62 protein-coding genes and 4 tRNA genes (1 of these 66 running past the window's edge) are annotated in these 57,173 nt (G+C 45.2%); 27 read left to right on the forward strand and 39 right to left on the reverse strand.

Going from position 1 to position 57,173, the window contains the following annotated elements:
• Positions 1-330: alpha-glucosidase/alpha-galactosidase (locus NZ875_07805; protein ID MCS7175639.1), on the reverse strand; the 330-nt coding region annotated here is incomplete at its 3' end.
• A gap of 79 nt (positions 331-409) precedes the next feature.
• Between NZ875_07805 and NZ875_07810 the strand changes: the two genes are divergently transcribed.
• The 3 genes from NZ875_07810 to NZ875_07820 are packed head-to-tail and all read left to right on the forward strand — an operon-like array spanning position 410 to position 3,121.
• Positions 410-946 (forward strand): VanZ family protein, encoded by a 537-nt coding sequence (locus NZ875_07810; protein MCS7175640.1) that lies wholly within the window; start codon positions 410-412, stop codon positions 944-946.
• A gap of 4 nt (positions 947-950) precedes the next feature.
• The gene (locus NZ875_07815) at positions 951-1,361 is read left to right on the forward strand and encodes a 4Fe-4S binding protein (GenBank protein ID MCS7175641.1); all 411 of its coding nucleotides are present in this window, start codon (positions 951-953) and stop codon (positions 1,359-1,361) included.
• On the forward strand, positions 1,361-3,121 hold the full coding sequence (locus tag NZ875_07820; GenBank protein ID MCS7175642.1) for an aldehyde:ferredoxin oxidoreductase: 1,761 nt from the start codon (positions 1,361-1,363) through the stop codon (positions 3,119-3,121). Before NZ875_07815 ends, NZ875_07820 begins: the two co-directional genes overlap by 1 nt.
• Here NZ875_07820 and NZ875_07825 read toward each other — a convergent pair.
• Positions 3,070-5,079: an MMPL family transporter gene (locus NZ875_07825; GenBank protein ID MCS7175643.1), complete on the reverse strand. Its 2,010-nt coding sequence runs from the start codon at positions 5,077-5,079 to the stop codon at positions 3,070-3,072. The genes NZ875_07820 and NZ875_07825 overlap by 52 nt on opposite strands.
• 46 nt (positions 5,080-5,125) lie before the next feature.
• Between NZ875_07825 and NZ875_07830 the strand changes: the two genes are divergently transcribed.
• Positions 5,126-5,893, forward strand: a complete 768-nt coding sequence (locus NZ875_07830; GenBank protein ID MCS7175644.1) for a TatD family hydrolase — start codon at positions 5,126-5,128, stop codon at positions 5,891-5,893.
• Here NZ875_07830 and NZ875_07835 read toward each other — a convergent pair.
• Positions 5,883-7,058, reverse strand: coding sequence for an MFS transporter (locus NZ875_07835; protein ID MCS7175645.1), 1,176 nt, complete (start codon positions 7,056-7,058; stop codon positions 5,883-5,885). The two genes, NZ875_07830 and NZ875_07835, sit on opposite strands and share 11 nt — an antisense overlap.
• 102 nt (positions 7,059-7,160) lie before the next feature.
• Here NZ875_07835 and NZ875_07840 point away from each other — a divergent pair.
• Positions 7,161-7,236: transfer RNA gene (locus NZ875_07840), tRNA-Asn, on the forward strand.
• Here NZ875_07840 and NZ875_07845 read toward each other — a convergent pair.
• The 3 genes from NZ875_07845 to NZ875_07855 all read right to left on the reverse strand — a co-directional run bounded on the left by NZ875_07845 (position 7,202) and on the right by NZ875_07855 (position 8,842).
• Positions 7,202-7,468, reverse strand: a complete 267-nt coding sequence (locus NZ875_07845; protein ID MCS7175646.1) for a hypothetical protein — start codon at positions 7,466-7,468, stop codon at positions 7,202-7,204. The genes NZ875_07840 and NZ875_07845 overlap by 35 nt on opposite strands.
• Before the next feature lie 29 nt (positions 7,469-7,497).
• Complete coding sequence (locus NZ875_07850) at positions 7,498-8,628, reverse strand: aldo/keto reductase (protein ID MCS7175647.1); 1,131 nt, start codon at positions 8,626-8,628, stop codon at positions 7,498-7,500.
• A 139-nt stretch (positions 8,629-8,767) separates the two neighbouring features.
• Positions 8,768-8,842: transfer RNA gene (locus tag NZ875_07855), tRNA-Glu, on the reverse strand.
• A 114-nt stretch (positions 8,843-8,956) separates the two neighbouring features.
• On the opposite strand from NZ875_07855, the gene NZ875_07860 reads away from it, so the two are divergent.
• Complete coding sequence (locus tag NZ875_07860; GenBank protein ID MCS7175648.1) at positions 8,957-9,658, forward strand: hypothetical protein; 702 nt, start codon at positions 8,957-8,959, stop codon at positions 9,656-9,658.
• Here NZ875_07860 and NZ875_07865 read toward each other — a convergent pair.
• Both NZ875_07865 and NZ875_07870 read right to left on the reverse strand, forming a co-directional pair.
• A complete protein-coding gene (locus tag NZ875_07865) occupies positions 9,612-10,853 on the reverse strand; it encodes an MFS transporter (protein MCS7175649.1) in 1,242 nt (413 codons plus the stop codon). The genes NZ875_07860 and NZ875_07865 overlap by 47 nt on opposite strands.
• A gap of 3 nt (positions 10,854-10,856) precedes the next feature.
• A complete protein-coding gene (locus tag NZ875_07870) occupies positions 10,857-11,597 on the reverse strand; it encodes an MBL fold metallo-hydrolase (protein MCS7175650.1) in 741 nt (246 codons plus the stop codon).
• A 76-nt stretch (positions 11,598-11,673) separates the two neighbouring features.
• Between NZ875_07870 and NZ875_07875 the strand changes: the two genes are divergently transcribed.
• A complete protein-coding gene (locus NZ875_07875; protein ID MCS7175651.1) occupies positions 11,674-13,209 on the forward strand; it encodes a hypothetical protein in 1,536 nt (511 codons plus the stop codon).
• A gap of 49 nt (positions 13,210-13,258) precedes the next feature.
• Positions 13,259-13,588: an MscL family protein gene (locus NZ875_07880; protein MCS7175652.1), complete on the forward strand. Its 330-nt coding sequence runs from the start codon at positions 13,259-13,261 to the stop codon at positions 13,586-13,588.
• Positions 13,589-13,652: 64 nt separating this feature from the next.
• Here the strand turns inward: NZ875_07880 and NZ875_07885 are convergent, their stop codons facing one another.
• From NZ875_07885 to NZ875_07895, 3 genes are all read right to left on the reverse strand, one after another.
• Positions 13,653-14,819, reverse strand: a complete 1,167-nt coding sequence (locus tag NZ875_07885; protein ID MCS7175653.1) for a hypothetical protein — start codon at positions 14,817-14,819, stop codon at positions 13,653-13,655.
• Between the two features lie 130 nt (positions 14,820-14,949).
• Positions 14,950-15,579 (reverse strand): XRE family transcriptional regulator, encoded by a 630-nt coding sequence (locus tag NZ875_07890; protein MCS7175654.1) that lies wholly within the window; start codon positions 15,577-15,579, stop codon positions 14,950-14,952.
• Positions 15,580-16,036: 457 nt separating this feature from the next.
• Positions 16,037-16,113 (reverse strand) — tRNA-Met (locus NZ875_07895).
• A gap of 229 nt (positions 16,114-16,342) precedes the next feature.
• On the opposite strand from NZ875_07895, the gene NZ875_07900 reads away from it, so the two are divergent.
• Complete coding sequence (locus tag NZ875_07900; protein ID MCS7175655.1) at positions 16,343-17,677, forward strand: NCS2 family permease; 1,335 nt, start codon at positions 16,343-16,345, stop codon at positions 17,675-17,677.
• A 22-nt stretch (positions 17,678-17,699) separates the two neighbouring features.
• On the opposite strand, the gene NZ875_07905 is transcribed toward NZ875_07900, so the two are convergent.
• From NZ875_07905 to NZ875_07920, 4 genes are read right to left on the reverse strand one after another with little or no spacing between them, the layout of a single operon-like run.
• Entirely contained in the window at positions 17,700-18,524 is an 825-nt protein-coding gene (locus tag NZ875_07905) for an ATP-binding cassette domain-containing protein (GenBank protein MCS7175656.1), read from the reverse strand.
• A complete protein-coding gene (locus NZ875_07910; protein ID MCS7175657.1) occupies positions 18,521-19,093 on the reverse strand; it encodes a hypothetical protein in 573 nt (190 codons plus the stop codon). Before NZ875_07910 ends, NZ875_07905 begins: the two co-directional genes overlap by 4 nt.
• Complete coding sequence (locus NZ875_07915; protein MCS7175658.1) at positions 19,080-19,442, reverse strand: GntR family transcriptional regulator; 363 nt, start codon at positions 19,440-19,442, stop codon at positions 19,080-19,082. The genes NZ875_07910 and NZ875_07915 overlap by 14 nt, the downstream gene beginning before the upstream one ends.
• 5 nt (positions 19,443-19,447) lie before the next feature.
• Complete coding sequence (locus tag NZ875_07920; protein ID MCS7175659.1) at positions 19,448-20,374, reverse strand: hypothetical protein; 927 nt, start codon at positions 20,372-20,374, stop codon at positions 19,448-19,450.
• Between the two features lie 150 nt (positions 20,375-20,524).
• On the opposite strand from NZ875_07920, the gene NZ875_07925 reads away from it, so the two are divergent.
• Positions 20,525-20,611, forward strand: a tRNA-Leu gene (locus NZ875_07925).
• Between the two features lie 54 nt (positions 20,612-20,665).
• The gene (locus NZ875_07930) at positions 20,666-21,388 is read left to right on the forward strand and encodes a WecB/TagA/CpsF family glycosyltransferase (GenBank protein ID MCS7175660.1); all 723 of its coding nucleotides are present in this window, start codon (positions 20,666-20,668) and stop codon (positions 21,386-21,388) included.
• On the opposite strand, the gene NZ875_07935 is transcribed toward NZ875_07930, so the two are convergent.
• A complete protein-coding gene (locus NZ875_07935) occupies positions 21,354-22,538 on the reverse strand; it encodes an MFS transporter (GenBank protein MCS7175661.1) in 1,185 nt (394 codons plus the stop codon). The genes NZ875_07930 and NZ875_07935 overlap by 35 nt on opposite strands.
• A 52-nt stretch (positions 22,539-22,590) precedes the next feature.
• Between NZ875_07935 and mutL the strand changes: the two genes are divergently transcribed.
• Genes mutL through NZ875_07950 form a run of 3 tightly spaced genes read left to right on the forward strand, consistent with a single transcriptional unit; the run spans position 22,591 to position 25,571 of the window.
• A complete protein-coding gene (gene mutL, locus NZ875_07940) occupies positions 22,591-24,243 on the forward strand; it encodes a DNA mismatch repair endonuclease MutL (protein ID MCS7175662.1) in 1,653 nt (550 codons plus the stop codon).
• A complete protein-coding gene (locus NZ875_07945) occupies positions 24,244-24,753 on the forward strand; it encodes a GNAT family N-acetyltransferase (GenBank protein MCS7175663.1) in 510 nt (169 codons plus the stop codon). It abuts the gene before it with no gap.
• Entirely contained in the window at positions 24,738-25,571 is an 834-nt protein-coding gene (locus tag NZ875_07950) for a hypothetical protein (GenBank protein MCS7175664.1), read from the forward strand. Before NZ875_07945 ends, NZ875_07950 begins: the two co-directional genes overlap by 16 nt.
• Here NZ875_07950 and NZ875_07955 read toward each other — a convergent pair.
• Both NZ875_07955 and NZ875_07960 read right to left on the reverse strand, forming a co-directional pair.
• A complete protein-coding gene (locus tag NZ875_07955; protein ID MCS7175665.1) occupies positions 25,566-25,817 on the reverse strand; it encodes an EscU/YscU/HrcU family type III secretion system export apparatus switch protein in 252 nt (83 codons plus the stop codon). The two genes, NZ875_07950 and NZ875_07955, sit on opposite strands and share 6 nt — an antisense overlap.
• A complete protein-coding gene (locus tag NZ875_07960) occupies positions 25,801-26,451 on the reverse strand; it encodes a hypothetical protein (protein ID MCS7175666.1) in 651 nt (216 codons plus the stop codon). The genes NZ875_07955 and NZ875_07960 overlap by 17 nt, the downstream gene beginning before the upstream one ends.
• A gap of 59 nt (positions 26,452-26,510) precedes the next feature.
• Here NZ875_07960 and NZ875_07965 point away from each other — a divergent pair, with 59 nt between their 5' ends.
• The 12 genes from NZ875_07965 (at position 26,511) to NZ875_08020 (ending at position 37,034) form a co-directional block, all read left to right on the forward strand.
• Positions 26,511-27,533, forward strand: a complete 1,023-nt coding sequence (locus NZ875_07965; GenBank protein MCS7175667.1) for a DUF1611 domain-containing protein — start codon at positions 26,511-26,513, stop codon at positions 27,531-27,533.
• Positions 27,530-28,558: a dipeptide epimerase gene (locus NZ875_07970; GenBank protein ID MCS7175668.1), complete on the forward strand. Its 1,029-nt coding sequence runs from the start codon at positions 27,530-27,532 to the stop codon at positions 28,556-28,558. Before NZ875_07965 ends, NZ875_07970 begins: the two co-directional genes overlap by 4 nt.
• Before the next feature lie 74 nt (positions 28,559-28,632).
• Complete coding sequence (locus NZ875_07975) at positions 28,633-29,358, forward strand: ABC transporter ATP-binding protein (protein ID MCS7175669.1); 726 nt, start codon at positions 28,633-28,635, stop codon at positions 29,356-29,358.
• Positions 29,359-29,362: 4 nt separating this feature from the next.
• Positions 29,363-30,322 (forward strand): SufD family Fe-S cluster assembly protein, encoded by a 960-nt coding sequence (locus NZ875_07980; protein MCS7175670.1) that lies wholly within the window; start codon positions 29,363-29,365, stop codon positions 30,320-30,322.
• Positions 30,323-30,336: 14 nt separating this feature from the next.
• On the forward strand, positions 30,337-31,155 hold the full coding sequence (locus NZ875_07985; protein MCS7175671.1) for a purine-nucleoside phosphorylase: 819 nt from the start codon (positions 30,337-30,339) through the stop codon (positions 31,153-31,155).
• Positions 31,156-31,167: 12 nt separating this feature from the next.
• Positions 31,168-32,340: a cysteine desulfurase gene (locus NZ875_07990; GenBank protein ID MCS7175672.1), complete on the forward strand. Its 1,173-nt coding sequence runs from the start codon at positions 31,168-31,170 to the stop codon at positions 32,338-32,340.
• A gap of 8 nt (positions 32,341-32,348) precedes the next feature.
• The gene (locus NZ875_07995) at positions 32,349-32,732 is read left to right on the forward strand and encodes an iron-sulfur cluster assembly scaffold protein (GenBank protein MCS7175673.1); all 384 of its coding nucleotides are present in this window, start codon (positions 32,349-32,351) and stop codon (positions 32,730-32,732) included.
• A 2-nt stretch (positions 32,733-32,734) separates the two neighbouring features.
• The gene (locus NZ875_08000) at positions 32,735-33,865 is read left to right on the forward strand and encodes a cysteine desulfurase (protein ID MCS7175674.1); all 1,131 of its coding nucleotides are present in this window, start codon (positions 32,735-32,737) and stop codon (positions 33,863-33,865) included.
• Between the two features lie 12 nt (positions 33,866-33,877).
• Positions 33,878-34,228 (forward strand): iron-sulfur cluster assembly scaffold protein, encoded by a 351-nt coding sequence (locus NZ875_08005; GenBank protein ID MCS7175675.1) that lies wholly within the window; start codon positions 33,878-33,880, stop codon positions 34,226-34,228.
• A complete protein-coding gene (locus NZ875_08010; GenBank protein ID MCS7175676.1) occupies positions 34,225-34,965 on the forward strand; it encodes a ZIP family metal transporter in 741 nt (246 codons plus the stop codon). The genes NZ875_08005 and NZ875_08010 overlap by 4 nt, the downstream gene beginning before the upstream one ends.
• 30 nt (positions 34,966-34,995) lie before the next feature.
• Positions 34,996-36,393, forward strand: coding sequence for a dipeptidase PepV (pepV, locus tag NZ875_08015; GenBank protein ID MCS7175677.1), 1,398 nt, complete (start codon positions 34,996-34,998; stop codon positions 36,391-36,393).
• Positions 36,390-37,034, forward strand: coding sequence for a hypothetical protein (locus NZ875_08020; protein MCS7175678.1), 645 nt, complete (start codon positions 36,390-36,392; stop codon positions 37,032-37,034). Before pepV ends, NZ875_08020 begins: the two co-directional genes overlap by 4 nt.
• Here the strand turns inward: NZ875_08020 and ligA are convergent.
• From ligA to NZ875_08070, 10 genes are all read right to left on the reverse strand, one after another.
• Positions 37,003-39,036, reverse strand: coding sequence for an NAD-dependent DNA ligase LigA (gene ligA, locus NZ875_08025; protein MCS7175679.1), 2,034 nt, complete (start codon positions 39,034-39,036; stop codon positions 37,003-37,005). The genes NZ875_08020 and ligA overlap by 32 nt on opposite strands.
• A 14-nt stretch (positions 39,037-39,050) precedes the next feature.
• The gene (locus NZ875_08030; protein MCS7175680.1) at positions 39,051-39,704 is read right to left on the reverse strand and encodes a 5'-methylthioadenosine/S-adenosylhomocysteine nucleosidase; all 654 of its coding nucleotides are present in this window, start codon (positions 39,702-39,704) and stop codon (positions 39,051-39,053) included.
• Between the two features lie 18 nt (positions 39,705-39,722).
• A complete protein-coding gene (locus tag NZ875_08035; GenBank protein ID MCS7175681.1) occupies positions 39,723-41,252 on the reverse strand; it encodes an HD-GYP domain-containing protein in 1,530 nt (509 codons plus the stop codon).
• Between the two features lie 4 nt (positions 41,253-41,256).
• On the reverse strand, positions 41,257-42,246 hold the full coding sequence (locus tag NZ875_08040; GenBank protein ID MCS7175682.1) for a hypothetical protein: 990 nt from the start codon (positions 42,244-42,246) through the stop codon (positions 41,257-41,259).
• Positions 42,243-43,106 (reverse strand): DegV family protein, encoded by an 864-nt coding sequence (locus NZ875_08045; protein ID MCS7175683.1) that lies wholly within the window; start codon positions 43,104-43,106, stop codon positions 42,243-42,245. Before NZ875_08045 ends, NZ875_08040 begins: the two co-directional genes overlap by 4 nt.
• 116 nt (positions 43,107-43,222) lie before the next feature.
• The gene (locus NZ875_08050) at positions 43,223-43,942 is read right to left on the reverse strand and encodes an ABC transporter ATP-binding protein (GenBank protein ID MCS7175684.1); all 720 of its coding nucleotides are present in this window, start codon (positions 43,940-43,942) and stop codon (positions 43,223-43,225) included.
• Positions 43,939-44,718, reverse strand: coding sequence for an ABC transporter ATP-binding protein (locus NZ875_08055; GenBank protein MCS7175685.1), 780 nt, complete (start codon positions 44,716-44,718; stop codon positions 43,939-43,941). Before NZ875_08055 ends, NZ875_08050 begins: the two co-directional genes overlap by 4 nt.
• Positions 44,715-45,773 carry a branched-chain amino acid ABC transporter permease gene (locus tag NZ875_08060; GenBank protein ID MCS7175686.1) on the reverse strand — a complete coding sequence of 353 codons (1,059 nt, stop codon included), beginning with the start codon at positions 45,771-45,773 and terminating at the stop codon, positions 44,715-44,717. Before NZ875_08060 ends, NZ875_08055 begins: the two co-directional genes overlap by 4 nt.
• Before the next feature lie 7 nt (positions 45,774-45,780).
• Positions 45,781-46,683: a branched-chain amino acid ABC transporter permease gene (locus tag NZ875_08065; GenBank protein ID MCS7175687.1), complete on the reverse strand. Its 903-nt coding sequence runs from the start codon at positions 46,681-46,683 to the stop codon at positions 45,781-45,783.
• A 55-nt stretch (positions 46,684-46,738) separates the two neighbouring features.
• Entirely contained in the window at positions 46,739-47,863 is a 1,125-nt protein-coding gene (locus NZ875_08070) for an ABC transporter substrate-binding protein (protein ID MCS7175688.1), read from the reverse strand.
• 126 nt (positions 47,864-47,989) lie between these two features.
• Between NZ875_08070 and NZ875_08075 the strand changes: the two genes are divergently transcribed.
• Positions 47,990-48,586: a hypothetical protein gene (locus NZ875_08075; protein MCS7175689.1), complete on the forward strand. Its 597-nt coding sequence runs from the start codon at positions 47,990-47,992 to the stop codon at positions 48,584-48,586.
• Here the strand turns inward: NZ875_08075 and NZ875_08080 are convergent.
• From NZ875_08080 to metK, 11 genes are all read right to left on the reverse strand, one after another.
• Entirely contained in the window at positions 48,583-49,224 is a 642-nt protein-coding gene (locus tag NZ875_08080; protein MCS7175690.1) for a protein jag, read from the reverse strand. The genes NZ875_08075 and NZ875_08080 overlap by 4 nt on opposite strands.
• Before the next feature lie 6 nt (positions 49,225-49,230).
• Positions 49,231-50,568, reverse strand: a complete 1,338-nt coding sequence (gene yidC / locus NZ875_08085; protein MCS7175691.1) for a membrane protein insertase YidC — start codon at positions 50,566-50,568, stop codon at positions 49,231-49,233.
• A complete protein-coding gene (yidD, locus tag NZ875_08090; protein MCS7175692.1) occupies positions 50,565-50,804 on the reverse strand; it encodes a membrane protein insertion efficiency factor YidD in 240 nt (79 codons plus the stop codon). Before yidD ends, yidC begins: the two co-directional genes overlap by 4 nt.
• A complete protein-coding gene (rnpA, locus tag NZ875_08095) occupies positions 50,804-51,172 on the reverse strand; it encodes a ribonuclease P protein component (GenBank protein ID MCS7175693.1) in 369 nt (122 codons plus the stop codon). Before rnpA ends, yidD begins: the two co-directional genes overlap by 1 nt.
• Entirely contained in the window at positions 51,154-51,288 is a 135-nt protein-coding gene (rpmH, locus tag NZ875_08100) for a 50S ribosomal protein L34 (protein MCS7175694.1), read from the reverse strand. The genes rnpA and rpmH overlap by 19 nt, the downstream gene beginning before the upstream one ends.
• A gap of 34 nt (positions 51,289-51,322) precedes the next feature.
• Complete coding sequence (disA, locus tag NZ875_08105) at positions 51,323-52,390, reverse strand: DNA integrity scanning diadenylate cyclase DisA (protein MCS7175695.1); 1,068 nt, start codon at positions 52,388-52,390, stop codon at positions 51,323-51,325.
• Positions 52,377-53,711 carry a DNA repair protein RadA gene (gene radA / locus NZ875_08110; GenBank protein MCS7175696.1) on the reverse strand — a complete coding sequence of 445 codons (1,335 nt, stop codon included), beginning with the start codon at positions 53,709-53,711 and terminating at the stop codon, positions 52,377-52,379. Before radA ends, disA begins: the two co-directional genes overlap by 14 nt.
• Entirely contained in the window at positions 53,708-56,161 is a 2,454-nt protein-coding gene (locus tag NZ875_08115; protein ID MCS7175697.1) for an ATP-dependent Clp protease ATP-binding subunit, read from the reverse strand. Before NZ875_08115 ends, radA begins: the two co-directional genes overlap by 4 nt.
• Before the next feature lie 21 nt (positions 56,162-56,182).
• Positions 56,183-56,746, reverse strand: a complete 564-nt coding sequence (locus tag NZ875_08120) for a CPBP family intramembrane metalloprotease (protein MCS7175698.1) — start codon at positions 56,744-56,746, stop codon at positions 56,183-56,185.
• A gap of 103 nt (positions 56,747-56,849) precedes the next feature.
• Positions 56,850-57,137 carry a 30S ribosomal protein S20 gene (gene rpsT, locus NZ875_08125; protein ID MCS7175699.1) on the reverse strand — a complete coding sequence of 96 codons (288 nt, stop codon included), beginning with the start codon at positions 57,135-57,137 and terminating at the stop codon, positions 56,850-56,852.
• Positions 57,138-57,152: 15 nt separating this feature from the next.
• Positions 57,153-57,173 carry the 3' end of a methionine adenosyltransferase gene (gene metK, locus NZ875_08130; protein MCS7175700.1) on the reverse strand. The gene runs 1,173 nt beyond the window's last position, so only the last 21 of its 1,194 coding nucleotides appear in the window; its start codon lies beyond the right edge, outside the window; it ends in the stop codon at positions 57,153-57,155.

Below are 57,173 nucleotides of genomic sequence, written 5' to 3' on the forward strand. Positions count from 1 at the left end.
ATCGATACCCCTGTAATAGCCGTACTTTTCACTCACGTTACGAACCTTTTCAATGTATTGACTTCCACCAACCTGTGCGGTGTTCACAACGAAATCGCAGTCGCTCAAAGCCTTTTCTAAACTTTCGGTTGCCTCAATCTTCAAATTTGCCCCGGTTTCTTCAGCGTACCGAGTGGCTAACTTGAAGACCGCGTTCAAGCGGGTAACATCGATATCCATGAGGACAACCGTGGAGTTCGAAAAACCTTTGAGTTTGCACAGATCGTTCACAAGACTCATTGAAAAGACAGCACTTCCGGCGCCGACGATCGAAATTTTCAACGATTTCACCCCCCACAGTTTCGTTTTCAGTTAAGATTCTAGCAAAAGGAACGTGGCAAAATGTTGGTGGAAGAAGGTGTGAACGTTCATGGATAGAAGATGGTTAATGATCGTTGTGTTGATCGCACTCGCTTTTTGGATATCTGTCGTTCTATATTTCGGCACTCGGAATGCGAACGTTTCGTCACAGCAAGCACGTTGGGCTTACAGAACATTGAAGAAGATCGACGAGCTGCTGGATTTTTCGAAAATGCCTTTGTTCATTCAACTCAAGGAAAAACTGAACAGACTTTGGTTTGGAAACAGAAAAATGCCAACGGTCGAACTCGTTCGAAAATCGGCGCACGTCGGTTTGTACATGGTGCTCAGTATCATCGCTTTTTGGTTCGCGCTACTCTATTCACGTAAATTGCTCATGGCAATTCTCCTTGGTCTTTCTCTGCCTGGATTCGTTGCTGGCCTTGATGAATACCTTCAGCAGTTCCGAGGAAGGGGAGCCTCGCTGAACGATGTCGTCATAGACATCTCTGGAACGATCGTCGGGGTGATTCTGTGTTCGCTCTCCCTCGGTGTCGGGAGGTTCGTCAGGTTTCTTGCCAGAAGAAGATTTCGAAGGGTGGTGTGAGAATATGGCAAAAAAACTCACGGTGAAAGATAGGGAGCGATGTATCGGATGTTACTGTTGTATGTTTGCGTGTACGCGCGTCTGGTATGGCGCTTTAGGGATAGAGAAGTCCGCCATGAGAGTGAAGAACTATCCTGGAGTCGAAGGTGCTTTTTCTGTTCGTGTCTGTCAAGCTTGTAAGCAACCAGAATGCGCTGCAGCTTGTCCAACCGGCGCACTGAGACTGGCCAAGAGGGGTTTCGGTGTCGAACTGGTGAGAGAGTTATGCACGCATTGTCGAAAATGTGTCAGAGCTTGTGCTGCGAACGCTCTCCAGTGGGACGAACAATTACAGATTCCCATCGCTTGTCGTCATTGCGGAATTTGCGTGCGGTACTGTCCCACGAACGTTTTGACTATGCAGGAGGTGGTGTGATGTACAGGATGCTTTCAATAGACCTTTCTTCGGGAAAGATAGAGGAGAGAGACATCAGTGATATTTTCAAAAAGTTCATCGGAGGCAGTGGCGTTTTGACGTACTTAGCCGCACAGGAACTCACGAAAGAGCTCGATCCATTTTCAGAACGTGCTCCCATATACTTCGCGTTGGGACCTTTGAACGGTTATTTTCCGAGCATGTCCAAAACGGTTGCTCTTTTTAAATCACCCCTGACTGGAGATCTCGGTGAATCACACGCTGGAGGTCGCATGTCCCTTGCGATGCTTTCGGCAAACGTCCACGTTCTCAGAATCGTTGGAAAAGCATCACAACCTGTTTATCTCTCGATAGACGGAGACAGAGTGGCGATGATCCCTTGCAGTTCACTTTGGGGCAGGAGTGCTCTGGCAACGGAGAGGATTTTGAGAGAAAAGGAAGACCACAGAAAAGGTAAGAAAAGTATCGTGAGGATCGGACCAGCTGGTGAGAGATTATCTCCCATCGCCTGTGTAACTGTCGATTCTTCGAGACACTTCGGAAGGCTCGGTCTTGGAGCCGTAATGGGTTCGAAAAACTTGAAAGCCATAGTGATTTCTGGTAGCGAATGTCCAAAGATCGAGAACAAGAAAGCTTATCAGGAACTGTATGATAGGATATTCAAAGAGCTCATAGAAAGTGAAAATACCTACAAATACAGAGATCTTGGTACCGCCGCAAACGTTGTACCCTTATCCAAAATCATGGGTCTTCCAACGAGGAACTTTTCTCAGGGTTTCTTCGAAAGTGCACACACGATAAGCGGAGAATATTTTGCAGACCACCTCTTGGCTCAGCAGATCTCGTGTGCTCATTGTCCTATCGGTTGCATTCATATGGGTGTTTTCAGAGAACTCTTTGCAGATCCTCACATGTACAAGACCTTGAAGACTTCTTACGATCATGAACTCATATATTCGTTGGGCTCAAATCTGAGTATCGCTAAAGCCGAGGAACTGTTGAAGATCATACATTTCGTTGAACGACAAGGCTGGGATGCGATAAGCATAGGTGTCGTGCTTGCGTGGGCTACCGAAGCCTTCCAGAGAGGTTTGATCACATTGGAGGAAACTGCCGGACTCGCGTTGAACTTTGGAGACGCAGAAACTTATTTGAAAGTACTCGAAAATATCGCGATTGAAAGAAACGAATTTTACAAGGATTTGGAAAAAGGCGTCGCGTACTGTGCCAAAAAGTACGGAGGAGAAGAATTTGCCATATGTTTCAATAAGAATGAAGCGCCAGGTTACATGACTGGCCCAGACGCCTTCGTTGGTTACGCCGTCGGTGTGAGGCACTCTCATTTGGATTGTGCTGGATACAGCTTCGATCAAAAGTACCTTGGCCGCGCGGAAGATGTGGAAAAAGAAGTGAAAGCCATGTACGAGGAGGCTGTCTGGCGTATGATCACCAACAGTTTGGTGATGTGTCTGTTTGCAAGGGGTGTCTACACACCCAAAACAGTTTTGGAATGTTTGAACGTCGTTGGATATAATTTGGATGAACAATCCCTCGATCGAGTGGCCCACACTATACACGGCATGAAGTACATCATCAAAGAAAAACTGGGCTTCGACTTTGCAAAGTTGAATCTTCCTAAGAAACTACTCACAGTTTACACGAGCAGAGGCAAAATGAACGAGGATAGTTTCAAAAAGAGAGTAGAATTTTATTCAAAACTCGTTGAAGAAGATAAAGAACTAGCCTTACGCGCGGTTTGAACCTTTTCTGGGAAGACAGAAGTCATCCAGATCAACGTGTAGGTCGAGGCTAAAGCCATCCCAACGCATATGAGTGCAGCTATGTGCACGTGGACTTTCATAGGTGATAGAAAGAGAACCGAAAAGCCCAGAGCCACACCGAACGCGTTGGCGAGTATTGGACGCCGCGTGAGTCGATATGCTTCATTAGCAGAGTTATGTTTGACATAAGCACAACTGAAATGAATCGCGTAATCTATACCTGCGCCTAGAACGATGTTCAGCAAACAAGCACTCACAGCGTTGATGGGGACTCTGAAAAGGCCCATTGCACCGTAAAGACTAATCAAAGTTGCAGCGATGGGGACGCAACTTATAAGACCGAGTTTGAAATTTTTCAACATCGATCCCATCATGAGTACGATGACGAGGAGTGCAAAGATCAAACTCACTTTCAAGTTCTCTACGACGAATTCGTTCATCTCCATGTACTTGAAATCTTCCCCTGATAGTTGGATGGATTTCACCGAACCCGATACGTGCGAAGATGCAACTTTTTCTATTTGGCTGTAAGTTTTCCTGTCGACGCGTTTCGGAAAAACGATCATCAGCAACGAACTGTTCTTTCGATCGTAGAGCATACCTTCAGGTATCAACATTGGAATGAAACTACGTAGCGTTTGGGGAAAAATTTCAAAAAGATCAAGAATGGAGAAAGTTCTCACACAATAATCTTTCAGGCTCTCTCTAACCATCCTGAGTGTTTCAAGACCTTCTGAGCTCAACACATCGACGTTCAAATCGATCTTCATGAATATGGGAACCTTTATGCCAGCGATGGTTTCAACCACTCGTGCACCCTTCATGACTTTCGAGCTAGGTCTGAAAAAGATGAGGGAATGAAACTCTGATTCAACATTGAAGATGAACAAGCAGAAGAAAAAGATCATTGTGAAAAACCAAACCAAATTCCATCTCTTCCTCACCGATTGATCCGAAAACTTTGTTTCAAAGTTCCTCTTAGGATCAATCAACGTTGCGATCGGAGGCAAGAAAACGAAGGTGACCAAACCCGATGTCCCAACACCGATTGCCCCACTGAAACCTAGTTCCCTCATCACCGGCGAGCTGGTCAAACCGAGGCTCAGAAAGCCAACGATTGTTGTGAGGACGGTCATCAAGAGCGCAACAAAAGTTTCTCGCATCGCCCTGTAAGATCTTTCGAATCTGTTTGGATCTTTTATCGCTAGGTACCTGCTGAAATAATGTAAAGCTGCTGAGCTGCCCATGATCAAAGTTATGAACGGCATCAGGACGTTCTCCATAGTGACTGGTTTACCCACGAAAGCGTACGTACCTAGCAAGTAGACCGTTGTCAGTGAGCTTGGAAGGAACGCGAGTACCGCCGCCCAGAAATTTTTCAACGTGAAGAAAAACACCGCGAACATGACCAACAGAGCGATCGGTGTTAAATAAACAAGGATCATCCTCACATAATCCATCGCCATAGCACCGATGTATGAAATTCCGAAGATGAATCCACCTTTCTTTCTCACAACCTGATGAATCTTGCGCGCAGTCGATTCTGGATTTTTCGAGATAAACGCAAGTAAAAGAGCATATTCTCGGTTTTCAAATTGGCCGATGAGCTTGAGTTGCCTAGCCAAAGCACTGTTTCTGCCGATGGTCAAAGGAAACTCCAGCGGGTTGATGACCATAGAAATTTCATCAAATTTGCGAATTTCTTGGACGATAGCAGATACACCTGTTCGATCCTCACACGGAACAGCAACGATGGCGATATCTTTGAGCGAAAAACTTTTGAACAGTTCCCTTTCGGCATGAACATAACGCGATTCTTTGGAAACTTGTGTTTTGAAATAGGCTCTCACCCGCAATTTAGGAAGCTGTGAGCCTGTAAGAATCCCGAGAATGAGCATGAGGACGAGTGACAACCAAGGTTTCTTTATCCAACCCATCGCTTATTTCCCTGATAGAATTTTAACAAGAGGAGGGTTCAAGACTGTGAGGTTGGTCGATACACATGCACATCTCCATTTTCACCACTTCGAAAAAGATTTAGAACAAGTCCTTCAAAAACTGGATTCGTACAATTTCGCGTTCGTCGTGAATGTGGGTATAAACATCGAAGATTCAAAAAGAACTGTTTCTTTTTGCGAAAAGCACGAAAAAATTTATTGTTCTATAGGAGTTCACCCGCACGAAGCGGGGAAAGTGAACGATGATTTTTTAGAAAATCTCGAACAATTACTGTCGTGCAAAAAAGTTGTGGCCATTGGTGAGTGTGGCTTGGATTATTACAGGATGTTTTCAGACAGAGATCAACAGAGAAGAGTCTTTGAAGCACAATTGAAGTTCGCAAAGGAAGTGGATCTTCCCGTCATAGTACACATCAGAGACGCTTACGCAGAAGCCTACGAAATCATAAATAAGGTGGGATTACCGATGAGAGGTGGTGTTGTGCACGCGTTCTCGGCGGATGAAGAGTGGGCGCTGAAGTTCGTCGAACTTGGCATGTACATAGGTATCGGAGGTCCATTAACTTATCCATCCAACCACACACTCAAAAGGATCGTTAGAACGATAGGTATCGAGAACGTACTGAGCGAAACTGATTGTCCATATCTAGCTCCCCAACCTGTTCGAGGAAAGAGGAATGAACCAGTTTATGTCAGGTTTGTGGTTGAGGAGATCGCGAAAATTCTAAATATGAATCTAGAAGAAGTTTCCGAAAGGCTCGTCAACAATGCTGAGGAACTCTTCATGTGTTGATAGCTTCGCTGTGTTTTGAGAACCACCGTAGCGCAGGAATGGAGACGAACAACGCCACGATGAAAATCAGCGAAGAAGTCATAAAAACCCATCTGTGTCCAAGTTTACCAGCGATCTGAGTTGACAGCACGGGTATGAAAGTTCTACTGAAGATGTTCAAGCCTTGAAAGAAACCTTCCCACCTGCCAAGTTCCCGTGGTGATATACCAAGCTTTATGGTTTCCTTGGCCGGGAACCACAAAATGAAACCTGCACCCATGATCACGTGAGCACCAAAGAAGAGATAAACGTTGGGAACAAACCACATAATGAACGTGAAAGCTATCAATAAGGCACCAACAATCAAATTGATAACTGGGCCAAAATTGATTTTCTTCCTCCAGAAATAAAAAAGAACCACAGAAGCAGAGAAGATCATTTCGAAAAGGAAAGGAGAAGAACTGTCAAGTTTGAATCGATCCATGAGATAGTAAGAGATGATCAAAAAGCTCGAAAAGCTGAATGAAGTGTAAGCGAGATATTGATGCAACATGATCGAGATGAAGGCGCCGTTCGAGTTGGAAGCAAGCACGTGACCTTCATGTAAATTCGAACCAGTTTCAACGCGTGGCAAGATCTTCAAGAAAGAAAAAGCATAGAACAAATTTGCAAAGAAGATTGAAATGAAAATGGACAGCAAAAATCTTATATCCTTCATGTACCTTGCCAAAACAAAAACTAAAAAGAAATACACGGTAGCTTTAGTGGACTCCGTGATCAAGAATTGGGTGGAGTAGATTTCCTCACGCTCATTCGGGGGAAACAACGCTCTTTCATACATCACTTGACATGGATAAAATATGTCAGCAACGCCAAGTAAAAGCTGAGCCACCACGAAACTGTACACGTTACGTACAGCTGCGAACAACAAACTACCACTAGCAAAGAAACTACGTGCTACAGCTAGACCGTAATTGACACTCATGCTTTCAAATTTTCTTCCAAGCAAATAAGTGAGCATTGCTTGAACCACGTACGAAAAACTGAAAAGCCAGCCCAAATTCTCGATAGAGATGTTCAAAACCTTGCCCAAGGTTGGAGCAGCTATGATGGCAGAAAAGGAAAATCCTGTCAGAGAGTATATAACTAAATACCTCTTCACTTCCTTTGGTAGATTCTTCCACATACTCATCACCTGCTCGTTCTTCTCATTATTAATTCAAGAGTAAATGAATCTACACTTGAAATGAGAAGGCCCTTTGGTAGAATATTTAACGAAACGAATCGCTCCGGCGTAGCTCAACCGGCAGAGCGGGTGGCTGTTAACCACTAGGTTGCAGGTTCGAGTCCTGCCGCCGGAGCCAAAATCCTTAGATACATTTTCGATCGAATGGCGGGTTGGACCCGCCGTATTTTTATGATGTCCTTGACCAATCCTTCGCAAGAAAAACCGCTCCATCTCGGAGCGGCTTTTATGTTGATTTTCAAATTAACAATTTGCCAGGTAGGCTGAATCAAAGATCCTACTTCTCCGAAATGTTCTTTGTTGCGTTCGTCGCAAAATTCAACCGTTTTTATTTTAGCAGAAAAAACCACCTCGAGAACAGCTACCATGCAATTTCATATTATTCCAACTCGCTATGAATTTTTTTGAAAAGTGAAGGGATCTCGAGTTTCTGTGGACATTTACTGAGACATTCGCCGCACTCGGTGCAAAAGGCGGCCGCTATTTTTTGGCTCTTAAACCACGCGTAGATTCCCTTACCACCTTGTATGTCTTCGAACATGATCGCTTCATTGTACAGTCTGAAGTTAGCAGGTATATCTACACCGTTTGGACAGGGCATGCAGTAACCGCACTCTGTACAATTGATGACGGTGAAGGATTCTAGAGTCTGCCTCACTTTCTCGATCAATTTCAATTCTTTTTCGCTCAAGTTGTTTGGAGTCAGAAGATTCGCTATTTGAACGTTTTCCTCCACTTGTTCGAAATTACTCATCCCACTCAGAATCACTGACACCTCTGGAAAGTTTGCAAGCCATTTGAACGCCCACTCAACGTTGGATCTTTCCCTATTTTCTTTCTCAAGGATGCTCATGACCTTTTTTGGCAATCTTGCAAGTTTTCCTCCCTTGAGTGGTTCCATTATTACAACAGCGAGTCCCTTCGAAGCCGCATAACGAAGACCTCTCAAGCCAGCTTGATAGTTAACATCCATGTAGTTCAGTTGAATTTGGCAGAAGTCCCATGAGTATCCATCCACTATTTCTTTGAAAACATGGTATTTATCGTGGAAGGAAAAACCGACAAACTTTATTTTCCCTTGCATCCTCGCCCTATCGGAAAACTCAAAGAACCTGAAGGCTTTTATTTTTTCCCATCTTTCTTTTGTGAGCGCATGCATGAGGTACATATCTATATGATCTGTTTGTAGTTTTTCGAGTTGTTCATCCAAAAATTTGTCGAAATCTTCACAACTTTCCACCTTCCAAACAGGTGATTTGGTGGCTAGAAAAACTTTCTCCCTGTAACCGTCTTTCAGCGCTTTTCCAACAACTTTCTCGCTGTTTCCCCTATGGTAAGGGTACGCAGTGTCAATGTAGTTCACCCCATGATCGATCGCATACCTGATCATCCTTATTGCTTGCTCCTCATCGATTTGTGATTCATCGTTGTTCACCACTGGAAGCCTCATGGCACCAAAACCTAGAATAGAGCATTTCGCATTCGTTTTTCCAAAGTCTCTATAGAGCATACTTCAACCTCCAAGAATGAATATACAACATCTGAATCTGAGCTTGTAAACCTCATTCGGAGAGATCCATCGATCACGCTTTTTCCCAGAACGATCAACAAAAAGGGAGCACAAATGTGCTCCCTCACGCTTAAATCACTGGTAGCCCCACGGGGAATCGAACCCCGACCTTCGGACTGAGAATCCGATGGACTAGCCGTTATCCTATGGGGCCACGCATTTTTTATTATACCACATCTTTTACTCAGTCAAGCGATCGTTTTTATCGTATCTTGGTACTAAAAGTAGTATAAACTATTTTAAAGGATCTGTCCAGCGGGGGATGAACATGTCGAGCAAAGGCGGTGTGATCCTGCTCGACTTTGAGGGAACGTACCTATTTCAAGAAAAACTCTCTGAGAAAGCCACACGGATCGATCTGAGCCACCTCAAATCTACCAAGTATATGTGCAATCGGGTGACTTTTGAGCGCGTCAGGAACGTTGTTGAGAAACGTCCCAAATTGGCATTTTTGAGCGATTCTGCTTATCATCACTTCACTTATCTTTTTTTGTCCATGATCGATGTTCCCTTCGAACTGGTTGTTCTCGACAACCATCGAGACGATATGAACAGGCACTCAGCTTTCCTCACATGTGATTCTTGGATAAAGAACTCAGAGAGATTGAAAAATCTCAGGAAGGTACACATAATCAAAAAGAAAGACGAACTTCCAGATCGCGTTGAACATCCTGTCTATTTGAGCATAGACAAGGATGTCATATCGGATCAGTTCATTGAACTCGGTTGGGATCAGGGACAAATCGATCTTGATGAATTTTTCACGATGGTTCAGCACGTATGTGAGCGTTTCGAACTGCTCGGAGCTGACGTGTGCGGTGAACCAAGAGATCCATTTCAACTCAACGTCAGCGAACAGATCAACTTGCGTTTACTCGAGATCATTTTAAACGGTATAGAAAGAATTTTCATTGAAACGACTTTTAAACTTTCTTCGGAGGCTCTCCTCTCTCAACGAAACTCATCGTGACCATTGAGAGGGACACGAATATGGCAGAAAAAATGAAGAGCGTCCAATATCCAAGGAGATCCAGTATCAGACCGGTGAGTGGTGGGGAAACTATGTTTGCAAGCATCGAAGAAAAATAGTAAAGCCCAGTGTAACCCCCCACTTTCCAAGTTGGTGCCATGTCTAGGACCATCGGTAACGAGTTAACGTTGGTCAAAGCCCAACCGATACCACCAACTACGAACAGAAAGAGAAATGGCTCAATCAATTGCTCTCCGCTCATTCTGAAAGACAAAAGTGTCCCGATCAAAAGACAGACGATCGTGCTGACCAAGCCAGCTAGTATCGTTCTTTTTCTACCAAACTTTGCACCGATGTAACCTGCAGGCACTGAAAAAATCATGAAAGCAAGTGAAAGCATTCCAAGCATACCGGTGGCGATGTACTCCGGCAGATTCAGGTAAAATTTCGCATAACTGGTGAAGAACGTCTCGAGGGCGTTGAATCCCACGAACCACAGAAAGATAGAAAGAAGCATGAAAAAGAGACTTTTCTCTTTCGAAAACATAATCTCCTTCAAGTTCTCCACCAGTTCTGCATGACTTTTTGTAAAAGTCTCTCTCAATTTGAAGCCGGATCTGACATCTTTCTGAACAGGTTCTTTCACAAACAAAACAACGAAAAGATTCGCCAGAAGGAGTAAGACTGAACCAACGGCGAATGGATGGATCGGAGAAATCTGATACAAAAATCTTCCGGACAAATAAGCTAACATGGCACCCAAGCCACCCATGAAGTTGATGATCCCATTGGCTTGGCTTCTGTATTCAGACGCTGTTGTGTCTGGCATGAGTGCAATCAATGGAGATCTGAACAGTGCCATGGAGAAGTTCATGATGACGATGCTGAACGTTATGGCAGCAAAGTTCGAGTGCTTCCAAGAGATCGGTATGAGCAAGAAGAAGACTGCAGCCAACGGTGCTCCAATCAGAATGTACGGTTTTCTTCTTCCAAACTTTGTGAAAGTTTGATCGCTGAGTGCTCCAATGTAAGGCGTTAAAGCTACAGCGAAGATATTGTCTATGGTCATGTAAGTACCGACGATGAAAGAAGACAGACCAAAGGATTTGAGAAATATAGGAACGTACGCATTGTACAATGGCCAAACGATGTTTATACCAAAAAAACCAAAACCAAGAAGCCAAAACTTCAACATGGCTCACACGATCATTCTGTCAAAATCGTTTGGAATTACGACCTCACCTTCGAAGATTTCTTCAGCTTTCTTCTTCAACTCGACTATGTGTTCCTCCAGTTCTGGGCCAAGGTGAACTAGACAGAGAGTTTTTGCACCAGCCTCTTTAGCGATTCTTGCAGCGTCTTCTACACAAGTGTGACCCTCTTTCCTACCAGTTATGGTTTCACTGCACGTAGCTTCGTGTATCAATACATCAACGTTCTTCGATCGTTTAACCACTTCTTCACACGGTTCCGTATCGCTCGTATAAACGACAGAGGCGTTAAAAGTTGTGATCTTCAAGCCGAAATTCGGAACAGAATGTCTCACGGGAAAACTCTCCATCCTGAACGGTCCTTCAAAGAGTACAGACCCGACTCTGACAGGTACAAGCTCGATGGAAAAATCCCCTCGGACAAGGCCGTAAATCTTCAGAACTTGTTCCACATCGACTAAAAAATCTTCTCCAAGGTATACCTTGATGGAATCTTTACCTGAAAGCCTCAGCATCTCTAAAAGTGAAACAAGACCGTATGAATGATCTACATGTCGATGCGTTACTATGACGGCTTTCAAATTCATCGGATTGTATCCTGCTTTCAATAACTTTCCAAAGGCGTTACCAGGACAATCGACCAAGACGTCCTCGATCAAGAAAGATGTGTTATCTCGATGGACATTCGACACTGCCGCAGAAGTTCCCAAAAATATTATTCTCAACATCATCACCCAGATTCGATTATATTCTAAAGGAAACATCGGCCCGAGCGATAAAATATAGTGACGGAGGGTCAACGCATTGAAGATCAGTTGGATCTTTTTGATCATTTTCATTGCTTTGATCTTGCTGATCAATTCGTGTCAAAAAACAACCAACGATATTCCCGTAATGCTGTCGATCAATCCTCACACACCAACGCCGGGCAGTACTGTAACGATCGTTGTTGACACCTCGTTCAATATAGGTGTCACTCTGGCTGGCATCTCGATAGACGGTGTGATCGTGCACAGTGGCAATAGTGTGCCTCTCACTTACCAATGGCAACCACTTGAGGCGAAACAATACAAAATCCAAGGTTTCGTTGAAAACATCTTCGGTCAGAAAGGTGCTAGGGAGGTCATCGTGAAAGTTATCGATACGACCAACCCGATCATACAATCTCTCTCGGTGCTTCCCCAATATCCGGAGGAAAATTCTCCTGCGTACCTTTCTCTAGTTGTGAAAGATCCAGAAGGTGCCCCTCTGAAGGTGGAAGTGACGATAGGTTCAATATCAAGAGTGATCGAGACGACCGAAAGGGCGATCGTTGTACCATTGCCTTCGTTACCTCAAGGAACTTACCCACTGAACGTGTTAATCTCGACCAGCAACATCGCAATGACCGCTACCTCAACAATCTTGAGTGTCCTTCCGAAAGATACATCTTCCCCACAGATAAGTTTGAGTTTTGCCAAAAAAGTCTTTATAAAAAAGGAACCGGTGACCGCAAAGGTGCTGGTTCAAGATGATACGCAGATAAATTCCATCAACGTAGAGGTGGATGGAAAAAATGTCTATTCAAAAACTTTTGGAAAGGCAGATTCGGTGGATCTGGCCTTGATGTTGGGTACTTTCAACGATAGTGGCTATCATTCGGTGACGGTCATATCAACCGATGGGAGGGGAAAAACCAGCGCTAAAGGTGATTATTTTGCGGTTGGAACTGGCCCAGCGGATGTAAAACTTAAAGTCAGCAACAACACTCCAGTTCCAGATGAACTTGTAAAACTTGAGGCCATAACGAACGAGCTCAGTGTAAAGAAAGTCAGCTTCTCTGTAGACTCCACATCATTGACACCTGCTGCGAGTTTCACAGCTTTCTGGAAAGCTACTTTGCCTCCCACGCACACGCTTTCGGTGTTCCTCGAAACTGATGATGGCCGAGTTGGTCTCGATGCAGTGCAAGTTTATGTGGCAGATTATGAACCACCCAAGATCGATTCGTTCAGCATTGGTCCCCATTCGCTGAAGGAAGGTGCAATCACCATAATCAATAGAGGTTATTACACCATCAAACTGTCGGTGAGCGACAGTTCAGGTTTACCATCTACCCCTTCAATCAACATTGCATTTTCGCCTACACCTTTGCTTCCCCCTTATACTCCACCTCCTACTGGTTACCTTGTTCCTTTGGTTCTAAGCAGCATGACTCCCGATACGAAGAAAGCTGAATACATCGGCGCGGAGGACCTGACTAAACTTGCGACCGGTACTTATTACGTGGTACCTTTGGGTATAATCGATATCTACAATAATCCTGTCAAAATCAAGCAGTTTGAAATCGTTTTGAAATAGAGTCCTCATCCGGTAAAATTTGATCAAGAATGCGAAGGGGGGAAAATTCATGAACAAACTTTTCAGAGAATTCATTGCTTTCCTTAAACAGTACAACGTCATAGGTCTGGCTGTGGCGATCATCATAGGGGGTAAACTCAATCAGTTCGTGAGCTCTTTCGTCAACGATCTTCTGATGCCTCTAGTTTTTCAACCTGCTTTGAGAATGGCCAAGGTGGAATCCATAGAACAACTCCAATATAAAGCCATCTACTGGGGTAAGGTCATATCGGCAGGTATCGATTTCGTTATAGTTGCGTTCATCGTGTTCATGCTCATAAGAACCATGAACAAAGCTGCAGAAGTTGCTAAGAAAAAACAAGCTGAAAGAAATCACTGATTTTTCCTAACCTTCTAAACAGTGTGTCAAATGAATGCTACAATTGCTGGGGTTCGATCAAAGTTCAGTTTTTGATCTCTCCATTTTTGTTTGTTCTCAGCATGTACACATCCATGCCACCAGTTCCCATTGATGCGGTGTCCCCAACGATCATGAAACCATCTGGGAGAGCTTGAACACCATAAGCCGTATCGAGCTTACCACCACCATGGTTTTTGATCCACTGAATCTCACCTTTGAAACCGATTTTGATCAGATAAGCATCGTCCAACAAAGAGTTCAACGGTATACCATGACCAACGATCAAATATCCATCGGACGTCTCAACTACAGAGCGTGCCGTGTGTGGCGTGGGAGTTTCTATGACCTTCTCCCATTCAACTTCACCGTTTTTCGAAAATTTGATTATGTAATAATTACTCAAGAACTGCTGCGATTCACGCCATCCTACAGCTACATGACCACCATCGGTGGTTCTCAAAACCCTACGCAAGCCATCTTCATAAGGTCCACCTAACGTTTTTTCTTTCAACACCTCTCCATTCTCTTTCAACCACACAACGTAGGCATCATAGTTGCCAACCCATTTGCCGGATTTATCAATGGTACCAGAAACACCTGACATACCCACCGCGATGAAACCGCTCGACGTTCGTTCTATCCACGAAAAAGTTTCATTCGCTTCACCACCGTAGTCTTTTTGCCAAAGGATTTTGCCCGTCGTATCTATCTTGATCAGATAAGCCTGGCGAGCCTTCTCTTGTATTGACATCGTGCTGCCGGCGATGATGAATCCATCCTCCACCACCAAGATACAACTCGCAATGTCATCTTGAAGGCCTCCGTAAGTCTTCTGCCACAAACTGTTCCCGTTCTCATCGATCTTGACAACATAAACATCGCTCTTACCGGTATCGGTTGACCTCGTCCAACCTGCAATTAAGTATCCATCTTTAGCTTTGACTACGCAGTTTGCTGAATCATCGTCGCTGCCTCCAAAAGTTTTGTACCAAACCACTTGCCCACGCTGATCGACTTTCAAAACTAGTACATCGAACTTTCCAGCGCCGTAAGAAGATGTGGCACCCACGATGAGAAAATTGCCATCGGTTGTAACGATCACATCCCGAGCGTAATCAAGATTATTACCACCGAACGATTTTTGCCAAGTTGTTTGTGCGAATGTACTGGCAAAAACAAGTAAGAAAAGTAAAAAAGTAATTTTGATCAACTCAACCTGAAGTTTTGAGCGCAAAAATCATCACCCCTATCCCATGATCCACTCGGCATATTAGAAAATCATTAGAAAAACATGCATGATTAAAACTATGAGGCAAAGAGGGCAGATTCACATTAATCAATCATTGCTCTCGGTGTCTGAGCTTTTTTGGACGTGGGATACGCCTGATTTCGACGACTTTCCCGATGAGCTGAAAGCGTTCTAGTTTTTCGATAAAAATAGGAGCATACTCAGTGTTGTCGTTCAAGAGCATGATATCGTTATCGGCTTTGAAAAAGCGCTTCACACGAATAACATTCATGTACAAGCCCACGACAATTTCGCCGTTTTGAATTTCGTCGATCGATGTGCGTTTGACGAACACGACATCTCCATCGCGTATTTCTGGTTCCATACCTTTATCATGGACTATAAAAGCACAATCAACGTCTACGATGTCGGTTGGGACGAGCTTGATTGGCTCTAGCGAACCTGGAAAAGTTTCGCTTTCAACGGCCATATTTGTATCGTAGACTGGTACCAACTTCCGTGCGGTTGGCAAAGGGATGGGAATGACTTCATCATCGCTGAAAAAATACTTGACATCAACTCCGAGTGCTCCCGCTATTTTGTACAGCATGCTGATAGTGATGGCTCTTTTATCGCGTTCGTAGTACGACACTGTGGTTTGATCCACTCCAAGCCTTTTTGCTAGTTCTGCCTGACTGATACCCAACTTTGTACGCAACTCACGGATCTTTTTTCCAATCATAATACTCTCCCCATAAACATTATCTCACCGTATGATCTTCCATCAAAGGTTTTTAGCTTTAATTTCATATTCTTGCTACTTGACCAAAAAATCGTATCAACACTACCATGATTCTATCATGATTCTATCATGATTCTGATACCACCTACAAAAAGTCTTTGTAACCATAAGAGAAACACTTCCATACGCAATCTTCGATCCGAGTCTTGTGATTCGATAACTTACAGCAAGTCTGCCTTTGGTTTCCAACCGATCTGTTCAAAAATCGAATCGAAAACTGAACCGAGGGCCTAATCTTAATAATTCCCCTTGCGAAAAAATTACACACAGAGTGAGATGTTACCCTCGACCGGAAAAATCAGTCTAGAGGATTTCGAAAGACAATCAGTCGATACATAGAAAATTTAGAGGTTCATCTAAAAAAGAGGGGATACCGTTTCGGTATCCCCTACTTAACTGGTAGCGGGGGCAGGATTTGAACCTGCGACCTTTGGGTTATGAGCCCAACGAGCTGCCTGGCTGCTCCACCCCGCAACGCCGTTTTACATATTAGCACAGGCTTGGTTCGCTGTCAAGTTTTTCCAAGATCGAAAGTTTGTGAAAATCTCTCTCAAAACTATCCATCGAAGTGATGTGTTTCGTGTAATTTTACTCATCGTTTCTCACTTTCTCAACGTGCATGTCAAAGACTGTTAAGCTCAAGAAGTTATGATTTTTGGTGTCTTTTTGCTTTTGTCATTCTTACCTGTGGGAGGGAGAAAGGATGGAGAAGCTCTTTCGTTTGAAAGAGCAAGGTACAACGGTGCGTCGTGAAATCATCGCTGGAGTGACTACCTTTTTAACAATGGCCTACATCGTGTTCGTGAACCCTTCGATCCTCATCAATGTTATTCCTGGAGCAACCCCTGGAAGTGATCTCTATACACAGTTCTTCGGAGCGTTCATGGTCGCGACGATTTTTGGCTCAGTTATCGCTACGCTCATCGTGGGTTTATATGCGAATTATCCTTTCGCACTCGCCCCAGGCATGGGTTTGAATGCCTATTTCGCTTTTACGGTGTGCCTCAAGATGGGTATCGATTGGAGAGTGGCACTCGCGGCGGTGTTCGTGGAGGGTATCATCTTCATAGTGTTGACGATCACCGGAGCGAGAACTTTCGTGATAAAGGCGATACCAACCTCGGTGAAACTCGCGACAGGTGCTGGCATAGGTTTGTTCATCGCCTTCATAGGTTTGAAGAGCGCAGGTATAGTGATCAGTGATCCTGCAACCTTTGTGAGCCTTGGTCACATGACTGATCCGAACGTTTTGGTTGCGATCATAGGCTTTTTCATCATCGCGGCATTGTTTGCGATGAAAGTACCGGGCGCGATCATGATAGGCATTCTTGCTTGCACGGTCATAGGAGCTTTGCCAATTTTTGGTGTAACGAAGTATCAAGGTATCGTTGGAAAGATTCCAAGTGTGGCACCAACGTTCATGAAGATGGATTTCAATTTACAAGCGCTGGGTAGTGCAACTTTCTGGATGGTCGTTTTCACGTTCTTTTTTGTGGATTTCTTCGACACAGTGGGAACCTTAACGGGTTTGGCTGAATCTACAGGTTTTGTGAAAAACGGTGAATTTCCAAGGGCTTCAAGAGCTTACCTTGCCGATGCCGTTGGAACTTCCGTTGGCGCGATGTTTGGAACTTCCACGGTTACCACTTACATAGAGAGCAGTGCAGGTATCGCCGAAGGCGGAAGAACTGGTCTGACGGCTGTTACCGTCGCGGTTTTGATGCTCTTGATGCTCTTCTTCTCACCTTTAGCGATGACAGTCCCAGCTGCAGCGACAGCTCCAGCGTTGGTTTTCGTTGGTGTGCTGATGATGAAAAGTTTGAAGAAAGTTGACTGGGACGATGTGACAGAATCCATACCAGCTTTCATAACTTTGTTGATGATGCCACTCACCTACTCCATCGCGAACGGTATAGCACTCGGTATCGTTACTTATCCTATCGTCAAGCTTCTTTCAGGTAAAGGTAAACAGGTGCATTGGTTCACATGGGTTCTTGCGATCCTCTTCGTTTTCTATCTTGTGTTTCTAAGAGAGTGAAAGCGGGCACCTATGCCCGCTTTCAATTCAAGGTGAGTCTTCGTTCGGTTTTTCCTGTCAGATAGGCCACAACGATCTCGTTGAGCTTGGGATATCTTCCGACATCGTCATCCGTCTTCAACAACACTGACTGACCAACCAAGCCGATGACTTCACCAGAACGAATACTTTCACCTTTTTCGATCAATCTGTGGTTTTCTTTTGCTCCGTCGATGGAGTTTACATAAATTATTCTACCTTCTTTGATTATCGCTATGTGGGTCGCGTACTCTTCGAGTTCGAATATCTCGTGCGATGAGACCAAAACAGCCTTTTCGTTCTTAGCGTACTCTTTCAAGAGCGACATGACTTCCAACCTCACAGTTGGATCGAGATGTTGTGTTGGCTCATCCAAGATGAGCAGGTCTGCTTGGCTACAGACGCACAGACCAACCAAGAAAAGCGTTTTCATTCCAATCGAATAAGATTCGATCTTTTGAGAAAGATCGAAACCATAGCGAGCCACGAAGTTCGAAAAGATCGAATCGTTCCAGTTTGGATAAAAATTCGACCACAAATGAACGTAATCCGACGCAGTGAAGTTTCTGAAAGTGATCCTTTCTTCAGGAACAACGGCTATTTTTTGCTTGGCTTTGACCGATGAGACGTGTTGAAAAGTCTCACCGAACAGCACGATCGTTCCTCCATCCGGCTTGATCACGCCCGAGAGGCATTTTATCGTTGTAGTCTTCCCTGCCCCATTGGGTCCAACGAGAGCCAGAACATTTTTAGGTTCGATGGAAAAAGATACATCGCTCAAAACTTGTTTGCCTGAAAAATTCTTTCTCAACTGTTCCACTTTGATCATTTTTCCCCACCTCTCTGTGTGAAGAGTTTGTACGAAGCGTAGATTATGAAGAGTGCGAATGCTGCTGAAAGAACGATGTTGTCTTGCCTTATTGGACTGATGAGTTTGTATGGATTAAAATTTGCAGACAACCTTGATGAACCGATCGAACTCACAACGAGATCGAAAAGAAGAAACAAAAATGCCGCACCGAATGGATCCATCCCCACGCTCACCGCCGACAACACGATGCCCAGATAAGCCCACAGAAAGATCAAAGATTTGAAGAGCATCACCCAAGTTTCGACAGTTCTCGAAGCGAATGGAAGCCCAGCGAAGAATGAAACAAAAAGTAACAATGTGAGGAAAGCGTACTCGAACAGAAAGATCCGTTTCCGCGTGAGTGGAAGATACAGTAAAAGATCGAGCCGTTTCTGTCTCACATCGCTGGCGATGGAAAAGATCACCAGAAAGAAGAAACCGAACGCTTTAGCTGCAAATTCGGGTAGCATCGAAATTACAAAGAAGAACACCATGCTTGGAAACTTTTCGAGCAATTGCTTTCTAACATACGCATCAAAACTTTTCATTCCTCCACACCTCCTCAACCAAGACCAAAGTCGTGTAAAGATCTAAACCTTTCGATTTGAGATTCATCACCAACTCTCTAATCATTGTGATTATTTGGTTGTCGATCGACAACTCCTTCGCCACGAAATAGCCAACACCCTGTTCTGCAATGAGATAACCTTCGATCTTCAGTCTATCAAGAGCTTTCAAAATCGTGTTGATGTTAACGTCAAATATCATCTCTAGCTCGCGAACGGTTGGAAGTTGCTGACCAGCTTTGAGGTTGCCGAGCAGGATCTCGGATTTGATCTGGTTCACTATTTGAAGATAGGCTGGTATACCGCTGTGCTTATCGATCTTTCTGAGCATCTTTATCACTCACTCAACACTTTCACATTCGAACTTTGAACATGTAGCGTGGTTTTGGATATATTTCTTACGTTGACTGTACCGCCCGTGCCGTTCAGAACTAACTTGAGCGGCTTGTTACCAGTCACATCCACATTTCCATTCACACCTGTGCCATCGATTAGAACCGATTCACAATCGTTCAGCTCAATCTTGAGAGAAATGCCGGTGCCATCGATTTTCATCTCGTTGAAACTGTATTTTCCCCCCAGCTTGATCCCAGTTCCATCCAACTGTAACTTTTCCCCAACGAAAACACCATCGATGTTTACTCCAGTTCCGTTCACAAGCAAACGTTTACTGTGAATGTTTCCCTTCGCATCGACGGCAGCAGCCTTCATTTGCAATTCTTCTAAAGAGCAATCTCCGTTCAGTGAGATCGAGACTGCGCTGATTTGAAGCGATTTCAATCCCTCTTTCCCAACTCGGACGATGTACTTGCTCGCTTTCTCCCCTCCAGTGAGCTTGAATCGATCTCCGTTCATCGAAAATTTGAGATCTTTCGGAAATTCGATCGAACTACCTTCAATCAAGAAAATTTCGAGAGATCCATTCACGTCGATCGATACGAGAGACTTGATCTGAACCTTCTCAGTTGGCCTTTGCTCCGTTTCGAATGAGAAGAACGGCCAACCTGTCAAATTCTGCAGAGCTTGAAGTATGACTCTTGAGTACAGATTAACCGTCAGTGGCAACAGAAAGATCACGATGGAGAGTACGATGAAGCCTCCGATGTGCTTGATGTACGATTTCAAATGTACAGCGAGCACAACAACACAAGCGAGGGTGATAATGAATTTGAACGGTACAAAGGGTGTGAGCCAACCCAGAACGCCGAGAACTGCAACTGTGAGGGCAGCTTTGAGTAGATTGGATTCAAAGACATAATTCATAGTTTTACCTCCTTTGTTATAGTGTTATATTTATATAGAACACTATGACTATGACTTTGACATGTCATTCTTGTTCCAATAATGTTTCAAAGCCTTCCAGAAGGTCTTGAACTGTCGAAATCAGTGTGGTAATATAATAACTGCCGATGTGCCGAGGTGGCGGAAATGGCAGACGCGCATGACTCAGGATCATGTGGGTTTCCACCCGTGCGGGTTCAAGTCCCGCCCTCGGCACCAAGAGGCCGGGCGCACCGGCCTCGAATTTTGTTTGGAGGTTCACCCTTGGAGCAAGTGGAGATCTTCAACTTACCGATCATCATAGGCAGTTTCGAACAGATATTTTTGCAAATCAAAAACAGGATTTCTCAGCGTCAAAAAACTTTTGTTGTGACAGCTAATGCCACGATAGTTGTGAGATCGATAGAAAATCCACAATACAGGAAGATAGTTCAGAACGCAGATTTGATCCTCCCTGATGGCTTCGGTGTGTTGTTAGCAATAAAAAGGTTTCATAAAAAAACCTCGGAGCGGATCACCGGTATCGACATGATGCTGAAGTTGTGTGAAGTTGCTGCTGAAGAGAACCTCAAGGTGTTCTTGCTCGGTAGCAAACCAGAAGTGGTCGAAAAGGCAGCTAAAAACTTGGAAAAAACCTATGGAAACATCATAGTTGGTTACCATCATGGTTATTTCGATGGTGATGGACCTATAGAACTCATTAAGTCTTCGAAAGCCGACCTGTTGTTCGTGGGGATGGGTGTACCAAAGCAAGAAATGTGGATAAGCGAAAACTTTGAAAAAGTCCCTGCAATTTTTGCAATGGGTGTCGGAGGTTCATTCGATGTGGTGTCTGGTTACAAAAAAAGGGCCCCAAAACTCGTGCAAGATTTGAGGCTCGAATGGCTCTACAGGTTTTTGCAATCCCCGTTTCAAAAAAAGAATGTACCAAGGGATGTCATCAAGTTGCTACGTTACATCCTCAAGCCTCCACGCGAGTTTTCAGTAAAAACATGACAGGCACACTCGTAAGCTGAAGCAGCAGAGACAGAAAAGCTGTGAAGATGATCGATCTTTGGTAGATCAAACCCATAGTGAAGCTTCCAGCGAACCATGCCACACCATAAATTGAGTTCAAAAGACCGTATGCAAAACCTCTCCTTTCAGTTGGAACCATGTTGGCCACCACTGCTTTCATCACAGATTCCTGAGCACCCATACTTATACCCCAAAGACTGACCCCGAGCACAACGACCATCTTGTTGGCCACAAGGAGCAGAAATGGGCTTGCGAATGCACCCAACGCTGTGGAGATCATGAAAGCGTTGATCCCAACTTTATCGTAAAGTTTTCCGAAGACAATGGCAGCTATCGCATCGACTCCCATGGCTATTCCATACAGGATCGGCAGGAACGCTGTGGAAAACAGCTGTTGTTTCGCAAGATGATAAGAGATCAGAGGAAAATCTATAAAACCAGCTGCCAAGAGGGAAACAGCCGTTAAGTAAAGAATCACTCTTCTTCCTAAAGGTTTGGTTTGTTTTTCGATGGGAATCACTTTTTCAAATTCTACAGGTCTGGGGAAAGAGAATCTCGCCAAAAGCAGCAGTGTCATGGAAATCACTGCAGGTATCATGAGCATTGCGAATCCAAAGTGATAACGCTCGATCTCTCGACCAGATTTGAAACTCAGCACGAGTGAAAGTAACAGAGGGCCGGTCACCGCACCGATTTGGTCCAAGGCTTCTTCCAATCCAAAACCAAGACCAGGACCAACCTGTTTGGCAGCGTACGAGACCATGCTGTCTCGAGCCGGTTTTCTGATTGCCTTTCCAGTTCTTTCGAGTATCATAAGGAGAACTGCGATCTTCCAATCGTAAACGAACGCGAGCATAGGAATGGCAAATAGATTGAAAGCATAACCTACCAATGTGATAGCCCAGTGGCGCTTGGTCCTATCGGCAAGATAACCACTGAAGAGTCTCAGTACATATCCTACGAATTCGCCGAACCCTGCCGCGAATGCGACCACAGCTGCTCCGGCACCGAGCTGTAACAGAAATGGACCCGCAACGCCTCGTGCACCTTCGTAAACCATGTCGGAGAAAAGACTCACGAAACCCATCAGGATTATGAACAACATGGCTTTGCTGATTTTCTTGTTCACTCGCAGTATCCTCCTTTCACCTTGGCTTATTATATGACTGAGAGGTGAAGGAATGAAAATAAAAAGGTTAGACGATTCAGTCGTTTCGAAGATCGCAGCGGGAGAAGTCGTCGTTGGAATCCACTCCGTCGTTAAAGAATTGGTTGAGAATGCTCTCGACGCCGGCGCGAAAAAGGTTGTGGTGGAACTGTTGAATGGAGGCAAGAGCGAGGTGAAGGTCAAAGACGACGGGGAAGGGATGAGCAAAGAAGACCTTTTGCTCTGTTATCTTCCACACACGACGAGTAAGATAGACAGTTTTTCCGATCTTTCATCACTCACTTCGTACGGCTTCCGCGGTGAAGCACTCCACTCGATCTGTTCTGTTTCAAAGGTGAAGATAATCTCTAGAGAGGTTTCCTCAGCGATAGGCCATGAGATAGAAGTGGTCGCTGGGAACTTGGTGTACGATAGGCCGGTCTATTCCGATATCGGTACGACGGTGATCGTGAGAGATTTGTTTTTCAATGTGCCAGCGAGAAGAAAGTTCTTGAAATCTTCAGCTATAGAATCTCGTATGGCAACGGAAATCTTCGAGAGATTCTGCTTGTCAAAGTTAAACGTTCACTTCGTGCTAGTGAAGGAGCAGCAACTTGCTTACGATCTACCACCTTCAGACCTTTTGCAGAGAGTGAAAGCGATCTTTCCTGATGTTTCCATAGACAGCTTGAAAACGTTTGAAATCGAGCACCACGGTATGACCTTGAAAGGTTGTCTGAGCTTGAGCTCTTTCTCAAAGAAAGGCTTGATAAACTGTTTCGTCAATGATAGGTTCGTGATCAATCAAACTCTCGTCAGTGCGATTTATGTGGCCTACGCCGATCTTTTAGAGAAAGGAAAACACCCATTCGTTGTGTTGAACCTTTCCATCAATCCAAAAGAAGTGGATGTGAACGTTCATCCACAGAAACTCGAGGTCAAATTCGTCGACGAAGAAGAGATCTTTAGATTCGTTCGAGACAGTTTGAAAAAATTTCTCTCAAAACCGACGGTCAGGCAGATCCAGATTCGAGAGAAACCTTTCGTTGCAGATTCCTATGGTTCCTACACGGCGAGGACGGAGCCAGAAGTCCTGGTCGAACCTGCCAAAGAAAAACTCTTGGAAGAGAGTAAGTTCAGAATCCTGGGTGTCGCAAAGGGGAGATACATTTTGTTGGAAACGGGAGAAAAATTGCTCATCTTGGATTTTCACGCAGCACACGAGAGGATCACTTTCGAACAACTCATGAAATCTTTGTTGGAGAGTAGTAGCAAGAAATTGCTTGTTGGATCGAGGTTGAAATTCAAGGAGACGGACATCGATTTACTCGTTTCTTCTCATGTTTTGAAACAACTCGGATTTGAATTGAAAGTGGATGGAAGAGATCTGGTTGTAGAGCAAATTCCAAACTGGATGGAGTTGTACGAGGTAGAAGAATTTCTGAAAGACTGCTTGGACGAACTGAAACTCGTGGACTTGCAGGGGATGAATGAAACGATCAAAAAGATCTTGGCAGATCATGCCTGTAAAAAATCGCTGAGAACGCGTGATAAAATCAGTGAATCTGAGATGTTGGAACTTGCCAAAAATATCGTCGAAGAAGGTTACAGTACTTGTCCACACGGAAGACCTCTGATGTTCTCGATAGATTTCAAAGATTTGGACAGATTTTTCGGGAGGGATTGAGTGGAAGGCGTGAGCATCAGGTGGGTGAGACTCTCGGATGCTCCACAATTGGTGGTTTTCAAAAAGACCGTGACTAGTGAATCGCCCTTTTTGATCACCTATCCAGACGAAGTTGAGGATGTCTTCGAAGCCAGACGATTCATAAGCATCTATTTGACCGACGATCGGCGCATCTTTTTGGTCGCGGAGCAAGGTGGACAGATCGTCGGCATGATAACGCTCGCAGGTTCTGCCAAGAGAAAAGTTTTGCACAAAGCGGAGCTTGGCATAAGTGTACGGAAATCTCATTGGGGTAAAGGTATCGGTAGTGCCTTGATGAGCGAGGCTCTGAAGATTGCCAAACAAAAGGGTTTCAAGAAGATCCAACTCGAGGTTATGGAGAACAACGAAAGAGCAATCAAGCTTTACCAAAAGTTCGGTTTCGAGATAGAGGGAAGAAAGAAAAAAGCCGTCTGCATGGATGGAAAATATCTAGACTTGTTGGTGATGGGTAAATGGCTCGAAGATTGATTCGTTTCACACTGCTGACTTTGACCTTCGCGATGATCGCGTGGTTCATCCCATCGTACTGGAACTGGTACATTGAAACCGAAAGGATGCAGGAACATTTCGTCGACGTCTGCCTTAGCTTGATCGAAGTTTCCTTAGAGAAAGTCGTCGTAGAATCTTTCTCTGAAACTTACCCTCCAGAATTTTCAAGCTACGTTGAGATAGCGAGAAAACTTGGAGGTTACGTGGGGTTCGATCCTAAACTGGGCAAAGCGGTGGTCGCAACGAGAGTGGGAACGACCGTGAAGATAGCTTCATTCACGATGAATCTCAGTTTTTCAAATTTCGTCTACTACGTTTGTGACCCCTCTGGTGTGGTGATCATCTCCTCGGAAAAAGTGATGGAGGGAAAGCGAATCGATCTGGCCTTGCCGAACCTTCAGGGTGTTAATTCTTCTATGGTCAAGTACAAAGGAAGACAGTATCTTTTCAAACAGAAGAACAATGAACGTTACGGATTCAGAATTCTCGCAGGAATACCTTACAAAAATGTCGCGATACACGGTTACGTAGTCTTGACTGTGGTTGTGGGGTTGCTTTCAATCTTTTTGTTTTCTCTAAAAAGATCTGACCTTTCTGAAGATCGATTCATTCAGATCGTACAAGAAATTATCGATAAGCGTAAGTTCGATGAGAAGAACATAAAGAACAAACAGTTGAGGGAGCAACTCTTCAAACTCGTGAACAAGTTGGAAAGGAACGAACGATTGCTCAAAGAAACGGTGGAAAAGTTAGAGAAGTTGAAGCAATTGCTCGAAGCGAAGAAGGATCGTTCATAAGTTCTGAACGAACACTAAGACTTCCGCAACGGCTACGAACAGTTCTTCTGGAATCTGCTGAAGAACTTCCAATTTGTACAGCTTGTACACCAGCTCAGGCGAGCGAACGATCGGCACACCATGCTTCTTGGCCTCTTCGAGTATTTTCCTTGCAACTTCTCCTTTACCTTTGGCTATGATGAACGGTGCATCGAATCTTTCTGGATCGTAACCCAGTGCCACCGCGATTTCACGCGTATAGTCCATCGATGCCATCCCCCAAGATGATTCTCACCAGAGAGAAACGTTTCGTCAAACGTGTTCTCAACTCTTCGAGTTTTTCTATAGCTAAAGCTTGTGAAAAGGACAACACGATCTGGTTCTGCCAAACATTTCCCTCGACGACGATAGGTTTAGAATCCTTCACGAAATCTATCCTGAAGGAATGATGCTTTCTATCGGCAAAAATATGTATCGGAGCTTCCCCATCTGGCACACTTTGAAACACATAGGGGCTCGAAACGGTGAACAACCATAGGCCGAAGATTTCATCTTTACCGGTCTCGTAGTATCTCAACAAACGGTCCCAGAACTTCTTATCTTGTTTTCCCGACCTTTTCTGAACTACTTGTACGAGTTGGGAGAGGAAAACAATGTCTTCATCGAACCTGGGTTTCTTGATGATCCTCAAAACCGGCTCGAGAATTGCCAATGGTGGTGCTGCATCACTCAACTGCAGAACTTTTTCGGCCAGATAAACCTTCTCGAGCAAGGGTTGATCACTGATGCGTACCAATTTCCCAACTTCTGGTGGTGGACCTTTGACTTTCACCACTATGTCTCCTTTCTCTGTCCGTAGCCTGGCGAATTTACCGTGTGTTTCAACGACGAAACCTTCCATCGAGTCACCTCCTATTGAATTCATCGGTTCTGATATCATTTTACTGTAGAGGTGATGATGTGAAGATCACAGAATTCTTTGAACCCGGCACACCTGCCGCACTGTTGGCCTGGGGACAGTTCGAAACGACTCTCGCTAAGACAACGCATGGACTGCTTCGTCACAGCAAGGTTCTGAAACCAGTTTGTGTGGTGGCAGAACAAAAGGGCAAGAGAGCCTCAGATTTCGTTAAACCAGTGCGTTACGATGTTCCCATAGTCGATAACGTGAAAGATGCAGCTGATCTTGGTGCGAAAGTCCTCGTCGTTGGTATCGCCAGTGTAGGAGGTTATCTTCCACCCATCATGGAACAACACATAGTTGATGCGATGCGCCTGGGCATGGACGTATTGTCTGGTTTGCACATGAAACTGAGTGAGATGGAACCTTTCAAAAGTGTCTCACGTGCCAAGAACGTCAGGATCGTGGAAGTCAGACACTACAAAGGCGAACTGTCGATATTCCACGGCGACATTTTTCACAGCAAAACGGTGAGGATCTGCGTGTTAGGTACGGACTGTGCCACGGGAAAGAGAACTACGGCGGTACAGCTCTACGAGCTCGCCTTGAAAAGAGGTTTAGCAGCGGCGTTCTTGGCGACGGGTCAAACGGGCATCATGTTGGGTGCGGACGAAGGTGTGGCCATCGATGCGCTCCCAGCCGATTTCATTCCAGGTGTCATCGAGAGAATGATCCTGAAACTTGAATCCGAAGGTAAAAAATTCATCTTCATTGAAGGGCAGGGTGCCTTGAGACATCCTGCTTACGGTCAAGTGACTTTGGGTTTGATCTACGGATGTATGCCCCAGTTTGTTGTCTTCGTTCATGACCCGAAGAGAAAAAACTTTGAATATTTTGAACGGATCGGTATGAAACCCGACGTCGATGCCGAGATCGAGCTGGTTCAGAGGTTCATCAACACCAAGGTGCTCGGTATATCCTGTCTCGATGATGGTTTTAAACATGGTCTTTATCCTGTCTTCAATCCTTTCAACGAGAATGACTTGGACACTATCCTCGCGAGGTTGGAGGCGATGTTATGAAGATTAAATCCGTCAAGTTTGAAAAGACCTACTATCGGTACTTTGAGCCATTCACGATTTCACTTGGAACACATGAAGATCAAGAGAATATCGAAGTTCGAATCGAATTGGAGGATGGCACCGTTGGATACGGTGAAGCTTCCACATTGTTCGTCATATCCGGTGAAACCGTCGATATCATGATGCAGGTTGAAAAAACCGTACAAGAAATGATTTTGGATGAACATGTGGAAAGCTATGGAAAATTGTTTTCAAGACTTCAACAGCTCAGGGCCACACCGGCAATCAAAGCAGCTGTGGAGTATGCAATAATCGATGCATTTTGCAAAAGATTTGGCATCAAGCCCTACCAGTTCTTCGGCGGAGCAACGAACTACGTAGAGACGGACCTGACGGTGGGAATAATGGACCTGGAGAAAACTTTGAAAAAAGTCAAGAAAATATACTCCGACGGTTTCAGAAAGATAAAGATCAAGGTCGGTAAGAACTTCAAAGAAGACATCGAAAGAGTTGTTGAATCGAAAAAGATCGCACCAGATGCGGTGTTCATTGTTGATGCCAATCAAGGTTTCACACCTAAGCAAGCGATAGAGTTCGCCAAAGCCCTCCACTCAGAGAGGGTGGAAGTGGTCGTGTATGAACAACCAGTGAACAGGCACGATGTGGAGGGCTTGAAATTGGTGCGGTTCAACAGCCCATACCCTGTAGCAGCGGATGAGTCAGTCTTCACAAGATACGACGCACTCAAACTGATAAAAGAAGAAGCCGTCGATTTCATCAATATAAAGCTCATGAAATCCGGCATCAGCGATGCTCTAGCCATCGTTCATCTGGCACAGTCCAGCAATGTTCAGCTAATGATAGGATGCATGGGTGAGAGTAGTCTAGGTATAACTCAAAGCATACACTTCGCGGCGGGTACGGGTGCGTTTGCATACCACGATTTGGATGCACACCTATCCTTGAACGAGAAAGTCTTCAGAGGTGATTTCAAACAGGAAGGGCCACACATCTATCTGACGTGAAGGCAACAAATCCGACTTAAAAGATCTAATATATTGTAAAACCGCTATCGTAAAATCTTTGTGGGGTGTGAAAAGTGCTCAAACTGTTGAACGTAGGCCTTTCGAAGGATTCAAAGCAAATTTTGAAACATCTCAACTTGATCTTCGGTGAGCAAGAAGTTCATGTAGTCATGGGGCCAAACGGTTCAGGAAAATCTTCACTCGCTTACACGATCATGGGTCTTGAAGGATACAAACCAACGGAAGGTAAGATCCTCCTTGATGATAGGGACATCACGAACTTAGGAGTGGCTGATAGAGCCAAGCTTGGGATACATTTGATGTGGCAGGAGCCTGCAAGATTCCGTGGTTTGACTGTCAGACAATACCTCACACTCGGCGGCAAATTGAAAGTTTCTCAGTCTGAACTGGAAGAAGTTTTGCATCTGGTAGGTTTATCTCCAAGTTTGTACATCAACAGGATGGTCGATGAACTGCTCAGTGGTGGTGAGCGGAAACGTGTGGAGCTTGCTTCAATTTTGTTACTCAAACCTAGGTATGCGATACTCGATGAGCCAGACTCAGGAATAGATGTGCTTTCTCTGGACATGATAAAGTCCATCGTTGAAAAAATAATAGAAAAAGGTGGGTCAGCGATCGTTATCACTCACCGAGAAGAAGTGGCATCCATCGCCGATGTAGCACACGTTCTGTGTGACGGTAGGATCGTACGCAGTGGTCTCCCAGATGAAGTTATGAATTATTACAAAAATTTCTGTGATGTGTGCAACCATACGAATGTACCAACGATTGGAGAGTGATACTATGCAAGTCGAAGTCGATAGAAGAGCAGAATTCGAAGCTCTCGTTAGAGCTTACGAGAAAGCCGGTGGTGATGTTTCAAAATTCCTCGATAGAAGGATTGCCTCGATCATCATCAGCGGTGATAAGGTGGTTGGGCTCAACAGTGTGCCAGGAGTTGAACTAGTTCCAGAAACCATAGAAAACGGTGTTCATGCGAAAATGATCATCAAGAAAGGTACAAAACTGTCTTTCCCTGTCCACGTTTGTACAGGTTATTTAAAGCGCGAAGGTTATCAAAGGGTAATCTTCGATATAGTAGTTGAAGACGATGCGGAAGCTCATTTCGTGGCGCACTGCGTTTTTCCTTGGACGAAGCAGTTCACACACGATGCGCTCATGAATGTGACGATCGGGAAAAACGCCAAGATGTCCTATTCCGATGAACATTACCACGCTGACACCGGCACGGTCAATTTGATCACAGTCTCGAGGGTATTGGTTGAATCGAACGGACTTTACGTCAATCGATTCACACTCACCAAAACAAGGGTGGGTAAGATGAGGCTCGATTTCTCGGTAGAATTGAAGGAGCGTGCCGTCGCGGATGTTTCAGCGAAAGTGAAGGCAAGTGGCGAAGATGTTGTGGATGTTCATGAAAAGATAGATCTAGTTGGTGCAGAATCACGAGGCATCGTGAGCACAACGATCGTGGCACTGGACAAGGCGAAGGCACGCGTGGTGAACGAAGCCTATGGTAGGGGAGACAACGCGAAGGCCCACATAAAATGTGAAGAGATAACCAAGGGAACAAACGTAGAGGTGAGCACGGTTCCAATTTTGAAAGTGTTCAACGAAAAATCTGAGTTGACGCATGAAGCTTCGATAGGCAGAGTGAATGCGAAACAACTTGAAACTCTCATGAGCAAAGGGTTGAACGAGGAAGAAGCTGTGGAGCTCATCATAAAAGGGCTTTTAGATTGATGGGGGTGTGAGAGATGGATTACGTAGAAAGGGTTAAAAAGGCCGTTGAATTTTTGAAAGAGAGGGTGAAGTTCTCACCGCAGATAGGTATCGTTTTAGGATCTGGTCTAGGAAAGATCGCCGAAGTCATCGAATCACCTCAGACGATACGCTATGCAGATATTCCGGGTTTTCCGATCGCGACGGCTCCTGGACACAAAGGTGAACTCATCTTTGGAAAACTTTCTGGAAAGAACGCTCTACTCATGAATGGAAGGTTTCACTACTATGAAGGACACTCCATGCAGGACGTCACTTTCCCCATAAGGGTGATGCAACTACTGGGAGTAAAATATCTTTTTTTAACCAACGCGGCGGGTGGTCTGAATCCGCTGTTCGAAGTTGGCAGGCCTATGATCATAACGGATCACATAAACTTCATGGGTGATAACCCCCTCAGGGGAAGGAACGTCGATGAGTGGGGACCGAGGTTCCCAGACATGAGCGAACCTTACGATAGACAACTCATAGCTCTTGCAAAGCAAGTGGCTCAAGAAGAGAAGATAGAAGTTTACGAGGGGGTTTACGTGGCCGTGTCAGGTCCGAACTTCGAAACGGCGTCTGAGCTTCGTATGTTCAGAAAATTGGGTGCGGACGCCGTTGGAATGTCGACCGTGCCTGAGGTGATAGTGGCGAAGCATGCCGGAATGCGTGTACTTGGAATCTCCGCCATCACCGATCGTGCCGTGCCCGAAGATCTGAAACCGCTCACTGCTGAAGAAGTGCTCAGAGTCGCGGAGGAAACCGGTAAGAAGATTGCACGCATAATCCTCGGAGTGGTTCAAAGATTGTAAAGGAGGTGAACGATGAAAATTTTTCTCGATAACTGCAGAACAACGAGAGTAGTTCCAGAAGTTCTCGAGGAAATAAAAAAATATATGCTCGAAAAGTTCGCAAGACCAGATGGTCTTTACGAATCGGCACAAGAAATCTACGATGAACTGGTAGAAGCTAGAAAATTCTTTGCCAAAACGATAAATGCATCCTCCGAAGACGAAATCGTGTTCACATCTGGAGCAACTGAGTCGAACAACCTGGCGTTACTCGGTGTTGCGAGAGCGAATAGAAAGAAAGGTAACCACATAGTGATTTCTGCACTCGAACATGGATCTGTCATGAGTATCGCGGAAGCTTTGAAAAGGGAAGGCTTCGAGATCAGTGTTGTACCAGTCGACGGAGAGGGTATCTTGAGGCTGGACGAACTTGAGAAGTCATTGAGGCCAACAACGATTCTGGTGAGCATCATTGCGGTTGGTCACTTCGTTGGCTCGATCATGCCGTTGAAGGAAGTTGGTGAAATTCTATCAAGACAAGATCACAAAATTTACTTTCACACGGATGCTGCAGAGATGTACGCCAAAATGCCAATAGATGTTCAGAAGTTGAAAATAGATCTTTTGAGTGTCAGTGGACACAAGTTCCATGGGCCAAAAGGTGTTGGCTTTCTGTATGTACGCAAAGGCACGAGGATCGAACCGATCATGTTCGGAGCAGAGGCTTTCGATAAGCGAAGACCAGGTGGAGAAAACGTGCCAGCCATCATGGGCATGAGGAAAGCGGCGGAGCTTGCCTTCGAGCGCCTCGATGAGACATACAAGAAATTGAGAGAACTTCAGAATTATTTCATAAGTAGAGTGGAAAACGAAATAGACCACGTGGTTTTAAATGGACCGAGGGGAGAGAAAAGAACCCCCTACAACGTGAATTTCAGTTTTTCATTCATCGAAGGTGAAGCGATAAGCCTAGCTTTGAGTATGGAGGGCGTGGAAGTAGCTACAGGTTCAGCTTGCGCTTCTGAATCGCTCGAACCAAACTACGCGATCTTGGCCATAGGTGGTGACCACGAACGTGCACACGGTTCCATCAGATTCACGTTCAACAGGTTCACAACGAGAGAAGAAGTAGATTACACGATCGAGAAGCTCAAAAAAGTTGTTCACTGGCTACGCACCATCAGTCCATTGAAAGCTGAGAGGTGATATATATCATGTTGAAATACACAGAGTTGGTTCTAGATCATTTCAAAAATCCCAGAAATCTGGGTAAGATAGAAAATGCAGATGCCGAAGCCACCGAAGGTAGTGTCGCTTGTGGAGACATGATGACGGTCTATCTGAAAATCGAGGACAACAGAATAGTTGACATAAAGTTTGAATCCTACGGGTGTGCTGCGAACATCGCAACGGCTTCCATGATGACCGAAGTTGTCAAAGGTTTAACGCTCGAGGAAGCCAAGAAGATCACTTGGAGAGACATTGTGGAAAGACTCGGTGGTTTGCCACCAGTGAAGTACCATTGTAGTAACCTCGCGATCGATACTCTGAGAAAGGCTATAGAGGCTTACGAGAATTCACCTGTCAGGAGGCGATAAGGGTGAGGGTGTATCTCGATCACGCAGCCACAACACGTGTCTTCGATGAAGTCGCACGAGAGGTTTTCAAGCTTTTCACAGATTTTTACGGGAATGCTTCGAGCACACACGCTCACGGCTATGAAGCAAAAAAAATTTATGAAGAAGCAAGGGGGAAAATAGCGAAACATTTGAACGTTGATCCGTCTGAGATCTACTTCACATCGGGTGGTACAGAATCAGACAACATCGCAATATGTGGCTTTCTGAAAGCGAATCATCCAGACGGTGGCCATCTCATAACAACACAGATAGAACACCCCGCTGTTCTGGAAGTCATGAGACAGCTAGAAAAGCGGGGTTACAGTGTCACGTACCTGAAACCAACACCGGAAGGTTACGTCACACCAGATGATTTTCGAAAAGCTATAAAGAAAAACACCGTCTTGGCATCGATCATGTGGGTGAACAACGAGACGGGTGCGATCCAGCCGATAGAAGAAATCTCAAAGATAGCCAGAGAGCACGGAATAACTCTGCACAGTGACGCGGTTCAAGCAATTGGAAAATTGAAGATCGATGCAAAACTCGTTGACATGTTGTCTGCGTCTGGTCACAAGTTCTATGCCCCAAAGGGGTGCGGTTTTCTTTATGTATCGAAATCTGTGAAGATCGAGCCTATCATGTACGGCGGTGGCCATGAGAAAGGTTTGAGGAGTGGGACTGAGAACGTCCCTGGTGCACACGGAATGGCCGTTGCACTCGATCTGATCGATAAAAATTATACAGAATGGTCCAAGAAGTTGGAACGCTTCAAAAGAAAGATCGTGGAAGTCATCGAGAACATTCCAGACCACCACATCAACGGTTCGAACACCATCTTTTCGCACATCAACGTCTCGTTCAAAGGCATTTCTGGGGAAACGCTCGCAACGGCGCTCGATCTGTACGGTATATCCGTTTCCATGGCTTCCGCTTGCTCTTCTCATCACAGTATCAAGCGTTCTCACGTCCTAGAAGCGATGTCACTTGAGGAATGGATGATGGATGGAGCCATCAGGATAAGCATGGGTTACGATAACAGCGAAGAAGAGATAGATTTCTTCGTCAAAGTTCTTCTCGAAGAAGTGTATAGACTCAGGAAGATGGCGTAGGGGGTGAGATCTGTGTATTCGGAAAAATTCAAGCAACTGTTCTTGTATCCGAAATACTGTAAGGATATAGAGTACACCCACACGGCAGAAGGATTCTATCCTGAACACGGAGACAGGGTTAGAATATTTCTCAAGATAGAAAATTACATCGTCAAAGATGCGGCTTTCAAAGCCGTTGGTTGTCCGAGGGTCATAGCTGCCTCCGAAGCTGTTTGTAGATTGATCAATGGAAAGCATGTGGATGACATAAAATCTCTCAACGAAGAACACGTAAGGGACGAGATGGATTTTCACGATAAAACTTTCACCTGCATAAATACTCCCATAGAGACTGTGAAAAAGGCGATAGCAAAGCTAGAATGAGCAGCTTTTGGCGTGGACTGATTTACAGTAGTGTTGCAGGTATCACCACTGCATTAGGAACGATACCATTTTTGTTGTTCAACAGGATCGTGAGTCAGAAAACTATAGACGTTTTTCTTGGATTCGCTGCAGGCGTTATGCTCGCAGCTAGTGTTTTCAGTCTCGCCTTACCATCGATAGAACTTGGAGGCCCATTAAGGTTCGCCATCGGTTTTCTGATAGGTGGAGTTTTGGTCGATGTTATGGACAAATTGCTTCCGCACGAGCATTTCACGAAAGGACACGAAGGCATAGATGTGAAGCGTTTGAAGGCAATTTGGTTGTTCATCATAGCCATCACCATTCACAACTTTCCGGAGGGTATGGCAGTTGGTGTGGGAGCATTCACTCCGCACGCTCTGACCATAGCCATCGCGATAGGTCTTCAGAACATCCCAGAGGGCGCCGCAGTGGCTGCATCTTTGATGAGTGCCAAATACAGAAAATCTTCCATCTTCTTCATCACTCTGTTCACAGGTCTGGTTGAAGTTGTTGGAGGGTTCCTCGGGGTGTTGCTCGTGAGCTTTGCAGAAAATTTACTTCCGTACCTCCTAGCACTGGCCGCAGGGGCAATGGTTTTCGTGATAAGCGATGAAGTCATACCTGAAACACATTTGAAAGGAGCAGAGAGGATCACCACCTACTGGCTTCTAATCGGTTTTGTTCTCATGACCATGTTCGATGTGCTTTTGGGCTGAGTTGATATCATTTCTATGGAGGTGTGCCTCATGAACGAGAAAATAGACAGGATAGTTCTATCTTTAAAAGAAGAAATATTCAGGGAAGCGTCCAATTTGGTAAAAATAAGATCCGTTCAAACTGAAGCAGCTCCAGGTAAACCCTTCGGAGAAGGTGTTGCGCAAGCTCTGGAGTACACGCTGAGGCTGGGTGAAAGACTCGGTTTTCGTGTCAAAAACGTCGATGGTTATGCTGGGCACATCGAGTACGGTGACGGTGAAAGATTGTTCGCGGTGCTTGGCCATTTGGACGTGGTACCAGAGGGTGAGGGATGGTCGGTCGATCCGTACGGTGGGATCATTAAAGATGGTTATCTGTGGGGACGTGGTGCTTCGGACAACAAGGGTCCCACTGTGGCTGTCATTTACGCGCTGAAAGCCGTCAAAGAAGCTGGAGTGAAGATCAAAAATAGAGTTAGGATCATCCTAGGTACGGATGAAGAGTCCGGCTGGGAATGTGTGAAATACTACTTCCGAAAGGAAGAAAAACCGATCTACGCTGTCACACCGGATGCGGCTTTTCCCATCATATACGCTGAGAAAGGCATCATAACTTATAGATTGAGATTCAAAAGCTCGGCTTCCACATCTCTGAACCTTTTGAAACTTGAAGGTGGCGATGCACCGAACGTCGTACCTCAAACGGCTGTTGCTGAACTTTCTCCAGTCAGCAATGAATTGGTGAAAAAATTGGAAGATTTTCATCCCAAGAACGGTGCTAAGATGAGTTGGCGTGTCGAGGATGATCGACTCCTCGTTCGTGCCCAAGGCAAATCGGCTCATGGTTCAACACCAGAACGTGGTATAAACGCTATAGCTGCTTTGTTGGACTTTCTGAGGGATCTGCCTTTGGATGAAGGAACAAAAATATTCGTTGGTTCGATCGCTGGCAGGATCGGTTACGAAACGGATGGAACTTCATTGAGGATCGCCGGTTCTGATTGTATCACTGGTCCATTGACGGTGAACCTCGGCACGATCAAGATGCAGAACGATTCGCTCGAAGCAACGATCAACATAAGATATCCCGTATACTACTCCGAAACGATGTTGACACGACAGGTGAAGGAAGCCTTGAAACCCATCCAAGTGGAGGAAGAGCACCACTTGCCACCGCTGTTCGTTTCGCCTGACAGCGAGTTGATCAAAATCTTGAGTGAAGTTTACATGGAGGTCACGAACCAACCGGTCAAGTTACTGACCATGGGAGGAGGGACCTACGCACGCGCAGTACCGTGTGGCGTTGCATTCGGTCCATTGTTGCCCGGGAGGGAGGGGACCGAGCATCAGCCCGATGAGAGGATCGCTCTGGAAGACTTGGTAACGGTGGCGAGGATTTATGCGCAACTCTTTTATAGGATGTTGGCACTTTGGGGGGATGAACGGTGAGAAGGTTCCTGATCGTGTCCTTTATGTTGTTACCAATTTTGAATCTCGCCGTGTATTTGTCCATCGATACAAAGGATGGTTTCGCTGTGCATTTCCCTATCGATAAGATCGAACTGTATGTAGGTTACAGATACAGTGGGCTCACTGCGAAAGTGCCGGTCTACGAAAACATCGCCGTGAAAACTCGACTCGGATTAGATCTCTTTTCACAGTCTGGTTTCTTGGACGCGAAAATTGGGAGCGAGTTTTTCAAAACGGAGCTTTACGGTGGAGCGATGATTTCTGTGATTTCAGATTCGAAAGACAATCAACGCTTCTTGAAGAGGGGAAATCTCGATTTTTCGTTGGATGTTCAAAACGATGTGCTTGAAGGATTATCACTGGGTCTATCCGCTCAGAAAACGCTCTTAGGGTTCTACGAAGATACTGCCGGTGGAGGTTGGACCTTCGTGATTCCTGCTCTCAGATCCGACTCTATTGGTGCACTGCTCGAACCTTTCGTCATGCTGAAGTTCGAAACTCCCATCAAAGCACAGGTTCGACTCAGTTATATCTTCAACATCGCATGGATTCCGAGTCTACCTTCAGCTTTGATCGATCTGAAAGGCTTTAGAATAACTTTTCTTGCCTGGGTTTTTTGAGGTTGAATTTTTCTAGGAACTCTTCTTCAGAGATGATCTTCACTCCAAGCTGCTGTGCCCTTGATAATTTTGATCCAGGATTCTCACCGACGATCAAATAATCGGTGTTCCTAGAAACATTCTCTGTGATCTTACCACCGTGTGACAGTATGAATTCTTCTATCTCGTTGCGTGTGAAATTTTTCAAAACGCCCGTCACAGCGAAAGTGAGACCTTTAAAGATATCAGAAACCTCAACTGTTGGTTCCTCTTCGAGCTTCACACCCGCTCTTTCGAGCTTTTCCAGTATTTCCTTTGTTTTCTCGTTCTTGAAGTATTCAACGATACTTTTCGCGATCTCTTCACCTATTCCTGGTATTTGCATCAACTCTTCTAGATCAGCCGAAGCAATCTTTTTCAAGCTCTTGAACGTTTGTGCAAGCAGGTGAGCCGTTTTCTCGCCGACCATAGGTATTCCAAGAGCTGTTATCAATCTGTATAGGGGAGCTTTTTTAGCCTTCTCGATTTCATTCAACAAATTCGCGATGGTCTTCTGACCTATACCAGGGCCAAGCTGAGAGAGATCAAACGGTGTTAGATAGAAGATATCAGCTATATCCTTCACCAACCCAGAATCAACGAGCTTATCGGTCAATTTCTCTCCCAAGCCTTTTATATCGAGTGCACTCCTTGATGCGAGCGTTTCTAAAGCCCTTTTCAATTTCGCAGGACAATGTGGATTCAAACATCTCAAAGCGACTTCTCCGACCTCGGTTTTCCCCACCTTGCCACCGCAAACTGGACATGCGTCTGGTGGTCGTATCTTTTCTTCGTTTCCGGTTCTCATAGCTTCGATCACCGATACAACCTGCGGAATTATGCCACCAGCTTTTTCTATATAGACCCAATCTCCTATCCTTATATCCTTCTCTTCTATGTAATCAAAGTTGTGTAAGCTGGCGCGCTTAACCATGGTGCCTGAGAGTTGTACCGGTTCCAGCTCTGCCACTGGTGTGAGGGTACCTGTTCTACCCACTTGAACCGTCACACTCAAGATCCTCGTGCGTGCACGTTCTGCAGGAAATTTGAACGCGATCGCCCACCGAGGAGCTTTCGCCGTAGCACCGAGGACCCTTTGTTGTTCAAAATCGTTCACCTTAACAACAACACCATCCACCCAGTATGGAAGTTCATCCTTCTTCTGTGTCCATTCGCGCCAGTAAGCTATGACTTCTTCAACGTTCTTACACAACCTCGAATGCGGATTGACTTTGAATCCCAGCTCTCTCAACCAATTCAAAGCCTCCCATTGTGTTTTCAAACCATGCTCTTCTGGCTTGACAACGTAGTATATGAAGCTGTCCAAACGCCTTTCGGAGGTTATCTTCGTATCGAGCTGCCTCAGAGTGCCGGCCGCTGCGTTCCTTGGATTTGCGAACAGTGGCTCTCCCCGTTTCTGCCTCTCTTCGTTGAGCTTTTCAAACACATCCGTTGGCATGTACACTTCCCCGCGTACTTCCACTGTCACAGGTTTTCTCAATCTGAGTGGAATACTCCTGACCCTCTTGAGATTTTCGCTTATATCGTCCCCCCTCGTTCCATCTCCTCTGCTCAAACCTTGCACGAATCTTCCTTCGACATATCTGAGCGATACGGATACGCCATCGATCTTGAGTTCTGCAACGTAGAGTACCTCTTCTCTCTCGAGGAGCCTTTTGATTCGCTCATCGAAATCTTTGATTTCCTCCTCGCTATACGTGTTATCGAGACTGAGCATGGGTTCTGTATGCGGCACACTACGAAATTCATCTAGAACCTTTTCACCAACACGTTGGGTTGGAGAGTCTGGAGTGATCAACTCTGGATACTGCCTTTCCAGTTCGATCAATTCACGCATCAACTTATCGAACTCCTCGTCAGTTATGACGGGATCAGCCAAAACGTAGTATCTATAGTTGTGATACTCTATTTCCTCACGTAACTTCTCAACTCTCTTTCTAACTTCTTCAGGTACGTGTGACATATATACATCTCACCTCAGACCAAGACCACGTTCCTGAGAATCTCAACGACAAAATACGCAGCCTTGGGTCCAAATCTGGCGTGATTCTCGATGTACTGCTCGATAGCTTTCGAACCGGCAAAGTCAACTATCACTTTCACTGATAAGAACGGTTTTTCGTTCTCCACACAAACCTTCGCTGCCGCAGCGGAATCCATATCCACGCAAATTGCTCCGGTCGCTTCATGGATCTTCTTCGCCAAACTCTCGGAAGAGACAAAACTATCGCCTGAGGTGATGATTCCACAGTTGACCTCGCTCGATTCAAGTAACGGGGCGAACACTTCTTGACGAGGGCTTATGAGAGAATCGACATTTATTCTTGGCGAAAAATCGTATTCAACGTACGCAGTGCCAGCTACCAGTGTTCCGAGTGGGACATCTTGACGTAGAGCACCTGCGGCTCCGATCAGTAGTAGACAATCTGGTTTGAACCCATCTATGACTGCTTGAACAACGGACGCAGTCTCCACCTTCCCAACACAACCACTGATGATCAGGACCTCGTTGGAACCTATCAACCCACGAAAAACTGGACGTTTCAACAACTGAGAAATCTGCAATCTAGGTGCAAGTGAATCAACAATGGGCTTGATTTCATCAGGCAAAACCCCAACGATTGCGATCATGAAATCACCCAGAAAGAATTATACCCTCGTCGAGGACCTACGTATGTATCTCTGAAGCACCCTCAAGAAAGCTTCGTACAGTTTTGGGTCGAATTTCGTGCCAACCATTTCGTTCTCCATGAGCCTCAGTGCTTCTTCAACACTCAAAGCGCGTCTATAGGGTCTATCTTCAATGAGTGCACTGAATACGTCCACAAGCCCAACTATTTGTGTCCTCAAACTGATCTGCGTTCCCTTTAAACCATCCGGATAACCAGATCCATCAAAATTTTCATGATGGTGTCTGATTATATCGGCTACAAGGTCCCAACCTGAAATCTTTCTGACGATCTTTTCACCGTAGATCGGATGCATCTTCATGATCTCGTATTCATCTTGTGTCAATCTACCTGGTTTGTTGAGAATGTGCTCTGGTATTCCTATCTTACCTATGTCGTGCAGTAATGCACCGAACCTGATGGCCTCCAAATCAGCTGGATCTGTGAGCCCAAGCTCTTTCGCCAGATCGAGAGCGAGCGTTACAACGTGGTCCGAATGCCCAAAGGTGTTGGCGTCTTTGATTTCTATAGCCTCGGCCAGAGTGGCAATGATCTGTGTGTTTCTTTCTTGCAAAACCTTCTGAGTTTCCTCAAGCTCGTTTACGGTATCTTGCAAGTTGTTCATCATCGCATGAAGTTCATGCCAAGATGCTTTCTGAGCCTCGATGAGTCTTTGAATGCCGTTTTGCAGCTGGTTCAGTTCTGTTATCTCAGTTTCTATAGGTACATAAACAACTTCTTCGGTTTTATCCAACTTTGACAAACTTTGATTCACGTTCTCGAGCGCCAGGTTCATCGCCGTCATAAATCTATTCTCGAAACTGTAGGCCAAAGTTAACCAAATTGCCGCACCACACAGAGCCGCTATGAACACCAAAAAGTACGGAAGCAGAACCACCAAATAAGTGTTCAACGGAATGAAGGAACACACGAAAGCTTTGAACGGTTCGATAGGTTCAACTTGCATGTAACCAACAGAGGATCCAATTTTCGAAAAACCCTTCTTTGGATAGATCTTAGACCCCAAGAGGTTCATGTTGTTGGATACCACGATGGTACCATCCGAACTGGCGAGAAAAACGTACGCCATTTCCGCCGAAAGGATCCTTTCAAATAACGATGAAGGAATTTCAATTAAAAGAATGTGAGGTTCGTCGACGAGCAGGAATTTCGCACTACTACCGTAAGTGAAGAGACCTTTTGGATTTCTTGAAAGTCCCGGTAGATCTTCATAAACCAGCAATCCAGAGAGATCGACGCCTGTGGAAACATCGATGAAGTTTTTTGTCAACCTCTTCACGACGATACCCAACGCCGGTTGGGATTGACCACTCACACGTTGAATCAGTTCATTCACAAAATTCTTCAACTGTTTCACATAAGTTGTCGAGTAGTACACACTTATCCTTTGAGCCAATGGGAAAAGACCTATCATGAACGTTGCAACGAGGATGATCATCAATATCAAGCCGTATCTTTTGAAACGTTTCACCATCTCGCTGAGACTCATCTGTTCACCTCTCGACTTCGAATTTCCCATTTCTTATCCTGAGGAAAGTTAACTGTCGTTTGGTTGACAAATCCGATGCGACGACGAACTGGCCCGTGATCCCGTTGAATTTGCGATCTTTGAGATACTCCGCGGCCTTCTCCGTTGAAACTCTGTTTTGAACAAGCTCGGCTATCACCATGGCGGCGTCGAAGGCACCAGCGACCTGCATGTCATCAAACCCTTGAATTCTCATGACTTCGTAGTCATACAAACAACAAACGAGCATATCTTCAACGGACTGCTTACCACTCCTTATCAAATCCTCAGTGAATACATAGTCACTGCCGATGATGAGACCATCGAAATTTTTCGATCGGATCAGTTGAGCGATCAATCCAGCTTTTTTCCCATCCAAACTCAGCACGATCGCATCGTACAAACTGAAATTACTGTTAAGAAGCTCCTCCACTTCTGAAATTTCCACAGTTTCGAGCGGTGTGGGAAGATGTTTTTCCAAACCCTCCCTGAGAGTTTGATTGTGAACAGGATTGTTCCTGTCGCAGATGAACAGCACCCTCGTTTTTCCATGGGCCAAGATTCGCTTTGCGATTTGCTCACCCTGTTCTTCATCAGTCACAGCGAGTGACATTAGATACTGACTTTTCCCAACAACACGGTTAGACGTCACCAAAGGTGCTATCGTGAAAATTCTGTTCTCTTCAAGAATTGGAAGTAAAAGGTACGCTTGAGAGCTCAACCTTGGCCCTATGGAATAATTGTTCGAAAATTTTTTTAAAGTTGCTTCAAGTTTGTCCCAGCCAGTATCTATTCTTACAATCTGGATCTCGTACGAAAGCTTTCTACGATTCAGAAAATCTCGTACACCGTGTTGAAACCTCGCCTCACCGTCGTCCAAAATGATTATCACTGGCTTGTCCAATCTCAGTTGGGTGAGTAGTACTATCACCACTGATACTGAGATGAACAGGAATATTAAAACGATCTTCTTCACTTAATGACCTCCATACCAAAACCAGCGGTGCCCGGACCAACGTGCGTGGTTATCACCTTACCCATCTCCGTGAATTCAACGTCAAGAACTTGATAGTGTTTTTTCAGCATCTCTAGCATGGTTTGCGTGCTCTCCCTCTCTTGAGCATCGACCATGAGCAAGCGAACTTTTGTTCCCTCAGGTACCATACTCAAAGCCTTCTTGATCAGCATTTCCTGAGCTCTCCTCTGTCCCCTCGCTTTTTCGAAAGGTATGAGTTTTCCTTCTTCGTTTATCCAAAGGCCAACATGGATGTTCAAAATGCTACCGAAAAAGCCCTGCAAGCGTGTGACTCTACCACCCTTAATGAGAAAATCGAAGTTTGAAACATAGAAGATCGCTTTGTACCGTCCATTTTTAATGTCATCTTGGATGATCTCGACAATTTGCTTAACATCTTTGCCTTCTCTTTCCAGCTCTCTGGCTCTCCTGGCAGGCAGTGGCATAGCAGCTGAGGCCAATTTCGTGTCGACCACATGCACTGGTATACTGGTTTGTCTGGCCGCCTGTGTGGCCGAATCGTAAGTTCCAGATAACGCCGTAGAAATGGTCATCACCAAGATCTCTTCGTAACCTTGCTTTTTGATTTTTTCATAGAGCTCCAAAAATTCTCCTACCGATGGCTGAGAACTCTTCGGCAAATCCTTCGCCTTGGATATCCGTTCATAAAAGTTCTGAATTTCTTGAAGATCTCTCGTATCGTCTTCCTGACTACCATCTGGCCAGGTCACGTGAAGTGGTATGATGGAAATGTCGTACTTTTGAATCCATTCTCTGGGCACATCTGAAGTGCTGTCCAAAACGATCTTGACTTTCTTCATCCTCCACCACCCCATTTTGAAAGAGTTGAGTCATAGTTGCAATTGCAAGATAAATTTTATCAGTTTCCGCGGTATTTTTGAGAAGTTTAATCTTATTCGAGCATTTTAATACTGAATCAAGCGATACCAAGGTACGCTTTCTTCACACCCTCGTTGTTGAGCAACATGGAACCATCGCCTTCGAGCACTATACGTCCCGTTTCAAGTACATAACCATAATCGGCTATCTTCAACGCTCCGAGTGCATTTTGTTCGATCAATAACACCGTGACTCCTTCCTCCCTTATCTTCTGTATCACTTGAAAAACTTCCTTCACCAACAATGGGGCGAGCCCCAAAGACGGTTCGTCGAGCATGAGCAGTTTAGGACGGCTCATCAGTCCCCTTGCGAGGGCGAGCATTTGCTGCTCCCCACCAGACAACGTACCACCTAATTGCTTCAACCGTTCTTTCAAACGTGGAAAAAGACTGAAGACGAATTCTAGATCTTGCTTGACCTGTTCTCTGTCTGTTCGTGAATAAGCTGCCATCATGAGATTCTCATAGACTGTCAAGTTTGGGAAAATTTTTCTTCCTTCTGGAACGAGTGCGATACCTGCTTTGACAATTTCGTGAGTTTGAAGCTTACTTATATCGATCCCATTGAAGAGAACCTTTCCAGAGCTTTTTCTCACCAAATTCATGATGGCTTTAAGAGTGGTGCTCTTACCTGCTCCGTTGGCACCGATGAGTGTGACGATCTGTCCCTTCTTTACGTGCAAGGAGATGCCTTTTACTGCGTGAATGTTCCCGTAGTGTACGTGTAGATCTTTCAACGTTAAAAGTGGTTCGTTCATGCTGGCACCTCCTCGCCGAGATAAGCTTTAATCACCAACGGATTCGACTGGATCTGTTTTGGCGTTCCTTCAGCAATGAGTTTACCGTAATCCATGACGTAAATTCTTTCGCATATTCCCATGATAACCTTCATATCGTGCTCGATCACGACAACGCTCAGATTGAATTCATCCCTGATCGCTTTGATGAAATCCATCAACTCCAGAGTTTCTTGAGGATTCATCCCCGCTGCAGGTTCGTCCAGCAACAAAAGCTTCGGATCTGTTGCCAAGGCTCTGGCTATCTCAAGCTTGCGCTGCAAGCCATAAGGAAGCACACTCGCCTTCTCCTCAGCGAAGCTCAACAGACCAACTTTTTGTAAAAGTTTTTCCGATTCGATTTGTACATTTTTTTCGAACCTCAATGCTCGTGGCGTTTTGAGCACGAAACTGAACATCGAGAACATACTCAACTTACCGTGCTTTGCCACCATCACGTTTTCCAAAACGGTCATATCGGAGAACAATCTTATGTTCTGAAAAGTTCTGGCGATACCGAGACGCGTTATTTGATGCGGTTTCAAACCGTTCAATTTTTTCTCAAGGAAGACTATTTCACCTTCGTCCGGTTCGTACATACCAGTGATCAGATTGAAAAGAGTTGTCTTACCTGCGCCGTTTGGCCCTATGAGGCCGAGTAACTCTCCATTCTTTACATACCCCGTGAATCTATCAACAGCTGTTAAACCTCCAAAACGTTTGGTGACATTTTCAATTTTCAAAACGATGTCGCTCATCTTCTGCCACCTCGCTTGAGCTTAACAAAAGCCGAGAAAAACTTCTCCCAACTCAATTCATCCCTACCCATGATCCCTCGTTGCCAGAACAACATGAGCACGATCAAAAGAACTGCCAGTACGACCATCCTCATGCCAGGTATGCCGGGATAGTTGATGAACCACACTTTGAACGGACTTTCAAGGATCCTCAGAAACTCCAATCCTACAGTGTAAACGGCAGCACCTACGATGGAACCCGTTATGCTCCCCAAACCACCGAGCACGACCATGATCAATATTTCAAAGGTTTTTGTAAAACCAAAAGATTTCGGATCGATCGTCGTTATCAAATGCGCCCAGAGTGCACCACCAACACCTGCGAAGAATGATCCTATGACAAAGCTCATTACCTGATGGGAAAAAACGTTTATTCCCATAGCTTTCGCTGCTATTGAATCCTCTCTGATAGCCTTCAGTGCCCGACCGTAAGAACTCTTAGTTAGGCTCGCAACGAAGCAAACGGTCGCTAAGGCCCAACCCCACGACCAGTATAAATTAGTATATTGAGGTATCCCTTTCAGACCAAGCGCCCCGTTCGTTATGGACCAAGCGTTGTTCGCAATGATACGGATCGTTTCACCAAGCCCGAGTGTCGCTATTGCAAGATAATCACCGATCAATCTGAGCGATGGAGCCGCGACAATATAACCGAAGATCGCTGCTGCGAGGCCAGCAGCCAATGTGGATGGTAGAAACGGCGCCTCGATTCTATCGAATGGAGGCATAACAGGCTTTATCAGATAACTCATTTCCTTCTGTTGAACAGGAAGCGTGAACAGAACGGACACGTAAGCCCCTATCGCAATGAAACCCGCATGTCCCAGAGAGAATATCCCAGTGATGCCGTTGATCAAGTTCAGTGAAACTGCAAAGATAATGTTTATAGCCATCAAGTTGAGTATCATGACGATGTAATCGCTCGCCTTATGGTTCGCAAGCACAAGAAGAAAACCCACAGTCGAAATCAAAATCAATGTGAGAATGATCTTCATCTTGACCGTTAACTTCACCATAGATCCATCACACCTTCTCGGTGACCTCGACGCCGAGTATTCCTTTCGGCCTGACGAGCAGTACAAAGAGGAGTATAGCGTAGGCGATGGCGTCTCTGTATCCTGCTATGGAAGGGAAGAAAGCCACTATCATGATTTCACACACACCCAGTATGAATCCTCCAAGCATTGCTCCTTGGATACTTCCTATGCCTCCCACGACGGCCGCCGTGAACGCTTTCAAACCCGGTATGACACCGGTGAACGGATAAACTTGAGGATAAGTCATGGCCCACAGTAAGCCACCAACCGCTGCCAAAGATGAACCGAGCATGAACGTGATCATTATTATCTTATCCACGTTCACACCCATCAAACGTGTCGTTGGAATGTCTTTTGAGATGGCTCTCATAGCCATACCTGTTTTCGTTTTGTAAACTATCCAGATCAAAATGAGCAACGAGACCGTCACTGTAACAAGTGTTATCACAGAGAGTATTTTCAACCTCACACCACCAATGTTGAGTACGTTCAGAAAGTATGTTGGGTACATTCCAGTCTGCGGATTGAAAGATTTCGCACGACCACCGAACACAACAGTAGCAAAGTTCTGCAAGAAGAAGGAGACACCTATCGCAGTTATGAGGGCGGATATCCTAGGAGCATCCCTCAAAGGCCTGTAGGCAATTCGTTCTATGAGCGATCCTAAAAATGCAGTCAGAAAGATGGAAAGAATGAAAGCAACCCACCAAGGAAGAAGGAAGAGAGAAACACCATAGAAAGCGAAATATATGCTGTAAGTGAATATCTCACCGTGGGCGAAATTGATGAGCCTCAAGATCCCATAGACCATCGTGTACCCTATCGCGATCAGTGCGTATACACCACCAAGCGAAAATGCATTGACCAAATGTTGAAAGAAGTCAGCGATCCTCAACTCGACCCCTCCTCAAAGCTGAAAGCCCCCCTCTCGGGGGGCTCCCATCTTACGGCTTGACAACCGTGAGGAGTTCAGGCTTTCCGTTCCTTATTTGGATTATCACAGCAGGTTTGATCGGATCACCCGAATCGGGTGGGAAACTGATGGTACCTGCCACACCCTCAAAGCCCTTGGTGGCTGCGAGAGCATCCCTAATGGCGACTGGGTCGGTGGACTGCGCTCTTTCTATCGCATCGAGCACCAAATTGTAGGCGTCGAACGCAAGTGCCCCGAATGCGTCAGGTCTTCTGTTGTACTCTTTCATGTATGCCTCTACGAAAGGTTTCGTTTTCGGTGATAAATCTGCATCTTGATGGAAGTACGTCGTGTAGCAGAGACCTTCCACAAACTTGCCGCCGATCTGTACCACTTCAGGCGCATCCGCACCATCACCTGCGAGGAAGTTACCTTTGAACCCGAGTTCTCGCGCTTGCTTGCACATCAGAGCTATCTCAGCGTAGTAACCAGGCATGAAGATCAGATCTGGATTTCTCGAAAGAACATAAGTCAGTTGCGCTGAGAAATCTTGATCACCCGTGTTGTAGTAAGCTTCAAAGAATTTGCCACCGTACTTTGCGAATTCACGCTTGAAGTAGTTTGCCAAACCAACGACGTAATCCTGGGCAACGTCGACCATGATTGCTACGTTCCTCGCCTTCAAATTTTCCCAAGCGAACTTGGCGAGGAGTTGGCCCTGCAGTGTGTCCACAAAACAAGCACGGAAGATGAATCTTCTGTTCTGAGTTACAAGCGGGTTCGTTGCTGTGTTCGTTACCATAGCAACTTGTTTTTGCTCAGCTATGGCACCGGCAGCCATGGCACACGAGCTTGTACACGGTCCGAGTATGACCGACACTTTTTCTACATCGATCAATCTCCTTGCGACGTTGGCAGCCTCAGCCTTGTCACCTTTGTTGTCGAGCAGAATCACAACGACTGGTACCTCTTTACCCTGGATCTTAACCGTTGGTCGTAACTTCATCGCGAGTTTCACACCATCCCACGACATTTGACCGAAACCTGCTATGGGGCCTGTCATTTCCCAACCTGCACCGATCCTAACTTCCGTGACTTGAGCGATAGCAAAAAGCGCGGCGGAAATCAACAGCACAAACAACAAACACTTACGCACAACACCACCTCCACTGAACAGTTTGAGGATTTTATTTTCCGCTATTATACCATGGCCTGGAGGATACTAGTCAACCTGTTCTCGATCGAACATTTGTGCTAAAATTGGAGCCGTGGGGGGAAAACTGTGTCGGTGGATCCAAAAAAATTGGAAAGCATAATCACACAGATTTCTGGAATCGTTGCAGCACGAGTGGTTTCTGACAGTGACGCGATAAGAGAAATACACATCGTTGCAGATTCCGGGAAGAACCCGAAGCAGATAGTTCGAGATGTGGAAACTGCGATACTGGCTTCGACGGGATTGAGGATCGACAGGAAAATCGTAAGTGTCGCGCAGTTGAACCAAGAATATCAGCAAGAGGATGATTACAGCGTTGAATCCCTCAAATTGGAGGAGATAGGCAAGAATTTGAGAATAACTGTGTCCATCAAACGTGATAACGAAACTTATGAAGGAGTTGCGGAAGGGCCAAAAACGAGCCTTCAAAGACTCAAGATAGCTGCTTCGGCTGTCTTGAAAGCTTTAGATGATCTTTCGAACGATGTTTTTTCCGTTGACGATGTTAGGCTCATCAACTTGGCAGGAAAAGATTTCGTCGTTTGTCACGTCACAAAACTCGCAAACGGCAGAGAAAAAAGCTTAGTAGGTTGTGCCGAGGTTGGACGTGACACACTCATCGCCGCAGCGAGCGCAGCCTTAGACGCTTGGAAAAGAGCTTAGTCGTTTTTTTCACTCTTTCCGTTGGCATTGTACTCGATCACCACTTTTCTGTATGGTTCAATGCCCACAGAATAGCTCTTGATATCTTTGTACTGCTTCACCAACTCATGAACGAGCCTCCGTTCGAATGCGAACATGGGATCGAGTACGACTTTACTTTTGGTTGCCTTTGCGCGCTCTATAGCTTGCTTAACGATACTCTCTAAATTCCTTTTTCGCCTCTTTTTGTACTCTCCCGCATCCACCGAGACTGAAAGCTTCGTATCGCTCATCCTGTTCAAATATATCATCGCGATGTGTTGAAGAGCAGCGAGTGTTTTACCATGTTTTCCTATCAATCGTCCTATATCCTCTCCATCGAGCTCAACCAGGAATCTCCTGTTTGAACTCGAGACCCTCACCGTCACATTCCCGCAAGCACTGACGATCTGCGACAAAAATTTCTCCAGCTTTCGAGCGAAGTATTTTGGATTGAGAGTGATCTCTATTTCAGCGTTCTTTGCAAACAGGCCAAATATCCCCTTCGATCCTTTATCGATCACAGTGTACTCGTAGTCACCATCTTCTAAATCAAAGCATTCTTTTGCTTTTTTCAAAGCTTCCTCAACCGTTGGTGCACTGACCCTAACCTTTTTCATCTTATCTCACCCCTTGGACCTCAACCCCAGAAGTTCGCGCGTAGTTATACCCTTGATCTTGTAACGTTTGTAGATGTAGTAAGTGACCAGCAATTGGATCACCGTGTTCGTTGTGAAGTACAGGAAAAGTCCACTCGGAAGACCTACGAACAAAAACGTGAAAGCAACGGACATCAATATTCCCTGCCAAGCGGATCTGGTATCTTGACTGGTGATAAGAGTGTTGTAATAGCTTGCCACGATCGTGATCAAAATGAAGATAGCATTGGCTTGAAATCCGCCTTTGGAAAGATCAGACCAGATCAAAAAGCGTCCGTTGAAAGCGAATTCCTCTTGGAAATACCGTATGACTGCATAGAGCAAGAAGAAGATGGGAAGTTGTATCAAAAGCATCAGACAACCGCTGGCTGGGTTCACTCCTTCTTCACGGTACGCCTTGAGCAATTCTTCCTGCTGTTTTGCTGGATCTTTGTACTTCTTCCTTATCATCTCGATCTTCGGTTGTAGCTTACGCATCTTTATCATCGATTTGGTCTGAGCATGATAGAGTGGATACAGCGCAAACCTCACAACTATGGTGAACAAGATGATCGCCCAGCCGAAATTCTTCGTGAGCCCGAACAACCACCAGAAGAACCATACAAGTGGGTAGAACACAGCGTCATACCAGACTGAAGAACCTGGAATGGTCTTCAGCGTGGATACAATGGCTTCATAGTCATTGGGAAAGAGTTTTTTGAGAAACACCCTTTTGTAGGGACCAAGATGGAAGATCAGCACTGATTCGCGTTCAATTCGCACGGTATTTGAAGTGATCCTTTCAGAATTGGTTTTTACCAAACTCAACGTCCTAGTCTTGGGCGACAAAGAGATGAAGTAATCTCTAACTATTCGATCATTATCTGAAAACCACACACGCGGGAGATTAACTATCAATGGTTCTTTTGCTTCAATCCTCACTTCTACAAGGTATTCTGGAACGTTCCGAATAACGTAAGTTTTCTTCACATTTTTAAAATCATAAACTAACCTAAGGTCACCTCTGTAAGTGTTCGGCGCGATCTGATCACCTAAGATTTGTAGTTGCAACTCTCCACCGATCGGAGTTCCATCCATCGTGAAAAGATCAAAACCGTCTTTATCTCTCTCGAAAACGTGAACCTTCTTCTCAGCTGTCAAATAAACGTTTGCCAGGTTACCATCCTGATCGAAATCGTACTCCACGAACCTCGTTTGAACCTTCACTCCATTGGTCAAAAGTGCCACTTTAATCTCGTTTTGAGCAAAGATCAGAACCGTGAGTACGATCAAGAACCAAAGCGTCAAGAATCTCAGATTTCTCAAGTCGATCTCCTCCTCAATGTGAATTTTTCTGGGACAGGATCTTCTCCACCTGGATTCAGTGGATTACATCTGAGCACACGCCAAATGGACAATATCAAGCCTCTCATCACCCCGAACTTTTCGATGGCTTGCAGCGCATAGTTGGAACAAGTCGGGTTAAACCTACACGTTGGAGGTTTCAAGGGAGAAATGTACTTCTGATAAAATCTTATGCAACCGAGAACCATCTTCTTCATTATCCGATCCTCTTCAACAGATATTCCAGTTCACTCTTCATCGTGTGGAAATCCAGCTCATCGAGAACTTCAGACAGAGCTTTCCGCGGTATCACAACGATATCGAAACTCTTCGAAAGCTCTGGTTTCATCGTTCTGTAAGCTTCCCTGATCAAGCGCTTTATTCTGTTCCTATCGTGTGCTTTGCCAAGCTTTCTTTTTACAACAATGGCTATTCTGTTGAAATCAAGGTTATTGTTGACATAGAGCACGGTGAAAAAATTGCTTTGTAACGATTTGCCCTCACGGAAAACTCTGTCGAAGTCTCGCTTCAGTCTCAGCCTTTCTCTGCGAGGAAAAGAATGGAGATTCAAACTGCCAATCTCCATCTACCTTTTGCCCTTCTGCGGGCGAGCACCTTTCTACCTGAAGCTGTACGGGACCTGACGAGGAAACCGTGAGTTTTTTGCCTTTTCCTTCGATTCGGTTGGTAAGTTCTTTTCATTTCGCACTCCTCCCTCTCTATGCTGGTTTTTCTTTCACTCTACTTTTTGCATCCTTTCCCTTCCTCTTATCATACCAAGATTTGTTGCGATTGCCAACGCTCTTTTCTCTCCGATACCATCTACAGATTTCAACACCTCTACATCCGCTTCGCTGAGGTTTTTCAGATGTTTGAACGCCTTCACAAGATTCTGCGCGACGTTGAGGGGTATCCTCACTGTACCTTTCAGGAATCTGTAACCTTTCGGATAGACAACGGTCTCACCCGCCTGAGAAATCGTCTGTACATTGAAACCAAGTTCTTTTATGATTTTCATCTCAGTGAGATTTCGTTCTTGTTTCAATTTCTCGGTAATTTGAACGGCTTGATCGGCATCTACATCACCAACACTGAAATCCATGATCAACAACATCGCTGTTTCTTCCACATCCGCGAGCAATTCCTCCAATTGAACCCACATCAAGTTGGCTTCCTCACCGAGTTCCACCATATAAGGATAGATATCCTCGTATATCTTCATCATTCTGATGGCTTTCTCTACGGTTCTCGCAACATCGTGGATGGAAACACCTGTGTCGAATCTTACTGAATCGATCGTGGACAAAAGCTTATCCAAGTTGGAACGATACTTCTCCAACGCGTTCAGCGCTTCAGATACTCTCGCCATGAGAAGCCTTGTGTCACTCAAGATGTATTTGTGTTGACCATAGTAAACGGTCACCACGTTCCTACGTTTGGATATGGCTACCACCATGCAGTGAGTTTGCTTTGCGACACGCTCGGCCGTCCTATGACGGGTACCAGTTTCAACCGTTGGGATGGATGGATCCGGTACAAGATGTGCGTTCGCTATGAGAATCCTCGAAACATCCTCGGAGACAACTATCGCACCATCCATCTTCGAAAGCTCATACAACCTTTCAGGTGTGAACGAACAGTTCACCTCGAATCCACCTTGAATGATGTTTCTGTACTTTGCCAGATCATCGACAAAGAAGATCAATGCCCCTAGGTTTGCCGCCATTATATCGTCAAGTGCTTTTCTGAGCCTGGTACCCGGGGAAAGCAGAGCGATCTTCGCAAGAAGTTCACTGGATATCAACACTCTTCCCCCCCAAGATGCTGAGCAAAGATCTCACATCTTTCAACGCAACACAATTTTGTTCGTTGGTATCGGAAGCTGAAGGCAAAAGAATTTTCTTCAACTCCAACTTGCTAAGGGCATCCAAACGGTTCTTCACCCTGTGGACCGGCCTGATCCTACCATCGAGACTCACTTCCCCAAAGGCTGCCATCTTGCCCAAAGAAAGCTCTGTGAGGGAGGAAACGATGGCACACACTACAGCCAAATCTGCTGCCGTATCGGTGATTCTGAGACCACCCATCACATTTATGTAAACATCTCTGTTCTCCAAAGGGAGACGCGCGTGTTTCTCGAGAACGGCTATGAGCATCAGAAGTCTAGTCAAATCGTAACCATTGCTGATGCGCCTCGCTGACAAAGAACGAGCCTTCGAGACGAGCGCTTGAACTTGGACGATGAAAGGTTTCGAGCCCTCGATCACACAACTGAAACAATTACCCGAAGGTGGTTCTTCAATATCTATGAGGAACGATTCTTCGATCTGTCTCAATCCAAATTCAAACATCTCAAAAACACACACCTCACCTGAAGGGCCAAATCTGTTCTTCACGACTCTCAGTATCCTGAAATCCGTGTTCACCTCACCCTCAAAGTAGATCACGGTATCAACCAAGTGCTCCACCATCTTTGGACCTGCTATCTCACCACTTTTGGTAATGTGTGCTATGAGTATGGCTGGTATCGAGAGCGATTTGCATCGTTCGGTGATCAAAGAAGCCGCAGTACGAACTTGGGCAACACTGCCCGGATAAGATCCTACTTGTTCTGAATACATCGCTTGGAGGGAATCGATGACCAGAAGACCAAATGAATTGTCCAGAACATCTAAAACAAGCATCGGATCATTCTCAGTGAGGATGACTACGTTGTCCTGCGATTTGCAACCAAACCTCTCCGCTCTGAACGCTATTTGATCGGCAGATTCTTCCGCCGTTACGTAAAGTGATTTGACCTTATTCGCCAACTGGCAACAAATTTGAAGAGCCAGGCTACTCTTACCCACGCCTGGCTCTCCACCGAGTAGAACAACTTGACCAGGTAATAATCCTCCATTCAACGCTGAGTCCAATTCGGAAAAACCTGTAGAAATTCTGCTGGTTCGCAGCTCAACGGCTATCTTCTTCAATGTTGTTGGTCCAGTCTTCCTCCCTCTTCCAGGTTTCTCGGAAGGTGTGAATTGTTTTGCAGTGTTCCAAGCACCACAATTCGGACATCTTCCGAACCATTTCGGTGATTCGTATCCACAGCTTTCACACACGAAAAGTTCATTTTTTCTCATCCCTGAAGAACTCCTGCTTTCGTTATTCGTCTTCTGTTGAACTTCAGACCATTTTTGCCTCGAGAACAGACAACAACATCTCCAGAATTGAATTTACCTCTTAAAATCTCTTCCGCTAGAGGATCTTCCAGATACTGCTGAATCGCACGTTTCATTGGTCTTGCACCATAGACGGGATCGAACCCTTTCTCCATGAGGAACTCTTTTGCAGATTTTGTCAAGATTATGTCTAAGCCTTTACTCTTCAGCCTCTCACGCACATCTGAAACGAGTATATCGATGATCTTCGAAACGTGTTCTTTTGTGAGAGGATGGAACACGACGATCTCGTCTATTCTGTTCAAAAATTCTGGCCTGAACGTTTTCTTAACCTCGTCAAGAACAAGCGTTTTGATTTCTTCATAGTCCCGTTGCGAATCTTCTTGCGAAACGAATCCGAGCGTTCTTTTAGCTTTGTTTATCAACGTGCCACCGATGTTGCTGGTCATGACTATAATGGTGTTCTTGAAATCTACTTCTCTACCTTGCGAATCTGTCAATCGTCCATCGTCCATTATTTGCAAAAGTATGTTGAAAACATCTGGATGAGCCTTTTCGATTTCATCGAACAAAATGACAGAGAAAGGCCTACGCCTGATTTTCTCAGTGAGAGTACCACCTTCCTCGTAACCAACATAGCCTGGAGGTGCTCCTATCAATCTGGAGACCGAGAACCTTTCCATGTACTCGCTCATGTCGAATCTAACCAAAGCTTTTTCATCACCAAAAAGGTGTGCAGCGAGCACTTTCGTCAACTCAGTTTTACCAACACCCGTCGGACCGAGGAACAAAAACACGCCAATAGGACGTCTTGGGTCCTTTAAACCACTTCGTGCACGTCTTATAGCCCTCGCGATCGCCTTTATAGCTTCATCTTGTCCAACGATACGTTGATGCAAGGCTTTTTCTAAGTTCAAAAGTTTTTCGCTCTCGCTCTCTTCTATCTTCATCAGTGGTATACCTGTCCAACCCGATACAACTTCCGCAATTTGGTCCACGTCGACCGTTATGATCGATGACTCAACAGATTTCCTCCATTGCTGGTATTTATCGTTGAGCTGTGCAGAAAGGATCCGTTCACGTTCTTTCAACTCAGCAGCTTTCTCGTAATCTTGGTTCAGTACGGCCAGCTCTTTATCGTTCTTGGTCTGTTCCAACTGAGCTTTCAAGAGTTGGATGTCTGGTGGGAGGATGAAACTCTTCAGTCTCGCCCTGGCACCAGCTTCATCTATCACGTCTATCGCTTTATCTGGAAGGAAGTGATCTGTAATGTAACGTTTCGAAAGATAAACAGCAGCTTCAAGTGCGGGGTCGGTGTACTTAACTCTGTGGTGTGACTCGTATTTGTGTCTCAACCCCTTTAAAATCTCCAAAGTTTCCTCAGCGCTGGGTTCTCTGATGTAAATTTTTTGGAAACGTCTCTCCAAAGCCGCGTCTTTCTCTATGTACTTTCTGTATTCGTCAGGCGTTGTGGCACCAATACACTTGATTTCACCACGAGCGAGGGCCGGTTTGAGTATGTTCGCCGCATCCACAGCACCTTCTGCAGATCCCGCACCCACTATTGTGTGGATCTCATCTATGAAGAGTATGATGTTAGGATCGCGACTGACGACCTGGAGTAATTTCTTCATCCTCTTTTCAAATTCGCCCCTGTACTTGGTACCAGCAACGAGCGCGGCAACATCCAGAGAGAAGATCGTTTTGTGTTTCAACGGCTCCGGGACATCTCCAGCCACTATCTTTTGTGCGAGACCTTCCACGATGGCAGTCTTACCAATGCCCGGTTCACCTATGAGCACAGGATTGTTTTTCTTTCGCCTGACGAGCACCTGCATCACGCGCGCTATTTCTTCCTCTCTTCCAATGACGGGATCGAGTTGGTTTTTCATGGCGAGCGCCGTGAGATCTATTCCAAAACCCTCTAAATGCCTCACAGAAGGATTGTCCGAGGACCTGTCGATATCGTAATCACTTTCACGTTGCTGCGAACTTTCAACAACGTTTCTTCTGAGTACGCCAAGGTCCACACCCATTTTTCTCAGTACGTGAACTGCGATACCTTCACCTTCCCTGATGATACCTAGGAGGATATGCTCAGGCTGAATTTTTTCACTACCCAAGTATTTCGCTTCCTCGTAAGCGAGCTCGATGACACGTTTGGCTCTTGGGGTCATCTGAGGCGAACTAGAATAACCTCGCATGCCCATTCCAACCATGGATATGATCTCGTTCTTTGCACGCGCATAAGTAACACCCATTTCAGCGAGAGATTCACTGAGCGGAGTATCTTGCTTCAGTATGGCCAGAAGTATATGTTCGGTACCAACGTACGAATGGCCCATCTCAATGGCTTCTTTCTGTGCTTCAACGATCAACCTTGCGGAACTTTCTGAGAATTTATCGAACATTCGCATCACCTCTTCAACGTTTTACAGTGATGATATCAATGCCACCACATTGTTTAGACAGTGAACTATCATACAAGGTATCAAAGATCCGTGAGCTTCTCTTATCGTTCCAAGTAACATAGAAGTCACGAATATCTGTGGAAAAACAGCCATCGGATGAAAGAATGAAAAGAAAAGCGATGTTACAACTATAGCTCCGTTCGTACCGAGACGCTTTTTGAAAACCGACTGTGTATAACCCCGAAAAGCAATTTCTTCCGCGACTGGGGCCAGAAAGAGAGCAAGAACGATCAAACCGGGATCTAAACTCAGTTTCTGAACGGAATCTTTTTGCTGAGGAAAGATCGCGTTCGTCAGTGCAAGCAAGCCGTAAAGTACAAGCAAATACAACAAGCTCCTCAGAAGGATGCCCTTCTTGTAGCTGAAGAGCGAACCTATTTTCTCCATCTTCATCGAGAACAAGCTCACAAATAAAAGTATTGCATACCATACTGTTGCGCTCCATATCGAGCTGTTCAAACTCACTATGAATGGTCCCAAAAACAAGACTAATAAGAACAAGAGGAACAGCAGCCTACTTTTCATGGCAACATCTTCCTGATTAAATTTTACCATCAAAACAAAACCAGCACCTGAATCGCAGGTGCTGGAACAAACGAGAAAAGACACTTTAAGTTTTGTTAACTTATCACTGTTGAATCATTTGCAAACTTTTGTTGACGAGATTCATGAGACGAGATTTTCTGCGCGCAGCTTGATTTTTGTGAATGGCACCCTTCGAAGCAGCTTTATCTATGGCGGAGATAGCCTCTCTGACAAGCTGCATGATTTTTTCCCTGCTCTCACCGGCTTTTATAGCCTCCATAACACTTTTGACGTTGTTTTTCATCTTCGTTTTGTAAGATCTATTTCTCTCCCTTCTTTCAGCCGACTGTTTCACACGCTTCAAAGCTGATTTATTGACTTTCCTCGCCACGGCAATTCGCCTCCCTCATCGCAAGTTGAAATATCT

Source organism: Pseudothermotoga sp. (assembly GCA_025060105.1).
GTDB lineage: Bacteria > Thermotogota > Thermotogae > Thermotogales > DSM-5069 > Pseudothermotoga_A.

Bases quoted from the DNA above. Each gene is read 5' to 3' on its own strand.
- rnpA (MCS7175693.1), bottom strand. From the start codon at position 51,172: ATGGAGATTGGCAGTTTGAATCTCCATTCTTTTCCTCGCAGAGAAAGG.
- NZ875_07915 (MCS7175658.1), bottom strand. From the start codon at position 19,442: ATGCTCAGAAAGATCGATAAGCACAGCGGTATACCAGCCTATCTTCAA.
- NZ875_07860 (MCS7175648.1), top strand. From the start codon at position 8,957: ATGTCGAGCAAAGGCGGTGTGATCCTGCTCGACTTTGAGGGAACGTAC.
- NZ875_07920 (MCS7175659.1), bottom strand. From the start codon at position 20,374: ATGAATTATGTCTTTGAATCCAATCTACTCAAAGCTGCCCTCACAGTT.
- NZ875_07970 (MCS7175668.1), top strand. From the start codon at position 27,530: ATGAAGATTAAATCCGTCAAGTTTGAAAAGACCTACTATCGGTACTTT.
- NZ875_08060 (MCS7175686.1), bottom strand. From the start codon at position 45,773: ATGGTGAAGTTAACGGTCAAGATGAAGATCATTCTCACATTGATTTTG.
- NZ875_07815 (MCS7175641.1), top strand. From the start codon at position 951: ATGGCAAAAAAACTCACGGTGAAAGATAGGGAGCGATGTATCGGATGT.
- radA (MCS7175696.1), bottom strand. From the start codon at position 53,711: ATGAGAAAAAATGAACTTTTCGTGTGTGAAAGCTGTGGATACGAATCA.
- NZ875_08045 (MCS7175683.1), bottom strand. From the start codon at position 43,106: ATGAAGAAAGTCAAGATCGTTTTGGACAGCACTTCAGATGTGCCCAGA.
- NZ875_07990 (MCS7175672.1), top strand. From the start codon at position 31,168: ATGAAAATTTTTCTCGATAACTGCAGAACAACGAGAGTAGTTCCAGAA.
- NZ875_08115 (MCS7175697.1), bottom strand. From the start codon at position 56,161: ATGTTCGATAAATTCTCAGAAAGTTCCGCAAGGTTGATCGTTGAAGCA.
- NZ875_07955 (MCS7175665.1), bottom strand. From the start codon at position 25,817: ATGGACTATACGCGTGAAATCGCGGTGGCACTGGGTTACGATCCAGAA.
- NZ875_07980 (MCS7175670.1), top strand. From the start codon at position 29,363: ATGCAAGTCGAAGTCGATAGAAGAGCAGAATTCGAAGCTCTCGTTAGA.
- NZ875_08030 (MCS7175680.1), bottom strand. From the start codon at position 39,704: ATGATCGCAATCGTTGGGGTTTTGCCTGATGAAATCAAGCCCATTGTT.
- NZ875_07880 (MCS7175652.1), top strand. From the start codon at position 13,259: ATGAACAAACTTTTCAGAGAATTCATTGCTTTCCTTAAACAGTACAAC.
- NZ875_07900 (MCS7175655.1), top strand. From the start codon at position 16,343: ATGGAGAAGCTCTTTCGTTTGAAAGAGCAAGGTACAACGGTGCGTCGT.
- NZ875_08035 (MCS7175681.1), bottom strand. From the start codon at position 41,252: ATGAGTCTCAGCGAGATGGTGAAACGTTTCAAAAGATACGGCTTGATA.
- NZ875_08120 (MCS7175698.1), bottom strand. From the start codon at position 56,746: ATGAAAAGTAGGCTGCTGTTCCTCTTGTTCTTATTAGTCTTGTTTTTG.
- ligA (MCS7175679.1), bottom strand. From the start codon at position 39,036: ATGTCACACGTACCTGAAGAAGTTAGAAAGAGAGTTGAGAAGTTACGT.
- NZ875_07850 (MCS7175647.1), bottom strand. From the start codon at position 8,628: ATGCTCTATAGAGACTTTGGAAAAACGAATGCGAAATGCTCTATTCTA.
- NZ875_08080 (MCS7175690.1), bottom strand. From the start codon at position 49,224: ATGAAAAAGGTTAGGGTCAGTGCACCAACGGTTGAGGAAGCTTTGAAA.
- pepV (MCS7175677.1), top strand. From the start codon at position 34,996: ATGAACGAGAAAATAGACAGGATAGTTCTATCTTTAAAAGAAGAAATA.
- NZ875_07835 (MCS7175645.1), bottom strand. From the start codon at position 7,058: ATGTGGAAGAATCTACCAAAGGAAGTGAAGAGGTATTTAGTTATATAC.
- NZ875_07890 (MCS7175654.1), bottom strand. From the start codon at position 15,579: ATGATTGGAAAAAAGATCCGTGAGTTGCGTACAAAGTTGGGTATCAGT.
- NZ875_07810 (MCS7175640.1), top strand. From the start codon at position 410: ATGGATAGAAGATGGTTAATGATCGTTGTGTTGATCGCACTCGCTTTT.
- NZ875_07825 (MCS7175643.1), bottom strand. From the start codon at position 5,079: ATGGGTTGGATAAAGAAACCTTGGTTGTCACTCGTCCTCATGCTCATT.
- NZ875_08010 (MCS7175676.1), top strand. From the start codon at position 34,225: ATGAGCAGCTTTTGGCGTGGACTGATTTACAGTAGTGTTGCAGGTATC.
- NZ875_07950 (MCS7175664.1), top strand. From the start codon at position 24,738: ATGGCTCGAAGATTGATTCGTTTCACACTGCTGACTTTGACCTTCGCG.
- NZ875_08055 (MCS7175685.1), bottom strand. From the start codon at position 44,718: ATGAGCGACATCGTTTTGAAAATTGAAAATGTCACCAAACGTTTTGGA.
- NZ875_07870 (MCS7175650.1), bottom strand. From the start codon at position 11,597: ATGTTGAGAATAATATTTTTGGGAACTTCTGCGGCAGTGTCGAATGTC.
- NZ875_07910 (MCS7175657.1), bottom strand. From the start codon at position 19,093: ATGAAAAGTTTTGATGCGTATGTTAGAAAGCAATTGCTCGAAAAGTTT.
- NZ875_07985 (MCS7175671.1), top strand. From the start codon at position 30,337: ATGGATTACGTAGAAAGGGTTAAAAAGGCCGTTGAATTTTTGAAAGAG.
- NZ875_08050 (MCS7175684.1), bottom strand. From the start codon at position 43,942: ATGAACGAACCACTTTTAACGTTGAAAGATCTACACGTACACTACGGG.
- NZ875_07820 (MCS7175642.1), top strand. From the start codon at position 1,361: ATGTACAGGATGCTTTCAATAGACCTTTCTTCGGGAAAGATAGAGGAG.
- NZ875_07905 (MCS7175656.1), bottom strand. From the start codon at position 18,524: ATGATCAAAGTGGAACAGTTGAGAAAGAATTTTTCAGGCAAACAAGTT.
- rpmH (MCS7175694.1), bottom strand. From the start codon at position 51,288: ATGAAAAGAACTTACCAACCGAATCGAAGGAAAAGGCAAAAAACTCAC.
- NZ875_07995 (MCS7175673.1), top strand. From the start codon at position 32,349: ATGTTGAAATACACAGAGTTGGTTCTAGATCATTTCAAAAATCCCAGA.
- NZ875_07865 (MCS7175649.1), bottom strand. From the start codon at position 10,853: ATGTTGAAGTTTTGGCTTCTTGGTTTTGGTTTTTTTGGTATAAACATC.
- NZ875_07960 (MCS7175666.1), bottom strand. From the start codon at position 26,451: ATGGAAGGTTTCGTCGTTGAAACACACGGTAAATTCGCCAGGCTACGG.
- mutL (MCS7175662.1), top strand. From the start codon at position 22,591: ATGAAAATAAAAAGGTTAGACGATTCAGTCGTTTCGAAGATCGCAGCG.
- yidD (MCS7175692.1), bottom strand. From the start codon at position 50,804: ATGAAGAAGATGGTTCTCGGTTGCATAAGATTTTATCAGAAGTACATT.